General features: G+C 62.5%; 51 protein-coding genes and 2 pseudogenes (2 of these 53 cut by a window edge). 32 read left to right on the forward strand and 21 right to left on the reverse strand.

The window, feature by feature from the left end; all coding sequences use genetic code 11:
- Window positions 1-74, reverse strand: the beginning of a protein-coding gene (locus HU719_RS19110) for a LysR family transcriptional regulator (protein WP_186520112.1). It extends 850 nt beyond the left edge of the window; 74 of the gene's 924 nt are visible here — the first part of the coding sequence; the start codon lies at window positions 72-74; its stop codon lies off the left edge, out of view.
- Window positions 75-123: 49 nt separating this feature from the next.
- Between HU719_RS19110 and HU719_RS19115 the strand changes: the two genes are divergently transcribed.
- The 3 genes from HU719_RS19115 to HU719_RS19125 all read left to right on the forward strand — a co-directional run bounded on the left by HU719_RS19115 (window position 124) and on the right by HU719_RS19125 (window position 2,362).
- The gene (locus tag HU719_RS19115) at window positions 124-438 is read left to right on the forward strand and encodes a 3-phosphoglycerate kinase (RefSeq protein ID WP_186520111.1); all 315 of its coding nucleotides are present in this window, start codon (window positions 124-126) and stop codon (window positions 436-438) included.
- A gap of 109 nt (window positions 439-547) precedes the next feature.
- The gene (locus tag HU719_RS19120; protein WP_186520110.1) at window positions 548-1,147 is read left to right on the forward strand and encodes an FMN-dependent NADH-azoreductase; all 600 of its coding nucleotides are present in this window, start codon (window positions 548-550) and stop codon (window positions 1,145-1,147) included.
- A gap of 342 nt (window positions 1,148-1,489) precedes the next feature.
- Entirely contained in the window at window positions 1,490-2,362 is an 873-nt protein-coding gene (locus HU719_RS19125; protein ID WP_186520109.1) for a carboxylate/amino acid/amine transporter, read from the forward strand.
- Between the two features lie 198 nt (window positions 2,363-2,560).
- Here the strand turns inward: HU719_RS19125 and HU719_RS19130 are convergent, their stop codons facing one another.
- The gene (locus HU719_RS19130) at window positions 2,561-3,835 is read right to left on the reverse strand and encodes a mechanosensitive ion channel family protein (protein WP_186520108.1); all 1,275 of its coding nucleotides are present in this window, start codon (window positions 3,833-3,835) and stop codon (window positions 2,561-2,563) included.
- 105 nt (window positions 3,836-3,940) lie between these two features.
- On the opposite strand from HU719_RS19130, the gene HU719_RS19135 reads away from it, so the two are divergent.
- The gene (locus HU719_RS19135; protein ID WP_186520107.1) at window positions 3,941-5,302 is read left to right on the forward strand and encodes a DEAD/DEAH box helicase; all 1,362 of its coding nucleotides are present in this window, start codon (window positions 3,941-3,943) and stop codon (window positions 5,300-5,302) included.
- A 111-nt stretch (window positions 5,303-5,413) separates the two neighbouring features.
- On the opposite strand, the gene HU719_RS19140 is transcribed toward HU719_RS19135, so the two are convergent.
- Together HU719_RS19140 and HU719_RS19145 are read right to left on the reverse strand one after the other, a co-directional pair.
- Window positions 5,414-5,683: a hypothetical protein gene (locus HU719_RS19140; protein WP_186535898.1), complete on the reverse strand. Its 270-nt coding sequence runs from the start codon at window positions 5,681-5,683 to the stop codon at window positions 5,414-5,416.
- Window positions 5,684-5,744: 61 nt separating this feature from the next.
- Window positions 5,745-5,933, reverse strand: coding sequence for a helix-turn-helix domain-containing transcriptional regulator (locus HU719_RS19145; RefSeq protein ID WP_186535896.1), 189 nt, complete (start codon window positions 5,931-5,933; stop codon window positions 5,745-5,747).
- Window positions 5,934-6,143: 210 nt separating this feature from the next.
- On the opposite strand from HU719_RS19145, the gene HU719_RS19150 reads away from it, so the two are divergent.
- Together HU719_RS19150 and HU719_RS19155 are read left to right on the forward strand one after the other, a co-directional pair.
- The gene (locus tag HU719_RS19150) at window positions 6,144-6,548 is read left to right on the forward strand and encodes a transcriptional regulator (RefSeq protein ID WP_186520104.1); all 405 of its coding nucleotides are present in this window, start codon (window positions 6,144-6,146) and stop codon (window positions 6,546-6,548) included.
- Between the two features lie 98 nt (window positions 6,549-6,646).
- A complete protein-coding gene (locus tag HU719_RS19155) occupies window positions 6,647-7,573 on the forward strand; it encodes a DMT family transporter (protein WP_186520103.1) in 927 nt (308 codons plus the stop codon).
- Here HU719_RS19155 and HU719_RS19160 read toward each other — a convergent pair.
- Entirely contained in the window at window positions 7,546-8,712 is a 1,167-nt protein-coding gene (locus tag HU719_RS19160) for a YbfB/YjiJ family MFS transporter (RefSeq protein ID WP_186520102.1), read from the reverse strand. The genes HU719_RS19155 and HU719_RS19160 overlap by 28 nt on opposite strands.
- Window positions 8,713-8,818: 106 nt before the next feature.
- Here HU719_RS19160 and ptrR point away from each other — a divergent pair, with 106 nt between their 5' ends.
- Together ptrR and HU719_RS23690 are read left to right on the forward strand one after the other, a co-directional pair.
- On the forward strand, window positions 8,819-9,712 hold the full coding sequence (gene ptrR, locus HU719_RS19165) for a putrescine utilization regulator PtrR (protein WP_186535894.1): 894 nt from the start codon (window positions 8,819-8,821) through the stop codon (window positions 9,710-9,712).
- 124 nt (window positions 9,713-9,836) lie between these two features.
- A complete protein-coding gene (locus tag HU719_RS23690) occupies window positions 9,837-9,965 on the forward strand; it encodes a PA1414 family protein (RefSeq protein WP_264081754.1) in 129 nt (42 codons plus the stop codon).
- A 249-nt stretch (window positions 9,966-10,214) separates the two neighbouring features.
- Here HU719_RS23690 and HU719_RS19170 read toward each other — a convergent pair whose 3' ends face one another.
- Together HU719_RS19170 and speB are read right to left on the reverse strand one after the other, a co-directional pair.
- Entirely contained in the window at window positions 10,215-11,594 is a 1,380-nt protein-coding gene (locus HU719_RS19170; protein ID WP_186535892.1) for a sodium:solute symporter family protein, read from the reverse strand.
- Window positions 11,595-11,786: 192 nt separating this feature from the next.
- Window positions 11,787-12,737 (reverse strand): agmatinase, encoded by a 951-nt coding sequence (gene speB / locus HU719_RS19175; protein WP_186535891.1) that lies wholly within the window; start codon window positions 12,735-12,737, stop codon window positions 11,787-11,789.
- A gap of 226 nt (window positions 12,738-12,963) precedes the next feature.
- Here speB and HU719_RS19180 point away from each other — a divergent pair, with 226 nt between their 5' ends.
- The 12 genes and pseudogenes from HU719_RS19180 to HU719_RS19230 all read left to right on the forward strand — a co-directional run bounded on the left by HU719_RS19180 (window position 12,964) and on the right by HU719_RS19230 (window position 26,164).
- Window positions 12,964-13,857 carry a LysR family transcriptional regulator gene (locus HU719_RS19180; RefSeq protein ID WP_186535889.1) on the forward strand — a complete coding sequence of 298 codons (894 nt, stop codon included), beginning with the start codon at window positions 12,964-12,966 and terminating at the stop codon, window positions 13,855-13,857.
- A 134-nt stretch (window positions 13,858-13,991) separates the two neighbouring features.
- Window positions 13,992-14,288 (forward strand): annotated as a pseudogene (locus HU719_RS23965) (PAS domain-containing protein); the annotation flags it as partial.
- Window positions 14,289-14,576: 288 nt separating this feature from the next.
- Window positions 14,577-15,551 (forward strand): annotated as a pseudogene (locus HU719_RS23970) (methyl-accepting chemotaxis protein); the annotation flags it as partial.
- 255 nt (window positions 15,552-15,806) lie between these two features.
- Window positions 15,807-16,412 carry a tRNA-uridine aminocarboxypropyltransferase gene (locus tag HU719_RS19190; RefSeq protein ID WP_186535885.1) on the forward strand — a complete coding sequence of 202 codons (606 nt, stop codon included), beginning with the start codon at window positions 15,807-15,809 and terminating at the stop codon, window positions 16,410-16,412.
- A 217-nt stretch (window positions 16,413-16,629) separates the two neighbouring features.
- Window positions 16,630-17,664 carry a glycosyltransferase family 2 protein gene (locus HU719_RS19195; RefSeq protein WP_225917308.1) on the forward strand — a complete coding sequence of 345 codons (1,035 nt, stop codon included), beginning with the start codon at window positions 16,630-16,632 and terminating at the stop codon, window positions 17,662-17,664.
- 4 nt (window positions 17,665-17,668) lie between these two features.
- Window positions 17,669-18,706, forward strand: coding sequence for a dTDP-glucose 4,6-dehydratase (rfbB, locus tag HU719_RS19200; protein ID WP_186535883.1), 1,038 nt, complete (start codon window positions 17,669-17,671; stop codon window positions 18,704-18,706).
- Window positions 18,703-19,605, forward strand: a complete 903-nt coding sequence (gene rfbD, locus HU719_RS19205; protein ID WP_186535881.1) for a dTDP-4-dehydrorhamnose reductase — start codon at window positions 18,703-18,705, stop codon at window positions 19,603-19,605. The genes rfbB and rfbD overlap by 4 nt, the downstream gene beginning before the upstream one ends.
- Entirely contained in the window at window positions 19,602-20,486 is an 885-nt protein-coding gene (gene rfbA / locus HU719_RS19210) for a glucose-1-phosphate thymidylyltransferase RfbA (RefSeq protein WP_186535879.1), read from the forward strand. The genes rfbD and rfbA overlap by 4 nt, the downstream gene beginning before the upstream one ends.
- A complete protein-coding gene (gene rfbC, locus HU719_RS19215) occupies window positions 20,486-21,031 on the forward strand; it encodes a dTDP-4-dehydrorhamnose 3,5-epimerase (protein WP_186535878.1) in 546 nt (181 codons plus the stop codon). The genes rfbA and rfbC overlap by 1 nt, the downstream gene beginning before the upstream one ends.
- 69 nt (window positions 21,032-21,100) lie before the next feature.
- On the forward strand, window positions 21,101-21,919 hold the full coding sequence (locus HU719_RS19220) for an ABC transporter permease (RefSeq protein WP_186520090.1): 819 nt from the start codon (window positions 21,101-21,103) through the stop codon (window positions 21,917-21,919).
- On the forward strand, window positions 21,909-23,246 hold the full coding sequence (locus HU719_RS19225) for an ABC transporter ATP-binding protein (RefSeq protein WP_186535877.1): 1,338 nt from the start codon (window positions 21,909-21,911) through the stop codon (window positions 23,244-23,246). Before HU719_RS19220 ends, HU719_RS19225 begins: the two co-directional genes overlap by 11 nt.
- Window positions 23,247-23,275: 29 nt before the next feature.
- Window positions 23,276-26,164 carry a glycoside hydrolase family 99-like domain-containing protein gene (locus HU719_RS19230; RefSeq protein WP_186535876.1) on the forward strand — a complete coding sequence of 963 codons (2,889 nt, stop codon included), beginning with the start codon at window positions 23,276-23,278 and terminating at the stop codon, window positions 26,162-26,164.
- Window positions 26,165-26,172: 8 nt separating this feature from the next.
- Here the strand turns inward: HU719_RS19230 and HU719_RS19235 are convergent, their stop codons facing one another.
- From HU719_RS19235 to HU719_RS19245, 3 genes are read right to left on the reverse strand one after another with little or no spacing between them, the layout of a single operon-like run.
- Window positions 26,173-27,528, reverse strand: coding sequence for an HlyD family type I secretion periplasmic adaptor subunit (locus HU719_RS19235; protein ID WP_186535875.1), 1,356 nt, complete (start codon window positions 27,526-27,528; stop codon window positions 26,173-26,175).
- 31 nt (window positions 27,529-27,559) lie between these two features.
- A complete protein-coding gene (locus HU719_RS19240; protein WP_186520119.1) occupies window positions 27,560-29,695 on the reverse strand; it encodes a type I secretion system permease/ATPase in 2,136 nt (711 codons plus the stop codon).
- Between the two features lie 31 nt (window positions 29,696-29,726).
- Window positions 29,727-31,100: a TolC family outer membrane protein gene (locus HU719_RS19245; RefSeq protein WP_186520086.1), complete on the reverse strand. Its 1,374-nt coding sequence runs from the start codon at window positions 31,098-31,100 to the stop codon at window positions 29,727-29,729.
- Between the two features lie 491 nt (window positions 31,101-31,591).
- Here HU719_RS19245 and HU719_RS19250 point away from each other — a divergent pair, with 491 nt between their 5' ends.
- The gene (locus HU719_RS19250) at window positions 31,592-36,907 is read left to right on the forward strand and encodes a retention module-containing protein (RefSeq protein ID WP_186535874.1); all 5,316 of its coding nucleotides are present in this window, start codon (window positions 31,592-31,594) and stop codon (window positions 36,905-36,907) included.
- A gap of 174 nt (window positions 36,908-37,081) precedes the next feature.
- Here the strand turns inward: HU719_RS19250 and HU719_RS19255 are convergent, their stop codons facing one another.
- The gene (locus HU719_RS19255; RefSeq protein WP_186535873.1) at window positions 37,082-37,444 is read right to left on the reverse strand and encodes a YbaN family protein; all 363 of its coding nucleotides are present in this window, start codon (window positions 37,442-37,444) and stop codon (window positions 37,082-37,084) included.
- 8 nt (window positions 37,445-37,452) lie between these two features.
- Window positions 37,453-38,040, reverse strand: a complete 588-nt coding sequence (locus HU719_RS19260) for a YecA/YgfB family protein (RefSeq protein WP_186535872.1) — start codon at window positions 38,038-38,040, stop codon at window positions 37,453-37,455.
- Between the two features lie 242 nt (window positions 38,041-38,282).
- Between HU719_RS19260 and recQ the strand changes: the two genes are divergently transcribed.
- The 3 genes from recQ (at window position 38,283) to HU719_RS19275 (ending at window position 41,275) form a co-directional block, all read left to right on the forward strand.
- Window positions 38,283-40,430, forward strand: a complete 2,148-nt coding sequence (gene recQ, locus HU719_RS19265) for a DNA helicase RecQ (RefSeq protein ID WP_186523376.1) — start codon at window positions 38,283-38,285, stop codon at window positions 40,428-40,430.
- A gap of 119 nt (window positions 40,431-40,549) precedes the next feature.
- A complete protein-coding gene (locus HU719_RS19270) occupies window positions 40,550-40,987 on the forward strand; it encodes a MarR family transcriptional regulator (RefSeq protein WP_186535870.1) in 438 nt (145 codons plus the stop codon).
- Between the two features lie 6 nt (window positions 40,988-40,993).
- Complete coding sequence (locus HU719_RS19275; RefSeq protein ID WP_186535868.1) at window positions 40,994-41,275, forward strand: Rdx family protein; 282 nt, start codon at window positions 40,994-40,996, stop codon at window positions 41,273-41,275.
- Here HU719_RS19275 and HU719_RS19280 read toward each other — a convergent pair whose 3' ends face one another.
- Complete coding sequence (locus tag HU719_RS19280; RefSeq protein ID WP_186535866.1) at window positions 41,276-42,160, reverse strand: DMT family transporter; 885 nt, start codon at window positions 42,158-42,160, stop codon at window positions 41,276-41,278.
- Between the two features lie 315 nt (window positions 42,161-42,475).
- A complete protein-coding gene (locus tag HU719_RS19285; protein ID WP_186523361.1) occupies window positions 42,476-42,787 on the reverse strand; it encodes an Mpo1-like protein in 312 nt (103 codons plus the stop codon).
- A gap of 156 nt (window positions 42,788-42,943) precedes the next feature.
- Here HU719_RS19285 and HU719_RS19290 point away from each other — a divergent pair, with 156 nt between their 5' ends.
- Window positions 42,944-43,990 (forward strand): AraC family transcriptional regulator, encoded by a 1,047-nt coding sequence (locus tag HU719_RS19290; protein WP_186523360.1) that lies wholly within the window; start codon window positions 42,944-42,946, stop codon window positions 43,988-43,990.
- Here HU719_RS19290 and HU719_RS19295 read toward each other — a convergent pair.
- Complete coding sequence (locus HU719_RS19295; RefSeq protein WP_186535865.1) at window positions 43,947-45,401, reverse strand: TrkH family potassium uptake protein; 1,455 nt, start codon at window positions 45,399-45,401, stop codon at window positions 43,947-43,949. The two genes, HU719_RS19290 and HU719_RS19295, sit on opposite strands and share 44 nt — an antisense overlap.
- A gap of 157 nt (window positions 45,402-45,558) precedes the next feature.
- Between HU719_RS19295 and HU719_RS19300 the strand changes: the two genes are divergently transcribed.
- Window positions 45,559-46,116: a nitroreductase family protein gene (locus HU719_RS19300; RefSeq protein ID WP_186523353.1), complete on the forward strand. Its 558-nt coding sequence runs from the start codon at window positions 45,559-45,561 to the stop codon at window positions 46,114-46,116.
- 481 nt (window positions 46,117-46,597) lie between these two features.
- Here the strand turns inward: HU719_RS19300 and HU719_RS19305 are convergent, their stop codons facing one another.
- From HU719_RS19305 to HU719_RS19330, 6 genes are all read right to left on the reverse strand, one after another.
- Window positions 46,598-47,932 (reverse strand): sensor histidine kinase, encoded by a 1,335-nt coding sequence (locus tag HU719_RS19305; RefSeq protein ID WP_437179685.1) that lies wholly within the window; start codon window positions 47,930-47,932, stop codon window positions 46,598-46,600.
- Between the two features lie 69 nt (window positions 47,933-48,001).
- Window positions 48,002-48,418 (reverse strand): Spy/CpxP family protein refolding chaperone, encoded by a 417-nt coding sequence (locus HU719_RS19310; protein ID WP_186537235.1) that lies wholly within the window; start codon window positions 48,416-48,418, stop codon window positions 48,002-48,004.
- 194 nt (window positions 48,419-48,612) lie between these two features.
- Entirely contained in the window at window positions 48,613-49,290 is a 678-nt protein-coding gene (locus HU719_RS19315) for a response regulator transcription factor (protein WP_186537236.1), read from the reverse strand.
- Window positions 49,291-49,297: 7 nt separating this feature from the next.
- Window positions 49,298-49,690 carry an SH3 domain-containing protein gene (locus HU719_RS19320; protein WP_186537237.1) on the reverse strand — a complete coding sequence of 131 codons (393 nt, stop codon included), beginning with the start codon at window positions 49,688-49,690 and terminating at the stop codon, window positions 49,298-49,300.
- Between the two features lie 107 nt (window positions 49,691-49,797).
- Entirely contained in the window at window positions 49,798-50,097 is a 300-nt protein-coding gene (locus tag HU719_RS19325; RefSeq protein WP_015271283.1) for a YciI family protein, read from the reverse strand.
- 1 nt (window position 50,098) lies between these two features.
- A complete protein-coding gene (locus HU719_RS19330; protein WP_186537238.1) occupies window positions 50,099-50,695 on the reverse strand; it encodes a septation protein A in 597 nt (198 codons plus the stop codon).
- A 67-nt stretch (window positions 50,696-50,762) separates the two neighbouring features.
- On the opposite strand from HU719_RS19330, the gene HU719_RS19335 reads away from it, so the two are divergent.
- The 6 genes from HU719_RS19335 to HU719_RS19360 all read left to right on the forward strand — a co-directional run.
- On the forward strand, window positions 50,763-51,623 hold the full coding sequence (locus tag HU719_RS19335; RefSeq protein WP_186537239.1) for a PHP domain-containing protein: 861 nt from the start codon (window positions 50,763-50,765) through the stop codon (window positions 51,621-51,623).
- Window positions 51,624-51,636: 13 nt separating this feature from the next.
- Window positions 51,637-52,266 carry an L-threonylcarbamoyladenylate synthase gene (locus HU719_RS19340; RefSeq protein ID WP_217843719.1) on the forward strand — a complete coding sequence of 210 codons (630 nt, stop codon included), beginning with the start codon at window positions 51,637-51,639 and terminating at the stop codon, window positions 52,264-52,266.
- Window positions 52,263-53,090: a segregation and condensation protein A gene (locus HU719_RS19345; RefSeq protein WP_496197695.1), complete on the forward strand. Its 828-nt coding sequence runs from the start codon at window positions 52,263-52,265 to the stop codon at window positions 53,088-53,090. Before HU719_RS19340 ends, HU719_RS19345 begins: the two co-directional genes overlap by 4 nt.
- Window positions 53,091-53,104: 14 nt before the next feature.
- Entirely contained in the window at window positions 53,105-53,866 is a 762-nt protein-coding gene (gene scpB / locus HU719_RS19350; RefSeq protein WP_186537241.1) for an SMC-Scp complex subunit ScpB, read from the forward strand.
- Window positions 53,867-54,128: 262 nt separating this feature from the next.
- A complete protein-coding gene (gene rluB, locus HU719_RS19355) occupies window positions 54,129-55,196 on the forward strand; it encodes a 23S rRNA pseudouridine(2605) synthase RluB (protein ID WP_186522511.1) in 1,068 nt (355 codons plus the stop codon).
- A 619-nt stretch (window positions 55,197-55,815) separates the two neighbouring features.
- Window positions 55,816-57,173, forward strand: partial view of an amino acid permease gene (locus HU719_RS19360; RefSeq protein WP_186522512.1) — the 5' portion only. 52 nt of this gene lie beyond the right edge of the window; the window shows 1,358 of its 1,410 coding nt (coding positions 1-1,358); the start codon lies at window positions 55,816-55,818; its stop codon lies beyond the right edge, outside the window.

A 57,173-nucleotide genomic window follows, 5' to 3' on the forward strand; every position in this document is an offset into this window, starting at 1 on the left:
TGGGCGAACCCGCCATGGTCGACCACTGCCTGCAGGGTTCGCCATTGATCAAGGGTTACGCGCGGCGCTTTCATGGAGGGCTCCTGTTGTCCTAAGCTGCGCTCACCTCAAGGAGAGCGCCCTATGAAGAAAATTTGTCTGGCCTTGTTGCTGTGCATGCCCGCCATGGCCATGGCGTACCCGATCGATGTGGAAAAACAGCTGAGCGGCGTGAAGCTGGACTACGCCACCTACGCCACGGCCTACGACATCGGCGCCATTACCTTGAACAATTACGGTAGCCAGGCGGCAGCGTGCCGGGTGATGTTCCGCAACGGCCCGGAAGCGCCCAGGGTGCGCCGGGTAAACGTACCGGCCGGCAAAAGCGTAGACGTGACCGCCAAGTTCAACCGGCAGATTATCAAGCTGCGTATCAGCCTGGACTGCAACGCCGATTAAACAGATTAGTCGATAGATTGAACCCACTTTTTACGCTTTTTTATCGATAGGTCAACATTTAATCTCACCTCCATCGAATCGCAACCCTTTACCGCCGATGGAGGCATCCATGTCCCGCGTACTGATTATCGAAAGCAGCGCCCGCCAGCAAGATTCCGTTTCCCGTCAGCTGACCCGCGACTTCATCGAACAGTGGCAGGCAGCCCACCCGGCCGACAGCATCAGCGTGCGCGACCTGGCCGTGTCCCCAGTGCCGCACCTGGACGCCAACTTGCTCGGTGGCTGGATGAAGCCTGAAGAGCAGCGCAGCGCCGCCGAGCTTGAAGCGCTGGCCCGTTCCAACCAGCTTACCGATGAGTTGCTGGCTGCCGATGTGCTGGTGATGGCCGCGCCGATGTACAACTTCACCATCCCCAGCACGCTCAAGGCTTGGCTCGACCACGTGTTGCGTGCCGGCATCACCTTCAAGTACACCCCCACCGGCCCGCAAGGCCTGTTGACCGGCAAGCGCGCCATCGTGCTGACCGCACGCGGCGGCATCCACGCCGGTGCCAGCAGTGACCATCAGGAACCCTACCTGCGCCAAGTCATGGCCTTTATCGGTATCCACGATGTCGACTTCATCCACGCCGAAGGCCTGAACATGAGCGGAGAGTTCCACGAGAAAGGCCTGAACCAGGCCAAGGCTCGACTGGCTGCGGTTGCCTGAGGCATAGCGAATCCCTCCTGACACCTTTTGCTCCTTGGGTGTACCTGCCCGGCCTTGATGGCCGGGTTTTTTTTGCCCAGAGACATTGGTGGGAGGTCTCAAGGTTTGTGCAAGCCAGCGCAGGCCTCATCGCAGGCTGTCGCCAGCTCCCACAAGTATTGAGCCAATCATCATTTACGCAGTTGACACGGTCTCTGTGGGAGCTGGCGATAGCCTGCGATGGGGCCAGCACTGGCTTGCATCAGGGCAAGCCCGCGCCTACGGCCTGGCCTTACAGTCTCCATGGTTGAACTCCTCGAACCCAGCGGCTAAGGTCGCCGCCTTGATTCACGAGAGGCAACCATGGGCTACCTGATTATCGTCGCGCTGATCCAGGCGTTCTCCTTCAACCTGATCGGCGAATACCTGGCCGGCCATGTCGACAGCTACTTTGCAGTGCTGGCGCGGGTAGTGCTGGCGGGCCTGATATTCCTGCCACTTACCCGCTGGCGCCAGGTCGAGCCGCGTTTCATGCGCTCGATGCTGCTGATCGGTGCCCTGCAGTACGGCATCACCTATGTCTGCCTGTACCTGAGCTTCCGCGTGCTGACCGTGCCTGAGGTGCTGCTGTTCACCATCCTCACGCCGCTGCACGTGACCTTGATCGAAGATGCCCTCAACCGCCGTTTCAACCCGTGGGCCTTGCTGGCTGCGCTGGTTGCAGTATCAGGCGCGGCGGTGATCCGCTTCGACAGCGTCACCGGTGAGTTCTTCGCAGGTTTCCTGCTGTTGCAACTGGCCAACTTCACCTACGCCGCCGGGCAGGTGATGTATCGCCACCTGGTAGCCCGCCACCCCAGCGACCTGCCGCACTACAAGCGCTTTGGCTACTTCTATGTAGGCGCCTTGTTGGTGGTTTTGCCCGCCTTCTTGCTGTTCGGCAACGCCGGGCGCCTGCCGAGCACCGACACCCAGTGGCTGGTGCTGCTGTTCCTCGGCCTGTGCCCGACAGCGCTGGGGTTGTACTGGTGGAACAAAGGCGCATGCCTGGTCAGTGGCGCCACCTTGGCGGTGATGAACAACCTGCATGTGCCGGTGGGCCTGCTGCTGAACCTGCTGATCTGGAACCAGGACGAGCCGCTGGGGCGGCTGGCGGTGGGTGGCGGGATTATTCTGTTGTCGGTGTGGATGAGCCGGTTGGGCGGGCAGGGTAGGGTGGCGCAGGCGTCACGTTGATGGGTTGGCGGTGAGGGCCTCATCGCGGGGCAAGCCCGCTCCCACGCTGCCCAGTTCTCTGCCCGACAGCGCAGCCCAGAAGGGTTGGGTAATCTCGCACAATTCATTGGGTTTTGGACTGCCTCAGGAAATTGGATGAGTGTCCAACGTCTTGGCGGCAGTCCATTGTGTGGGAGCGGGCTTGCCCCGCGATGCGTTTCAGGCCGTTTCCGAGCGCTCAACCTTGCCCGCCAACCCCGCGCGCATATCGTTGCCACTTGGCTGCTGATACAAGCTCAACCCAAACTCCGGCAGCACCGCCAGCAGGTAATCGAAGATATCCCCTTGGATCGCCTCGTACTCGGCCCATACCGTAGTGCGGGCAAAGCAGTAGATCTCCAGCGGCACGCCTTCGGCGGTGGTCTGCATCTGGCGCACCATGCAGGTCATGCCCTGTTTCACATCCGGGTGGTTTTTCAGGTAGGCCAGGGCAAAGGCGCGGAAGGTGCCGAGGTTGGTCAGCCGCCGGCGGTTGGCCGAAAGCCCGGTGTTTTCACCTTTTGCCTCGTTCCACTGGTGCAGCTCCTGGCGTTTGCTGGCCAGGTAGTCGCTGAGCAGGCGCACCTGGCTCAGGCGCTGGTCCTCTTCCGGGGTGAGGAAGCGTACATCGGCGGCATCGATGAACAGGCTGCGCTTGATCCGTCGCCCGCCTGACTGCTGCATACCGCGGTAGTTGCGAAATGACTCGCTCATCAGGCGCCAGGTGGGGATCGAGACGATGGTCTTGTCAAAGTTCTGCACTTTGACCGTGTGAAGGGTGATATCCACCACATCACCATCGGCGCCGGCCTGGGGCATTTCGATCCAGTCGCCGACGTGCAGCATGTCGTTGCTGGTCAGCTGCACGCTGGCCACGAACGACAGCAGCGTGTCCTTGTACACCAACAGCAGCACCGCCGACATGGCACCCAGGCCCGACAGCAGCAACAGCGGCGAGCGGTCTATCAAGGTGGCGACGATGACGATGGCGGCGAAGATCCACAGCATCATCTTGGCCAACTGCATGTAGCCCTTGATCGAGCGGGTACGGGCATGTTCGGTGCGCGCATAAATGCTGAGCAGGCCGTCGAGCAGGCACGACAAGGCGCGGGTCATGAACAGCAGCGTGACTGCCAGGGCGACGTTGCCGAGAAAATGCTGGGCTGTGTTCGACAGCTCCGGCACCAGTTTCAGCCCCGACTGCACCACTAGCGAGGGGGTGGTTTGCGCCAGGCGGTGGAACACCTTGTTGTGGCGCAGGTCGTCCAGCCAGCGCAGCGCCGGCTGGCGGCCGAGCAGGCGGGTGGCGTGCAGCACCAGAAAGCGCGTCAGCCTGCCGATCAGCAGGGCAACGCACAGCAGCACCAGGGTGCCGAGCGTAGCGTGCAGCATTGGGTGTTGGTCGAGGGTGCCCCAGAGGTCGAAGGCGTCGCGCCAGAATCGTTGCAGGTCCATAGGTATCTAAAGCGGTCTGTGTGGCGGTTCGAAGCGGCATTAGAGCGCGGATCGGCGCAAAGTTGCCAAAAGAAATTCGGTTCTGGCGGCGGAAAACGTTACCCTATGCAACTTGAATTTTTGCACTTGCCCGAGGTTACTCCCGTGTTTTCCCAATTCGCCCTGCACGAACGCCTGCTCAAAGCCGTGGAAGAGCTGAAATTTGTCGAGCCGACTCCGGTGCAGGCAGCGGCCATTCCCCTGGCTCTGCAAGGGCGTGACCTGCGGGTGACGGCGCAAACCGGCAGCGGCAAGACCGCCGCTTTCGTGCTGCCGATGCTCAACCGCCTGGTTGGCCTGAGCGGGCCACGGGTTGAAATCCGTGCGTTGATCCTGCTGCCGACCCGTGAGCTGGCGCAACAAACCCTCAAGCAGGTGCAGTTGTTCTCGCAGTTCACCTACGTCAAGTCTGGCCTGGTCACCGGTGGTGAAGACTTCAAGGAACAGGCCGCCATGCTGCGCAAGGTGCCTGACGTGCTGATCGGCACCCCGGGCCGCCTGCTTGAACAACTGAATGCCGGCAACCTCGACCTGTCCCACGTGCAGGTGCTGGTGCTCGATGAAGCCGACCGCATGCTCGACATGGGCTTCGCCGAAGACATGGAGCGCCTGTGCAAGGAGTGCGAGAACCGCGAGCAAACCCTGCTGTTCTCGGCCACCACCGGTGGCGCCGCGCTGCGTGACATCATCGGCAAGGTGCTGAAAGAGCCTGAGCACCTGATGCTCAACAGCGTCTCGCAGTTGGCCGAAGGCACCCGTCAGCAGGTCATCACCGCTGACCACGACCAGCACAAGGAACAGATCATCCAGTGGCTGTTGGCCAACGAAACGTTTAAAAAGGCCATCATCTTCACCAACTACCGCATCATGGCCGACCGCATCTACGGCCACCTGGTCGCCAAGGACATCAAGGCTTTCGTGCTGCACGGCGACAAGGACCAGAAAGACCGCAAGCTGGCCATCGACCGCTTCAAGGAAGGTGGCTCCAAGGTGCTGGTGGCAACCGATGTCGCCGCCCGCGGCCTGGATATCGACGGCCTGGACCTGGTGATCAACTTCGACATGCCGCGCAGCGGTGACGAGTACGTGCACCGCATTGGCCGTACTGGCCGTGCCGGTGGTGAGGGCTTGGCCATCTCGCTGATCACCCACAATGACTGGAACCTGATGTCCAGCATCGAGCGCTACCTCAAGCAGCAGTTCGAGCGCCGCGTCATCAAGGAAGTCAAAGGCACCTACAGCGGGCCGAAAAAGGTCAAGGCTTCGGGCAAGGCGGTGGGCGCCAAGAAGAAGAAGGTCGACAAGAAGACCGGCGACAAGAAAACCGCCGCCAAGCGCAAGCCAACTGCCAAGCCACGGCCAAACGCGCCGCTGGCGAGCTCTGACGGCCTGGCCCCGCTGAAAAAGCGCAAGCCAGCGGCTGAGTAAGCCTCGCTAAAAGCCCGCTACCGCAACGGTAGCGGGCGTTTCAGTAATGATCTTGGGCCTTCTATTACGTAAGGCTCGGCACGGACTCAGTGCCCGTAAAGCCTGATGGCATCAGGTTTTCTTCTCGGCCTCTTTCAATTCGCTGATCCGTTTGTCGATCAACTGGCATTTGTCGGGCAGGTCCTTGCTTGCCGTTCCCAAGTCCATACCCTGCAGCTCTTCGTTGATTTCCTTGGCCTTCTGCGCGTTCTGCTCTGTCAGCTGACTGACCAAACCGGCCAGTTCTTCACGCTTTTGCGTGGCTTCTTCCGGGGTACAGGCCCAGGCGGGCAGGGCGCAACACAGGGCGGTTGCACAGGCGATACGCGGTAATGGTTTCATCCTTTTTACCTCCGGCGTGGGTTATGCCCGGTGGAGGTAGTTGCTGGGGTAGAAGTTCAGTTCAGGTGATGGGGGACAGTTGGCGGCCGGTAGGACATTTATTCAGACACTGAGCCCTCGCCACTGCTTTTTCAGCCTTGAGGACATACGCCGCATCGCCGGTTTCCAGAGCATCGATCAGGAACTGCGCGCTGGCCTCCATGTTAGTCAGGTAGTCAGCAGCATCGAACTCAAAAAATGTTTCAGTCATTTAGCTTCCGATATTCAGTGGGTTGCCTGAATGTAAGGGGAAAATCAGGCAATGCAACGGTGCAAATGATTTCTCTCTGTTGCTGCTGAAATACGCTGTAAAGCGTTCCCTGGATGCCGTGCATCCAAGGAGGGCAATCTCCTTGAACGCTCAAGCTCACGCACATGTCCCACGCTTGTAACCCCTTCCGTCCACAGCAGGAGGCCGTCTATGAGCACCTACGATTGGGACCTGATCGAGCGTTTGCTGCATGAAGTGCAAAATGGCGCCGGTCAAAGCTTCACCCCGCGCCCGTACGCCGAGCAGCACGCCGCTGCGCTGGCGGCCAAAGGTGAAGCGCCAGGCGATCTGGATCATCTGAAAACCCGCGCGTGCGAGTACGAAAAACTGTTGTTCCAGCGCGGCTTCATCGACAGCCGCCCTGAAGAGGAAGGCGGCAACGGCGAGAATTTCGTCCTCACTGAACGGGGCTCGCGGCTGCTCAGCCTGATCGACAGCAGCATCCCTGGCTTCGAACACCCGCGCCAAGTGCTCGATGAACAGGCGGATGCGTTGGACGAGGGGACGTTCGAGCAGGTTTCGGCCAAGGCGCAAATTGCTGGCGGGGCTATCTAAGGCTGGCATTGGCAAGGCCGGCGCCGTGATAATCGCGGCTGCACCCCCGTCAACTGCCGAGCCTTGCCAATGACCCAGCACCGACCAGAGGCGCGCCCATGAGCGCGGCCCGCAAGAACCCCGATGCCTTTGCCCTGCAAGTGATGCTGGGGCTGTGCCTGATCTGGGGCTGCCAGCAGGTGCTGATCAAGTCGGCGGCGGTGGATATCGCACCCGTCATGCAGGCCGCATTTCGTAATGGTATTGCCGCTGTACTGGTGGGGCTGCTGGTGTGCTGGCGGGGCGGCTGGGAGCAGGTTGGCAGTACCTGGCGCGCGGGCTTGCTGGCCGGCGGGTTGTTCGGCCTGGAGTTCCTGTTCATTGCCGAAGGGCTGAAGCTGACGTCGGCGGCGCATATGTCAGTGTTCCTTTATACCGCGCCGATTTTCACCGCGCTGGGGCTGCATTTCATGATGCCCAGCGAGCGGCTGCGCGTGCTGCAGTGGCTGGGCATCCTGCTGGCCTTTGGCGGTATTGCCCTGGCCTTTGCTGGCGGGGTTTCGCTGGATCAGCTTGATGGCCGCATGCTGCTGGGCGACGCCCTGGCGATTCTGGCAGGGCTGGCATGGGGCGCGACCACTGTGGTGGTGCGCGGCTCGCGGTTGTCCGAGGCGCCAGCGACCTTGACCCTGTTCTATCAGTTGGCAGTGGGTTTTGCCGGGCTGCTGCTGATCGCGCTGTTAAGCGGGCAAATCGGCGACGTTACCCTGACGCCGCTGGCCGTGGGCAGCGTGTTGTTCCAAGGCATCGTCGTTTCGTTCATCAGTTACCTGACCTGGTTCTGGCTGCTGCGCAAATACCTGGCGTCCAACCTTGCGGTGTTCTCGTTCATCACTCCGCTGTTCGGGGTGACGTTCGGTGTGGTGCTGCTGGGCGAGCCGTTGAGCCTGAACTTTGTGCTGGGCGCGGTGCTGGTGTTAGCCGGGGTGATCATGGTCAGCGCCGAGGCGTGGGTGCGTCAGCAACTGCGCAAGGTGCTTGGGTAACCCGCTCGCACCCCACCGCTCAGCACCAGTACACCGGCCAGCCCCAGCCCGGCAGCGGCCAGCAGCAGGGCCGGTTGCAGCCCGCCGCTGAAGTGGCTGCTGAGTGCGGCCAGCAGCGGGCCGCTCAACTGGCCCAGGGCAAAGCACGCCGTCAACAGCCCGGCATTGCGCTGGGTGGCATGTGGCGCCAGTTCCCGTGAGCGCTGCATCACCAGTTGCATGCAGGCCAGGAAAGGCCCGCCGCACAACAGCACGCCCAGCGCCAAACCGATGCCGCCGCCGAGCAGGCACGCCAGTACGCCCAGGCCTTGCAACCATAGGGTCGCGCTCAGCCAGGCCGAGGTCCGCCCCGGGCCACGCAGGCTGACCAATACCACGCCCAGCGCCGAAGCCAGGCCAAACGCCGGCCAGAACAGGTCTGCGAGCCACTGCCCGTGAAAGTGCTGGCTGGCCATCTGCGACAGGAATGTCGCCGGCAGGATGTAACCCACCCCGTAGAGCGCGTACACCACGCCCAGCCGGCCAATGCCTTGGTTGCCCGGCGCAGGGCTGCAGCGCACGTTTGCGACGGGCGCGGGCTCGGTCGCCTTGGGCAGCCAAGGCAACACTGCAAGCAACATCACCAGAGCCGCCACCGCGTAGATCAGCCACAGCGCCGCTGACCCAAGCCCCAGCAAGTGCGCGGCCAGTGCCAGGATACCGGTCAGTGCAATGCCGACGCCGGGCCCTGCGAACACCAACGCACCGAGGCGTTGGCGGCCATGGGCTGCAGCCAATTGCTGGCTGAGGCTGGCGAGCATCACCAGTACCCAGGCGCTGGCAACGCCGGTGCCCAAGCGCAGCAGCAGATGGCCCCAGAACCCGTCCGCCGCAGCTGATGCCAGGGTCAGTAGCACGCACAGCCACAACCCGGCGTACAGGCGCAGGCGCACCTGAGCGGGCTTGCGGGCGAACATGCCATCTACGGCGCCGATGAAGTAACCGAGGTAATTGGCAGCGGCGATCAGCCCGCCTGCGGTCAAGTCGAGCTGGCCCTCGGCGATCAGCCGGGGCAGTTGCGGGGTCAGGGCGAAACGGCCGATGCCCATGGCCATCATCAGCGCCACGGCGCTGGCCAGCAGTTGTACAAGGGGCGACATGGTGGCTCTCCTGCCGAAAGGGATGCGATGGATGGCAGGTTAGGATGCTTTTACTTTCAATAAAATTGAATAATGATGATCAAGTTGTTCTGTTTTGGAGAATTCTGTGGAATTCAGCCAGCTACGTATCTTTCAGGCGGTGGCAGAGGAGGGGTCGATTACCCGCGCCGCCGAGCGGCTGCACCGGGTGCCGTCGAACTTGAGCACGCGCCTGCGCCAACTAGAGGAGCAGTTGGGTGTCGAGTTGTTCGTGCGCGAACGTCAGCGCCTGCAGTTGTCGCCGGCCGGCAAGGTGCTGCTGGACTACGCCAATCGTCTGGGTAACCTGCGCGATGAAGCCATGGCGGCAGTCCAGGGCGGCCAGCCGGCGGGCGATTTTGTGCTCGGCACCATGTACAGCACCGCTGCCATTCATCTGCCTGCGCTGCTAGCGCGCTATCACCAGGCATATCCGGCAGTGAACCTGCAAGTGCAAGCCGGGCCGAGTGGCGAGTTACTTGAAGGGCTGCTCAACCATAAGCTTGATGCCGCTTTGGTCGATGGCCCGCTCACGCTGGCAGGGCTGGACGGTGTGCCGCTGTGCGACGAAACGCTGGTGTTGATCACCTGCCTTGAGCACCCGGCCGTGCGCAGTGCCCGGGATGTCGCCGGCAAGGCGGTGTTCACCTTCCGCCAGGGCTGCTCGTACCGCATGCGTCTGGAGGCCTGGTACGCCCACGCCCATACGCCGATGGTAAGAGTGATGGAAATCGAGTCGTACCAGAGTATGTTGGCCTGTGTGATCGCCGGGGCCGGGGTGGCGATGATGGCGCAGTCGATGCTCGACAGCCTGCCGGGGCGTGATCAAGTGCGCGCCCATCGCCTGCAAGCGCCGTTCGATCACGCCGTGACTTGGTTGATGTGGCGCCAAGGCATGTGTGGGGCCAATCTGCAGGCCTGGGTCGACTTGCAACAAAGCGAAACGATTCACCAGCCGTCGGATGCTGCGGCCCGCGCTTGATTCGGGTCACAATCGCCCCTATCTGTAGTACCAGATGCAGGCGTAATGTAGGACATCAGGCTATGATCTGTATGACGCATCGCTGGATTGATTACCCGTGAGGCTGACCCGTCAAGGGGGCACTATGAACGACAGACTGTACAACTGGCTCCACGACCTCGCCGTCGCCCTGGGCTTGCTCCCGCCACCGTTGCAACCGGTGCCGATCCCAAGCGACGAAGAACAGCGCAAACGCCAGCCAAGGCGGCGCTGATTCACTGAGTGAAAAGGCCGCTGCATCGTGATGGATGCGCCGGCCTTTTGCATTTTTGGTGGCGTGTTTTTGCAGGCTTTCTCGGTGAATGTAGGAGCGGCCTTGTGTCGCGAAAGGGCTGCGTAGCAGCCCCAATACCTTGACCTCATGCAAAATCACCGGGGCTGCTGTGCAGCCCTTTCGCGACACAAGGCCGCTCCTACACAGTCCGCGTTGGTTTTGATTATTGCGATGAGGCGATCACAGGCCTCAAGCCAGATTCACTGCCACAGCCGGTTTGCGCGATGCCAGGCTGACCAGCACGAAGCTCACCAAGCCAATGGCCAGGCTGTAGTAGATCGGCGAGTTGGCATCCAGGCCATCCTTGAACATGAAGAACAGCGCGGTTACAAAACCCAGCGACATGCTGGCGATGGCCCCTGCGGTGGTGGCGCGTTTCCAGAAAATCGCCCCCATCAGCGGTATCAGCATGCCGCCCACCAACAGGTTGTAGGCCAGGGTCAGGGCGCTGATGACGTCGTTTACTGCCAGCGCAATGCACAATACCACAAGCCCGGTCAGCAGGGTGAACAGCCGGTTGATGCCCAGGCTCGACTGCTTGCCGCCGCGCAGCTTGGGCAGCAGGTCTTCGGTCAGCGTGGTGGAGGCCGCCAACAGGCCGGCGCTTGCCGTCGACATCATGGCCGCCAGTGCCGCCGCCATCAGCAGGCCGCGAATACCGTCCGGCAAGGTACTCTTGATCATCTCGGCGAAGGCGTTGTTGGGGTTGGCAAGGTCTGGCATCAGCACATGGGCGGCCATGCCGATCAGTGCGCAGGCCAAGCCGTAGATCACGCAGTACACCCCGGCAGTGGTGCCGGCGCGCTGGCACACCTTTTCGTCACGGGCAGTGAACACCCGCTGCCAGATATCCTGGCCGATCAGGATGCCGAAGAAGTAGATCAGGAAGTAGGTGATGATGGTGTCCCAGCCGATGGTGGTCCAGCTGAAGCTTGCCGCTGGCAGTTGCGCCACCAACTGGTCCCAGCCGCCCACCTTGTACAGGCACACCGGCAGCAGGATGAACATCAGGCCAACGGTCTTGATGACGAACTGCACGATATCGGTCAGGGTCAGCGACCACATGCCGCCGATGGTCGAGTACACCACCACCACGCCACCCCCGAACAACAGCGCTATCCAGAACGGTACGTCCAGCAGCACCTGCAGCACGGTACCCATGGCCAGCGTCGAGGTCACGCCAATCATCAATGCGTAAGCCAGCATGATCGCTGCACTGGCCTGGCGAGCCATGGGGTTGTAGCGCCGTTCCAGCACCTGGGTAACGGTGAAGATCTTCAGGCGCAACAGCGGTTTGGCCAGAAACAGGTTCAAGGCAATGATGCCCAGGCCCAAGGCTGCACAAAGCCAGAAGCCTGAGATGCCGTGCACGTAGCCCAGGCGTACCGTGCCCACGGTCGAGGCGCCGCCCAGCACGGTGGTGGCCATGGTGCCCATGTACAAGGTCGGGCCGAGGTTGCGCCCGGCGACCAGATAGTCTTCATGGGTCTTTGCGCGGCGCATGCCGTACCAGCCCAGGGCGAGCATGGCGGCGGCGTAGATCAGTACAACGATGATGTCCAAGGCCATTGGGGGTCTCCCGATTATCTTTATTATGGCGAGATCGGCCACGCGGGCTGCACACGGCGCCCGGCGGTCCTTTGTTGTGTTGGCGGGCCTCTATGGCCCTCCCGGATGGCTCCTGCCGGGGTCCAGCAGTTGGGCGCCTGTGTGTAGGAAACGGCACAAGGCCGCTCCTACACAGAGGAATGCGTTCCAGGGTTAACGGTGCGCCACACCCGGCAGCACGCAGAGCATTTCGAACAGCAGGTTGGCGCCCAGCAGCGAGGTGTTGCCGGTGGTGTCGTAAGGCGGGGAGACTTCGACCAGGTCACAACCGATCAGGTCCAGGCCCTGGCAGCCGCGGATGATCTCCATCGCCTGAATGGTGGTCAAGCCGCCGATTTCCGGGGTGCCGGTACCGGGCGCCCAGGCCGGGTCGATGCCGTCGATATCAAACGACAGGTAAACCGGGCCGCCACCGACTTTCTCACGCACCTCGGCCATCAAGGGCGCCAGCGACTTGTGCCAGCACTCCTCGGCCTGCACCACGCGAAAGCCCTGGCGGCGGCTCCAGTTGAAGTCATCGGCGGTATAGCCCTGGGCGCGCAGGCCAATCTGCACCACGCGATCGCAATCGAGCAGGCCCTCTTCGACCGCACGGCGGAAGGTGGTGCCGTGGGCGATCTTCTCGCCGAACATGTGGTCGTTGACGTCGGCATGGGCGTCGATGTGCACCAGGCCGATCTTGCCGTGCTTTTTGTGCAGCGCACGCAGGATCGGCAGCGTAATGGTGTGGTCGCCACCCAGGGTCATCGGGATCACGTTGTGCTCGACGATCTCGTCGTAGGCCTCTTCGATGATGCGCACGGCGTCGAGCAGGTTGAAGGTATTGATCGCCACGTCACCGATGTCGGCCACCGACAGCGAGTCGAACGGGGCGGCGCCAGTGGCCATGTTGTAGGGGCGGATCATCACCGATTCGGCGCGGATCTGCCGTGGGCCGAAGCGGGTGCCGGAGCGCAACGAGGTGCCGATGTCCAGTGGCACGCCGATAAACGCAGCGTCCAGGCCTTGGGCGGTTTGCAAGTGGGGCAGGCGCAGCATGGTGGCGATGCCGCCGAAACGCGGCATTTCGTTGCCGCCCAGTGGTTGGTGAAGAATCTTGTCCACGGTGGGCCTCATCAGTCGGTCGATTGTTGTGTTTGTTCGAACCTGTTCCGCCCGCGGCGGGTTGCGCTGTAGCGGCCGGCGGGGCAGGGATATTTCGCCGAAGTCTGCGCAAGGTAGTGCGGCTAAAGAATCGCTACCGACAAAAACTTACTTCAGGGTTTTCTGAACTAAAGGCCCGGACGCAGGTTAGACTCTGGCCTTTTCCAGCCTGCGGAGCCCTCGCGCCATGGCCTCATCGCTGCCCGACCTGAAACTGCTGCGCATTTTTGCAAGCGTGGTGCGCCACCAAGGGTTTGCCAACGCCCAGCGCGATCTCAACCTGTCCACCTCGGCCATCAGCACCTACATGAGCCAGCTGGAAAGCAACCTGGGCATCGTGCTGTGTCACCGTGGCCGTGGCGGTTTCAGCCTGACCAGCAAGGGCGAGCTGTTTCACCAGGAAACCCTGCGCTTGCTCGGTGAGCTGGACGGTTTCGAGCAGTACGCAGCGGCGCTCAAGGGCGAGTTGCGCGGCACGCTGAACCTGGGGGTGATCGACTCCACGGTTGGCGACCGCGCCTTGCCGCTGGCCGAGGCTATCGGCGCCTATAGCCAGGAGCACCCGGCGGTGCACCTGCACCTGTCGGTCTCAAGCCCCTACGAACTGCAGTTGGGTGTCCAGGACAACCGCCTGGACCTCGCCATCGGCGCGTTTTCATCACGCATGAGCGGCCTGTTGTACCAGCCGCTGTACCGCGAGCAGCACTGGCTGTATTGCAGCAGCCGCCACCCGCTGTTCGCCGAGCGGCGCATCCCGGAACCGGTGATTACCCAGCAGCGCATGGTCGGGCGAGGCTACTGGAGCCAGGCCGAGCTTGCCCGGCACGGCTTCAAGCACAGCGCCGCGACCGTCGAAAGCATGGAGGCGCAGCTGATTCTGATTCTGTCCGGCGCCTACATTGGCTACTTGCCCGAGCACTACGCCCAGGCCTGGGCCGACAAGGGCGACCTGCGCGTGCTGTCGCCCGCGACCTTTGGCTACCAGGCGCCGTTTTCGTTGATCATCCGCCGTGGGCGCAGCCGCGAACCCCTGATCCAGACGTTCCGCGACCTGCTCAAGAGCCAGCTCAACGTCGGCTAAAGCAGGTCTTTGGTCTAATGCCGCAAATATTCCTGCAAAACTCACCGTCGCAGCCGATAGCGTTCTGCTAAAACTCAAGTTGCCTTATTGATTTTCACCCCACCCGGATACACAAGGGACCGCCAACGATGCGCATGAATTTGCCCGTCACTGAACGCGAAAGAACATTTCCAAACGATCAGCGGCTGATTTCAACCACTGACCTGAACAGCCATATCACTTATTGCAACGACGCGTTCGCGGCTATCAGCGGTTTCACCTACGACGAGCTGGTGGGCCAGCCGCACAATCTGGTGCGTCACCCCGACATGCCGCCGTCGGTGTTCGGCCATATGTGGGACACCATCAAGCAGGGCAAACCGTGGATGGGTGTGGTCAAGAACCGCTCCAAAAATGGCGATTTCTACTGGGTCAGTGCCTATGTGACGGCGGTGTACGAAAACGGCCGCATCAGTGGCTACGAGTCGGTACGCTCGGTGCCTACGCGTGAGCAGATCCGCCGCGCCGAGGCGCTGTATGCGCGGCTGCGCGCCGGGCGCTCGCCAGTGTCGCTGACCGCGCGCCTGGGCCACGCCCTTGCGGGTGGCTGGCCGCTGATCGGTGCCGGTGTGCTGTCGGCTGCTGCCCTGGTCTGGTTGCCGCAATACGCGGCCCTGGGCGTTCTGGCTGCGAGCCTGCTGGCGGCCTGGTACCTGAGCGAGCTGCGTCACGACACGCACATTCGACGAACCCTCGCAGAGCACCCCAAGGCGTTCACCAGCCCGCTGGTGGCGCTGACCTACAGTGACAGCCCAGGGCTGCGCGGGCAGCTCGACCTCGCCATCCACAGCGAAGAAGCGCGGCTGCAAACCGCACTGACCCGGTTGGTGGACGCAGGCGTGGGGGTCAAGTCGCGGGCCGCGCAATCGGCTGAACTGTCTGATTCGCAGGCCCAGATGCTCGACCGCCAGCGCAGCGAGACCGACCAGTCGGCCACTGCCATTGCAGAAATGGCGGCGACCATCCAGGAAGTGACGCAAAACGTGCAGAGCACTGCCCATGCCGCAGGCGATGCCGACCAGTTGGCCCAGCAGGGCAGCGATCTGGCCCAGCAGAGCCTGCGGGCGATGGGCAGCATGCGTGAGGCGGTGAGTGACATTGGCCAGGCGGTCAATGCCTTGGCTGAGCAGACCCAGTCGATTGGTAGCGTGGTGGATGTGATCACCTCGATTGCCGAACAGACCAACCTGCTGGCGCTCAACGCCGCCATCGAAGCCGCACGTGCCGGCGAGCAGGGCAGGGGCTTTGCGGTGGTGGCCGACGAAGTCCGCTCGCTGGCCCAGCGCACTCGTTCTTCGACCGATGAGATTCACACCATCATCGCCACCCTGCGCTCAGGTGCCGACCGCGCGGTGGCCAGCGCCAGCCGTGGCCAGCAGATCTCCCAGGACAGCGCGCACAGTGTCGAGGCAGTGCAGTCGGCGTTGGCGGGCATCGTCCAGGCGGTCAGCCGCATCACTGGCATGAGCCAGCAGATGGCCACGGCCTCCGAGCAGCAAAGCCACGTTGCCGAGGACATCAACCAGCAGATCGTGCGCATTGCCCATCTGTGTGATGAGAGTGCAGGCCAGGCCAAGCAAGGCGCCGAAATCAGCCAGGACCTGGAACGCATGGCCGATTACCTGCACAGCCTGGCGGAGCGCTTCAACCGCTAGCGGCGGTATAGATGGACAGTTGTGGCGAGCGGGCTTGTCCCGCGTTGGGCTGCGCAGCAGCCCTGAGGGTTACCCTTGGGTTTTCAGGGGCTGCTGCGCAGCCCAACGCGGGGCAAGCCCGCTCGCCACAAGGAGATATGTCTGACGAGAACAGGCTTGTACAAACCAAGGAATCTCCACGGCGGCTACCGGGCCAGTAAACTCGGGCCCGGCTCCGCGGCCTGTGGCAAAATCCCTCCGCCAACGGAGGACCCCATGCCCAGACCTCGCTGCGAACGCTGCCAGCGCCCGCTCGCCCACTGCCTTTGCCCGCTGATCCCAGACCTTGCCAGCCGCACCCGAGTGGTCCTGCTGCAGCACCCCAGCGAAACGTCCCACGCTCTGAATACCGCGCGCCTGGCGGCCCTTGGCCTGGCCAACGCACAGTTGCAGGTGGGGGAAGTGTTCGATGATCTGCAGGCATTGCTGGCGACGCCTGGTTACCGGCCGGTGGTGCTGTTCCCCGGTGACGATGCGCAGGTATTGCAGCCCTACAACGCCAGCCCGGACCCGCTACCCCTGCTGCTTATCGTGCCTGACGGCACCTGGCGCAAGGCGCGCAAGCTGTTGTACCTGAACCCGTTGCTGGCGGCACTGCCAAGGGTGACGCTTGGCGAGGTGCCACCGTCGCGTTATCGCTTGCGCAAGGCTCCGCAGCCGGGCGCAATGTCGACTATAGAGGCAGTGGTGCAGGCGCTCAATGTGCTGGAGGCCCCGCACAGCTTCGATGAGTTATTGCGCCCGTTCGAGGCGTTGATTGACGGGCAGATCGATGCCATGGGCGGACAGACGTATGCACGCAACCATGGGGGCGGGGTTTGACACCACACTTGTGACCTTCGAGGGTACAAAAGAGAAAATTCCTACACTCTCATCGGAAGCGTCGCCCTAGCTCCCATTTTTTATCGCTGTACCATGGCGCCCTCTACATGCTAATGGCAGGTAATTAAGTTGCCTGGATCTCCAAAGCTGTTTAATTAACGCTTAGCCATACTCATGCAACTTACTCGAGTAAGTTTGCTTGTGCCTGTAGTTCACATTGATTTTTCTGGGTGCTGTCTATCGAGATTGGGGTGCTGCGGTGCATTCTGCGTATTCAGGCGCGCGTTCGTCGGACGTTCTTGTTGGCTGTGAAAGCTCTGTAGCGTTAGAGAATGATCATGTTGCCATTCTAATGTGTACCTACAATGGTGGTGCCTTCCTGCGGGCGCAGCTGGACTCCATCTCTAGTCAATCCCATGGGGATTGGTCGCTTCATGTTTCTGATGACGGTTCAACAGATGGTACGCATGAATTACTTCGGTCCTTTCAAAATCTGCAAGGTGCGCACCGGGTTCACCTGTATGCCGGGCCGGGTATTGGCTTTGTAGCGAACTTCTTGTCTTTGACCTGTCGCGATGGCATTCGCGCGCAATTTTTTGCTTGGTCCGACCAAGATGACGTCTGGCACGAGGACAAATTACAGGTGGCGTTGAAGTGGTTGCGCCGTGTGCCTGCCGAGCGGCCGGCGCTGTATTGCGGCCGTACCCAGATAGTTTGTGAAGCCGGGGTGCACCGCACGTTTTCACCCAGGTTCACCTTTGCGCCCCATTTCAGAAATGCGCTGGTACAGAGTATCGCGGGTGGCAACACCATGGTGTTCAACCTTTCCGCCAGAGCCCTCCTCGTCGAGGCCGGTTGGCACGTGGCGGTGCCCTCCCATGACTGGTGGTGTTATCAGTTGGTCTGTGGTGCAGAGGGGGAGGTTCGCTACGATCCGCGTCCTTGGCTCATGTATCGCCAGCATGCCGGCAACATAATAGGTAGTAACACCGGTTTAAATAATCAGTTGAAACGGTGCCGTATGTTGCTGGAGGGGAAGCTGCGCGGGTGGAATACACAAAACATCTGTGCGCTGGAAAAAATGCAGCATCGGTTTGATGAAAAGCACCGCCGTTCCCTGGCGCTATTCAAAGCTGCGCGTCAACAGCGGTTACCGTGGCGCCTACTCAATCTGTTACGGGCGCGTCTCTATCGGCAGACACTCATGGGCAATATCGGTTTGTTTGCTGCGGCCTTATTAAAGAAGATTTGAACGGATGACTATTTTAGTAACCGGCGGTGCAGGGTTTATCGGTGCCAACTTTGTACTCGACTGGCTGGCCTGCTCGGAAGAGACCGTCATCAATCTCGACAAGTTGACCTACGCCGGCAACCTGCAAAGTCTCGCTTCGCTGCGCCCAGGTGCGCAGCATATCTTTGTCCAGGGCGATATCGGCGATGCCGGGCTGGTGCAGCAATTGCTCGAGCACTATCGGCCGCGAGCGGTAATCAACTTTGCGGCCGAGTCCCATGTCGATCGCTCGATCGAAGGGCCCGAGGCGTTCGTGCAGACCAACATCGTTGGCACGTTCCGGCTGTTGCAGAGTGTTACCACTTACTGGCGAGCGTTGCCCACTTCGCAGGGCGGTGCGTTTCGCTTCCTGCATGTCTCAACTGATGAGGTCTATGGCAGCCTGGCCGAGGGCGATGCAGCGTTCACCGAAGCCCACCCGTACCAGCCCAACAGCCCGTACTCAGCAAGCAAGGCAGCAAGCGACCACCTGGTTCGGGCTTATCACCACACCTACGGGCTGCCGGTGCTGACCACCAATTGCTCGAACAACTACGGCCCGTGGCAGTTCCCGGAAAAACTGATCCCGCTGATGCTCGCCAATGCGCTGGCTGGCAAGGCGTTGCCGCTCTATGGGGATGGCCTGCAGATCCGCGACTGGTTGTATGTGGGGGATCATTGCGCTGCAATTCGCCGCGTGCTGGAGGCTGGCGTGGTAGGCGAGGTGTACAACATCGGTGGGTGCAACGAGATGTCCAACCTCGAAGTCATCAGCCACATTTGCCGACTGCTCGACGCGTTGCGCCCCCGTGCTGATGGGCAAAGCTACTGCTCGCAGATTATCCATGTGGCAGACCGCCCCGGGCATGACCGGCGTTACGCGATCAACGCTGGCAAGGTCGAGCGGGAGCTGGGTTGGCGGCCTGCTGAAACCTTCGAAAGCGGCATCGCCAAGACCGTTGGCTGGTACCTGGACAATCAAGCCTGGGTGCAGGCGTTACTTGGCGCAGGCCTCGGGCGATGAAAATCCTCTTGCTGGGCAAGCATGGGCAGGTCGGCCGCGAGTTGCAACACAGCCTGGCACCGCTGGGCGAGCTTCTGGCGCTGGGGGCGCGCAGTGCCCCCCTTTGCGGCGACCTGGCCGACCTCGTCGGCCTTTCCCGTACGCTGCGACACTACGCACCCGAGGTCATCGTCAATGCGGCAGCCTACACCGCTGTCGACCGCGCCGAGGCTGATACCGCCGCCGCTTATCGAGTGAATGCCGAGGCCGTGGGCGTGCTGGCTCGATACGCAGCCCAGAGCGGGGCGTTGCTCGTGCACTTCTCCACGGACTACGTCTACCCAGGCCATGGCGTGTTGCCGTGGACGGAGTACGACACCACAGGCCCGTTGAATGTCTACGGCGCCAGCAAGCTGGCCGGCGAAGTCGCCATCCGCCTGTCAGGCTGTCGCTATCTGATTTTCCGTACCAGTTGGGTGCATGCCGCCCACGGCAACAATTTCGCAAAAACCTTGCTCAAACTGGCTGCCCGACGCGGGAGCCTCGGCGTGATCGACGACCAGTTCGGCGCACCAACCGAGGCTCGGCTGCTGGCCGATATCAGCGCCCAGGCAATCCCGCAGGTGCTCCGCGAACCTGCGCTGGCCGGGCTCTACAACGTGGCGGCGGCGGGGGAGACGACCTGGTTCCGCTACGCCGGTTTTGTACTTGCCCATGCCCAGGCTGCAGGTTTGCCGCTGATGCTAGCGCCGTGCGCACTGAATCCCTTGACCACCGAACAATATCCCACACCGGCGCTACGCCCGTTCAATTCCAGGCTTGCGACTACCCGGTTGCAGACCGCCTTCGGCGTGGATTTGCCAGATTGGACCACCGGCGTAGCGCGCACGCTGAACGAACTGATGGAGCAGCAGGCATGAGCAAACGCAAAGGCATCATTCTGGCTGGGGGCTCGGGTACTCGTCTGTATCCGGCAACCCTGGCGATATCCAAACAGCTGCTCCCGGTCTACGACAAACCGATGATCTTCTATCCGCTGACCACGCTGATGCTGGCAGGTATCCAGGACATCCTGATCATCTCCACGCCCCAGGATACGCCGCGCTTCGAACAGCTTTTGGGGGATGGCAGCCAGTGGGGGCTGAACCTGTGCTACGCCGTGCAGCACTCTCCGGACGGCCTTGCCCAGGCATTCTTGATTGCTGAAACCTTCATTGGCAACGGCCCGTCCGCACTGGTGTTGGGCGACAACATTTTCTACGGCTACCACTTCCAGGAACTGCTGCGCAATGCCTGCCGCCGTGAGCAGGGCGCTTCAGTGTTCGCCTATCACGTCAGCGACCCTCAACGCTACGGCGTTGTCGCTTTCGACGAGGCGGGTACAGCGGTGAGCCTTGAAGAAAAGCCGCTGCAACCACGCTCCAACTACGCCGTCACCGGGCTGTATTTCTATGACGCGCAGGTGGTCGATATCGCCCGGCAAATTAGCCCCTCCGCGCGCGGCGAGCTGGAAATTACCGATATCAATCGCATCTACCTCGAACAGGGCAGGTTGTCTGTCGAAAAGATGGGGCGGGGCTACGCATGGCTTGACACCGGCACTCACGATTCGCTGCTCGAGGCTGGGCAGTACATCGCCACCATCGAAAACCGCCAGGGCTTGAAAGTCGCCTGCCCAGAAGAAATTGCCTACCGCCAGGGCTGGATCGGTGCCGAGCAACTTGACGCAATGATTCTGCCACTGGCCAAGACTGGATACGGCCAGTACCTGCAACGCCTGCTTAACGAGGGTATCTGCTGATGAAAGCGACCCCACTGGCCATTGCAGAGGTTGTCCTGCTCGAACCTGCCATTTTCGAGGACGAGCGCGGCGCGTTTTTTGAAAGCTACAACCATCGGCTGTTCGAGGCCGCTGTCGATCAGCGCGTGGCGTTCGTTCAGGACAATCATTCCCGCTCGCACAAAGGCGTGCTGCGTGGCCTGCATTACCAACTCGACAACCCCCAGGGCAAATTGGTGCGCGTGGTTGCAGGTGAGGTGTTCGATGTGGCGGTAGACCTGCGCCAGCGCTCGCCAACGTTTGGCCAGTGGGTCGGCGCCCACCTGTCTGCGGCAAACCGGCGCCAGCTCTGGGTGCCGGAAGGCTTTGCCCACGGTTTCTATGTGCTCTCGGAAACCGCGGAGTTCTTGTACAAGACCACCCGCTACTACAGCCCCGCAGATGAGCGCTGCCTGATGTGGAACGACCCGCAGGTCGCGGTTGGCTGGCCATTGCAAGGGGCGCCGCTGGTGTCGGGCAAGGACGCGATGGGGCGGGCGCTGGCCGACGCTGACATCTACCGCTAAATCACCCTCGCCGTGCTGGCACAAAGCAGCGGGCGGAGTTTGCTATTTATTAGAAGAGGTATGCGAGGCGTGCAAAAGATATCTGCCTCTCCCATGGCCATGTTTTCGGTGCTCTGGCAGCACCGCAAGCTTATCCATGCGTTGAGCAAACGCGAGGTGGCCAGCCGCTATCGCGGTTCCTACCTAGGCATCTGCTGGGCTGTGCTCACGCCGGCATTCATGCTGGCGGTCTACACATTTGTTTTCAGCGTGGTGTTCAATGCCAAGTGGGGTGACAGCGGCCACTCGAAAACCGAGTTCGCCCTGATTTTGTTCACCGGCCTTGTCGTCTTCAGCGTCTTTTCCGAGTGCATCAGCCGGGCGCCTGGCTTGGTGGTGGCCAACGCCAGCTACGTGAAAAAAGTGATCTTCCCTCTGGAAATCCTGGCGCTCGTGACCCTTGTTGGCGCCTTGTTCAACCTGCTGGTCAGCCTGCTGGTGTGGATGCTCTTTTACCTGGTGTGCTTTGGCCTGCCGCCGTTGACCGGGCTGCTGTTGCCCTTGGTACTGTTACCGTTGGTGTTGTTCGTCCTCGGCCTTTCATGGTTGCTGGCCTCGCTGGGTGTGTTCCTGCGGGACGTGGGCCAAATGGTGGGTGTGCTGGTCACTGCGCTGATGTTCATGTCGCCGATCTTCTACCCACTGTCGGCAATCCCTGAGCACTATCGCTATCTGCTCGAACTCAATCCGCTGACCCATGTCATCGAGCAGGCGCGCGCTGTTCTGCTCTGGGGCCAGTTGCCCGCATTCGGTAACTGGGCGCTTTCACTGGGCGCCGGTCTTATCTGCGCCTGGGGCGGTTTTGCCTGGTTCCAGAAGACCAGAAAGGGGTTTGCCGATGTGCTCTGACCTAGCAGTGCGTGTCCGCGGCTTGAACAAGTGCTATCACGTCTATGACAAACCCCACCACCGACTGCTGCAAATGCTGACGGGCAAAGGCCGGCGCTTTTTCCGCGAGTTCTGGGCGCTCAAGGATATCGACCTCGATATCCGCAAGGGTGAAACGGTCGGCATTATCGGGTGCAATGGTTCGGGCAAATCCACACTGCTGCAGATGATCTGCGGCACGCTTACCCCTACCAGCGGTGAATTGCAGGTCAACGGGCGAGTGGCGGCATTGCTTGAGCTTGGCGCCGGCTTCAACCCCGAGTTCAGCGGCCGCGAAAACGTCTACCTGGCCGCTTCGCTGTATGGCCTGAGCCCAGCGCAGATTGATGAGCGTTTCCTGGCCATCGCAGAGTTTGCCGATATTGGCGAATTTCTTGAACAACCCGTTAAAACCTACTCCAGCGGCATGTACGTGCGCCTGGCTTTTGCGGTTGTGGCCCATGTAGACGCCGACATCCTGGTGGTCGATGAAGCGCTGTCGGTGGGTGATGCGTTCTTCACCCAGAAATGCATGCGTTTTATCAGGACGTTCTGCCAGACCAAGTCACTGATTTTCGTGAGCCACGATTCTTCGTCGATCATCAGCCTCTGTGACCGGGTGCTCTGGCTCGACCGTGGCGAGCAGCGTCAGACGGGCCCGGCCAAGGAGGTGTGCGAGCAGTACCTCAATGCATTGTTCGGCGCGTTGTCCGAACAGCCGGTCGATGCTCAGCCACAGCGCAAGCACATCGCCCGCTTAGGTCAGCCGGAGCTTGTGTGGAAAGACCAACGCACCGATCTGGTCAACGCGAGCGCCTTTCGCAACGACTTGCAGGTGTTGCGTTTTGCGCCTGACGAGGCTGCATTCGGCGGCGAGCAGGCGCGGGTCAGCAGTGTTGTGCTGACCGACTCGCAAGGGGCCAACCTGGCCTGGGTGGTCGGTGGCGAGCAGGTGACGCTGAGCGTTGTGGTGGATGTGGCTTGTGACCTGGCTCGCCCCATCGTCGGCTTTTTCGTCAAAGATCGCCTGGGCCAGACACTGTTCGGTGACAACACCTACTTCAGCTACCAGCATCAGCCACTGTCCGCGCCCGCGGGCAGCCAGCTCACCGCACGTTTCGAGTTCTACATGCCCTGGCTAGCTAAAGGCGACTACGTCGTCCAGGTAGCGGTAGCCGAAGGCTCCCAGCACGAGCACCGCCAGCTCCACTGGTTGCACGAAGCGCTGGTCATCCGCTCCCATCATGATCCGGTGGCCACCGGCATCATCGGTATTCCTCTGTCCGCTATCAGTCTTAGCGTTGCTTGAACAAAGGTTGGTGTATGCATCCTAGTGCTATGAATCTCGGTGCCCTGTTCTTTCAAAACTACCTCGCCGATGCCGCTGGCAAAACCGTGGTGGACATCGGCTCGCGGGATGTTAACGGTTCGCTGCGACAGGTGTGCCCGACTGCAGCCAACTATATCGGCGTCGACTTCGACCCAGGCGACGGCGTCGATGTGGTGCTCGACGACCCTTACCAGATGCCCTTCGCCGACGCTTCGGTAGATGTCGTGGTGTGCAGCTCGGTGTTCGAGCACTCGCAGCTATTCTGGCTGGTGTACCTGGAGCTGTTGCGCATCCTCAAGCCTGACGGTGTGCTGTACCTGAACATGCCTAGCAACGGCTATATCCACCGCTATCCGGTGGACTGCTGGCGCTTTTACCCCGATGCAGGCAGCGCTTTGGTCGCCTGGGCTCAGCGCAGCGGCTATAACCCAGTATTGTTCGAATCCTTCATTGCCAACAAAGGCGGCGACCTGGAAAGCGACCCGGCCAGGGCCTGGAACGATTTCGTCGCGGTGTTTGGCAAGGATGCCGAGTACCAGCCCCGTCATCGCCAGCGAATTCTCGGCGTCTACCCGGACTACACCAACGCGACCTGCGATATACACAGCATCGACCAGAAATACAGCAGTGCTACCGAAGACCTCGACATGATCACTGCCCGCGGGGCGTTGTTGGGTGAGCAACAAACGTCGCTGGTCGAGGCCCGCCAGTGCATTGCGCAAGCCGAAGCGGAACGTGCCGAGCTGTCACGCCTGCTCGACGAGGCGCGCGAAAGCCTGCAGCGGCAAACCCACATCGTTGCGGCTCTACGCCATTCCAACAGTTGGCGGCTGACGCAGCCATTACGCGTGGCGAAACGGCAAGCGGAACCAGTCCGTCAGCTTGCACTGCGCGTGAGCGGCCGTGTACGCGCACACGGCGGCGTGCCAGCGATCCTGTCCGGTAGTCTTCGGCTACTACGCCGTGAAGGTGCCTTGGCCGTGTTGCGCCGCATTCGCTCGGCCTGGGCGTTGCCGGTGCCTGTGCAAAGCGGCGCACAAGCAACGGTTGCGGACATTCCGGTCGTTGCCTTTGATAGCATCAGCGAAGGCTTCACCGAACATATCGCCCAGCCGCCAATAGACCCAAGCGTGAAACTCATCGCGTTTTATCTACCGCAGTTTCACCCGTTCGCCGAAAACGACAAATGGTGGGGCAAAGGCTTTACCGAATGGAGCAACGTGGCCAAGGCCCGCCCCAACTACCAGGGCCACTACCAGCCGCACTTGCCAATCCACTGCGGCTACTACGACCTGCGTGTGCCGCAGGTCATGCGCGAGCAGGCCCGGCTTGCCAAAGCCTATGGCGTGCATGGCTTCAACTATTACTTCTACTGGTTCGCCGGCAAGATCCTCATGGACACGCCATTGCAGATGATGCTGCGCGACCCGCAGGTGGACATGCCGTTCTGCCTGACCTGGGCCAATGAAAACTGGACTCGCCGTTGGGACGGCCAGGAAAATGACGTGCTGATCGCCCAGGAGCACACCGCCGAGGACTCCTTGGCATTCATTCGCCATCTGCTGCAGTATTTCGCCGATCCGCGCTATATCAAGGTGGACGGCAAGCCGCTGCTGATCGTCTATCGCGCCAGTATCATCCCGGACATGGCCGGCACCGCCCGGCTGTGGCGCGAAGAGGTGGTCAAGCATGGTTTGCCAGGGTTGTACCTGATGTGCGCGCAGACCTTCGGCATTCTGGCCCCCGACGAATTCGGCTTTGATGCCTCTCTGGAGTTCCCGCCCCACACCACGTTGAGCCATCGCATCAACGAGCAGCTCGATATCACCAACCCGGACTACGCCGGCAACCTGTTCAGTTACGACCAAGTGGTGGATAACGTTGTGCGCATGCCCGAGCCGGCCTACAAGCTCTACAGGACCGCGATGCTGTCCTGGGACAATACCGCGCGCAAGCAGAACAACAGCCATACCTTTCATGGCTTCAGCCTGCTGCGCTACAAGCAGTGGCTGGCATTCCTCTGCAACCGCGTGCAGGATAACCCCAAGTACGCAAGCGACGAGAAGCTGGTATTCGTCAATGCCTGGAACGAGTGGGCCGAAGGCACCCATCTGGAGCCGGATCGCAAGTTCGGCTATGGCTATCTGCAGGCCACGTACGATGTGCTGAGCGACTACGACCAACAGCCTCAGAGCATTGCGACGGCGGTGGTTGAGCAGCGCAATCCACTGGCCGCCATCGTGCACCTGCATTACCCGGAGGTGCTCGCTGACCTGCAGGCGCAACTTGAAAACCTGCAAGCGGTGGGCTGCGACCTGTATTTCACCGCTACCAGCGCTTCGGCAGCCGCGCAACTGCGCAGCAGCTACCCGGAGGCGGCGGTTTACCTTGTCGAGAACCGCGGGCGCGATATCCTGCCGTTCATCAAGGTGCTGGCCCAGCTTGAAGGCCTGAACTATCAGGCCATCTGCAAGCTGCATGGCAAGAAAACCGTCTACCGGGCTGATGGCGCGCAGATCAGGCAGGAGCTGTTCTCATCGCTGGCGGGCAGCGCGGAGCAGGTGGCCACAGTTGCTCGGCGCTTCGCCGAGGACCCCACGCTGGGGCTGGTGGTGCCGAGCAAGTACCTGATTGAACACAGTGACCACAACATGACCTACAACCACCAGCCAGTGGCTGACGCCTGCCGGCTGATGGGGCTGGAGTTCGTGCGTGATCGCTTCCCCGCAGGCTCGATGTACTGGTTCAGGCCTGAGGCGCTGGCGCGGCTCAGGGCGATCGAACCTGAAGCGTTCGATCTGGAGCGTGGGCTCTGTGATGGCACCATGCCCCATGCGATCGAACGCGTGATTGCACTGTTGGTCAGGCAGGAGGGCTACAGTGTCGAACGCTGCTAGCGCCAGCTTCAACGCTCGCGCAATGCTTCGGTCCGCGCCTTGAGCACCGGCTTCAACAGGTAGTCCAACACGCTTTTCTGCCCGGTAATAATGTCCACCGTGGCGACCATGCCGGGGATGATCAGCAATGGCTTGTTGTCCCCGCCCAGGTGGTTCTTGTCGGTGCGCACCTGGATCAGGTAGAACGCGTTGCCCTTGTCGTCAGTGACGGTATCGGCGCCGATCAGCTCCAGCTTTGCCTTCAAACCGCCGTAAATGGTGTAGTCGTAGGCGCTGAACTTGACCATCGCAGTCTGCCCGGGGTGCAAAAATGCCACGTCCTGGGGCCGCACCTTGGCTTCGATCAGCAAGTTGTCTTCAATGGGCACGATCTCCACCAAATCGCTGCCGGGCTGGACCACGCCGCCTATGGTGTTGACCTTCAGCAGCTTGACGATGCCGCGCACGGGCGACACCACGGTGGTGCGGTTGACGCGGTCGTCGATGGCGATGCTGGTGGCGGTGATCTTGGAAAGCTCGGTGCGTTTGTCGTTGAGTTCCTTGGCTGCCTCCGAGCGGAAGGTGGCATCGGATTCCTGGATCTTGCTGCGGATTTCCGCCACAGCAGCTTCGGCGCGGGGTATCGCCAGGCTGGTGGCGCTGAGCTGACCGCGGGCTTCGACGCTGCGCTGTTTGAGGCGCAGGATTTCAACCGGCGAGATGGCGCCCTTGCTGACCAGTGGCGAGGACATATCCAGCTCCTGTTGCAGCAGGCCTACGGCTGAACGGTACTGGTCGACCTTGGAGCGAAATTCGGCAAGTTCCTGGGTTTTCTGCCGCAGTTGCTCGTTAAGCGTCTGTTTTTCGCTAGCCAGGCGGCGTTGGCGCGACTCGTACAACCCTGCTTCATCCGCGGCTACCTGTGGCGCCTTGGCGCGCACTTCAGCGGACAGCACGAAAGGCTTGCCATCGGCTTCGGCCTGCAGCCGCTCCACCTGGGCGCTGAGGGCGTAGCGGTCGGCTTCGCTCTCGCCTTTGTTGGACTTGAACCGGGTGTCGTCCAGGCGCAGCAGGGTGGCGCCTTTGTCGACCATCTGGCCTTCGCGGACGAAGATCTCGGTCACGATGCCACCTTCGAGGTTTTGCACCACCTGGATCTTGCTCGACGGAATGGCCTTGCCCTCGCCGACGGTGACCTCATCGAGCACTGCAAAATTGGCCCACACCAGTGCCACCAGTAGCAGCACCGCCGCCAGCCATACCGTCAGGCGTGACAGCCCCGGCGACTCTTGCTGGGTGGCGCCGGCCAACTCCGGCATATAGTCGCGCTCGGCGCGAGCGTCGCTGCCGTGCAGGTAACTGCGCACGCTATGGCTGATGGACATGTTCTACCTCGCCGAGGAATGGGGTTGCTCACTACAGCGCCGAACCAATGCGCCCTTTGCGCAGCGCATCGATCACCGCGTCCTTAGGCCCATCGGCGACGATCTTGCCGTTATCCAGCACCAGCAGCCGGTCGACCAGGCCTAGCATCGAGGTACGGTGAGTGACCAGCAGCAGCGTCTTGCCCGGCACCCAGGCCAGCAGGCGCTGGCGCAGTTGGTCTTCGCTGCTGTTGTCCATGTGGCTGGTGGGTTCGTCGAGTATCAGCAGCGGCGGCTCCAGCAGCAGCGCGCGGGCCAGCAGCACTGCCTGGCGCTGGCCGCCGGAGAGCAACTGGCCGCGCTCACCCACCGGGCGGTCGAAACCTTGTGGGTGCTGGCGTGCCAGCTCGCTGACGCCGGTCAGTTCGGCCACTTCGAGCATGCGCGCATCGCTGACATGGCGGGCGCCCAGGGTGAGGTTGTCGCGCAGGCTGCCGGCCAGCAGCGGCAGGTCGTGGGCCACATAGCCGATCTGGCTGCGCAGGTCGGCGATATCCAGTTGCCGCAGGTCAAGGTTGTCCAACAGCACCTGGCCCTCGTCGGGGTGGTGAAAGCCCATCAACAAACGGCCCAGGGTGCTCTTGCCCGAGCCGCTGCGGCCAATGATGCCGATACGCTCGCCCGGGCTCAGGCTGAAGCTCACATCGCTAAGTGCTGCTGCCGTCTGGCCGGGGTAGCGGAAGGTGGCATGGCTGATGCTCACCGCGCCCTGCAGTGCGGTGTGTTCCAGGCCCTGATGGTCAGGTTGGCGCTCTTGCGGCAGGCTCATCAGTGCATCGGTGCTGCGCATGGTCAGCTGAGCTTGCTGGTAGCGGGTGATCAGCCCGGCAATCTGCCCGAGCGGGGCGAGCACGCGGCTGCCGAGCATGTAGCTGGCCACCAGTGCGCCGACGCTGAGGTTACCGGCGATGATGCTGTACACCCCGGCGACGATGGTGGCCATGCCGCAGAACTGCTGGATGAACAGCGTGCCGTTGGTGGCCAGTGATGACAGGTTGCGGGCGTGGGCATCGAGCCGGGCGATGGCGCCGTTGGTGTGTTCCCACTGGTATTGGCGCTCGCTTTCGGCGCCGCAGGCCTTGAGGGTTTCCAGGCCGCCAAGGGTCTCGATCAGCAGCGCCTGGCGGACTGCGCCCAGGCTCAGGCTCTTTTGTACGGTGTCGCGCAGGCGCAGCTGGATGAACAACGCCAGGGCCACCGCCACCGGGAACGCAACCAGTGGGATGACCACCAGCCAGCCGCCAAGCAGGCCGATCACCAGTAACATCAGCGCCACGAAGGGCAGGTCGATGATGCTGGTCAGGGTCACGGCGGTGAGGAATTCCCGCAGGCCCTGGAAGTCGTGGATGCTCTGGGCGAAGCCGCCGATGGTGGCCGGGCGCGCCTTCATGCTCATGCCGGTGATGCGTTCGAACAGCGTGGCCGAAAGTATCAGGTCGGTTTTTTTCCCGGCTTGGTCGAGCAGATGCGCGCGGACCATGCGCAGCACCAGTTCAAAGGCGGTGCCAATGAACAAGCCGGCTACCAGCACCCACAGCGTCGATAGCGCCTGGTTAGGCACGACGCGGTCGTAGGTCTGCATGACGAACAGCGGCACCATCAGCCCCAGCAGGTTGATCAGCAGGCTGGCCAGCAGTGCATCGCCGTACAGCCAGCGCGAATGGCGCAGGGTGTCGCGAAACCAGGCGTTGACCCGCGGCAGCAGCGGCGAGCGTACGTCTTCCAGCGTGTGCCGGGGGCGGGCAAACAATGCTTGGCCGCTGTAGGCCTCTGCCAGCGCCTGCGCCTCGACCCACTGCTCGCCGCCTTCGGCTTCGCAGGGCAGCAGCAGCGCCCGGCCGTTTTCGCCGAAGCGCTGCAGCACAGCGCTGCGGCCGTCGTTGAGAATCAACAGCAGCGGCAGGTTGAGCGCCGAGATGGCGCCCAGCTCGCGACGCAGCACCCGCGCCTGCAAGCCAGCACGGGCGGCTGCACGCGGCAGCAGCGCCAGGCTCATGCGCTGGCCGGCCAGTGGCAAGCCGCTGCACAGGCTGGCGCGGCTGGCGTTGCAGCCGTGCAGGCGACACAGTATCAGCAGGCCATCGAGCAACGGGTCGTCCACATCCAGGCGCGGTTGCGCGCTTTGCATACTGGTCACGATGGCCTACTCCTGGCTTGTGCTAGCGCATGTCGGGCAACCGCGCCTCGTTACGCACCTCGGATTTTGCAATGGCTTCGGCCGGCAGCGTGATGCGCTGTTTGCTCAGCAGTTCGCCCATGGTCGCCAGCACGCGGTACATCGAGTATTCCTCGGTGTAGCGCACCTCGGCGTAGCGCCGGTTGGCGTTGTACAGCTCGTTCTCGCTGTCGAGCACATCGAGCAGGGTGCGTTGGCCCAGGCCGAACTGGTCCTGGTAGGCGGCGCGCACGCGCTGTGTGGTTTCGGCGTATTCACGGGCGCTTGGGGTCTGCTTGCGCGCGTTGTTCATGGCGTTCCACGACAGGCTGAGGTTTTCGTTCAGCTCGCGCAGGGCGTTGTTGCGGATGTCCATGGCCTGGTTGATCTTGTGCGCATCGGACTGCAGGCGCGCTTTGTCGCTGCCCCCGCGGAACAGGTTGTAGCTGAGCTCCACGCCCGCTTGCCAGTCGTTGTTGCTGTGCCCGCGCTCACCGCCCTGGTTGTTGTTGGCGCCGGTCGCCAGCACCGCGTCCAGGCGCGGGTAGAACGGCGACTTGGCCACTTCGTACTGTTTCTCGGCGGCGTTCACGTCGGCCTGGGCCGAACGCAGATACGGGTTGTTTTCCTGCATGCTCTTGCGCGCGTCGGCCAGGGTTGGCGGCACTTCTATCTTGATCGTGCTCGGGGCCTCCAGCTCATCGGCAGGGCGCCCGACCACACTGAAGAAGTTAGCCTCGGCATCCGCCAGGTCCACCTCGGCGGTGTCCAGGTTGTTTTCTGCCAGGGCGCGGCGGGCGCGGGACTGGTCAAGGTCGGCGGTGCTGCCAACGCCGCGTTCGCTGCGCAGGCCGATCTGGTCGTTGACCCGCAGGTGCGCCTGCAGGTTGTTGCGGGCCAGGGTGACCAGTTCACGGCGTTTCAGGACTTCGAGGTACACCTCGACGGTGCGCAGTGCCACGTCCTGGGCGATGGCCTGGGTGTAGTAGGCCCGCGAGTTGGACACCGCTTCAGTTCTACCCACTTCATTGGAGGTGTTGAAGCCGTCGAAGATCATCTGCCGCAGGCGCAGCTCCGACTGGGTGTAGTTGAGGGTGGCCTTGTCGTGGTTGCGGGTGCCGTCGGCATTGAGTCCGCGGGTGTTGAGGTTGTCCGAGCGCTGGCGCCCGTAGCCTGCGACCAGGTCGACCGTGGGAAAGTACCCGCCGCGAGCGAACTTCACATCCTCATCAGCCGAGAGCCTGCTGTTGCGATACGAACTGATCTGCGGGTGGTAATCCACCGCGCTCTGTACGGCCTCGTTAAGTGACATCGCCTGGGTATTGGCGCACGTCATAGCCAATAAAATCGCACCGGTGATGGGGGTTAAAACGCGCATGGGGTACTTCTCCCTGGTCTCAAAATGGTCCTGCAATCGCCAAAAAAATGACGAAAAATAAGTGTCAAACCGTTTCAGGCTTGTAACAACCTAGCTAAGAACATTTATGGGCCTAGCTAAGAAGATTTCTTCATAAGGTATATGCGAAAAAAAACTTATGCGGTCTAAGCAAAGCACGACATTGTTGCTCTCAGGTGGCTCGCTCAACCGGCTGCAACGCTCAGGTTGTCGGGCTTCGATGAAAGTTCCAGTTTTTTTGCAGCAGAGGACACGGGGAGAAAGGCGCTGGCGGTAATTGGCGACAATAAATTGGCACTTTGAGCTTGCCATTACCCATTACTGCTATTGCCGTAATCGTCACTAAAAACGGGTGATTCTTGCCTGGGTGACAGCGACGTTCCGCTTGCCAGCCATGCTGGCCGGTCGTCTGGAATCTCTGCCCGCCACGCCTTGAACTGTAAAAAGTCCAGCGGCAGGGGAGGCATGCACTCATGGCCAAATTAGTTGGCGTGGTCAGCAAGGTGGTCGGGCAGGTAATGGCGATTGGCGATGACGGCCAGCGTCGGTTACTGGTCGAAGGCGACCGGCTATATGCCGGCGAGCAGCTTGAAACCGGTGCGACCGGTGCGGTAGCCGTGCATCTGCAAAATGGTGCCGAGCTGACCCTTGGCCGCGACAGCAGCCTGGAGATGACGCCGCAGTTGCTGGCCAACCGCGCGCCCCATGTCGATACCCCGGATGCGGTGCCCAGCGAGGCGCAACTGACCGATGTCGAGCAACTGCAGCGGGCCATCGCTGCTGGTGGTGACCCGACCCAGGATGCCGAAGCCACCGCTGCCGGTGGCAACCCTGGCAGCGTCGGCGCATTGGGCGGCGGGCACAGTTTCGTGCTGCTGACCGAAGTTGCTGGGCGGGTTGACCCCACCATCGGCTTCCCTACCGCAGGCTTCAACAACCTCCCCGAGCTTGCCCTGAATTACCTGGGGGACCGCGACAACGACGATGGCGCCGGCACCGGCACTCCCGGCCCAACGCCAGATCACCCGGTAAGCCTTGAAGGGCTGAGCGTGGAACCTGCCGAACTGACCCTCAACGAAGCCAACCTGCCGTTGGGCTCGGTCAATGCGCCAGGGCAACTCACCCAGAGCGGCAGCTTCACCGTGGTCGCGCCGGATGGGGTGTTCAACCTCAGTGTCGGCGGCATCAACGTGGTCACTGCCGGCAACGTGACCGGCGTCGGCCAGTTTATCGTTACCGAGCTTGGCAACATCCTCACCATCACCGGCTACAACCCGACCACTGGCGTGGTGAGCTACAGCTACACCCTCACCGGCGCCGAGCAGCACCCCGACGGCGCCGGCACCAACGTACTTGGCGAACACTTCCCGGTGCTGGTCAGCGACACCGACGGTGATGTGGCCAGTGGCTCGCTGGATGTGAACATCATCGATGACGTGCCCCACGCCGTGGATGACCACAACCCGACCCCGGCCACCGAGCTGAACACCCAGCTCACCGGCAATGTGCTGGACAACGACATCCAGGGCGCCGACCGGGTCGAAGGCGGCATGGTGCAGGGCGGCACCTTCACCGGTACTTACGGCACCTTGGTGCTCAACGCCGATGGCACGTATACCTATACCCTCGACACCAGCGACCCGGACTTCAAGAACCTGCTCGGTGGCGGCGTCGGCGTGGAGCATTTTGCCTACACCATCAAGGACGCCGACGGCGACACCAGCAGCGCGACCCTGACGCTGGATATCAACAACCTCGACGACCCGGTAAAACTCTGTGGCCTGGATGTCGAGGGCGGTGAGGTGAAGGTCTTCGAGAAGAACCTGGACGACGGCAGTGCGCCCAACCCTGGCGCCCTGACCCAAGGCGGCACCTTCACCGTCAACGCCCCGGATGGCCTGAAAACCCTGACCGTAGCGGGCTTGACCCTGGTTGCCGACGGCGCCCCGGCAGGTTTCCCGCAGTCGGTGACCACGCCGCTTGGCAACACCCTGACCATTACCGGCTACAACCCCGACACCGGCGTCGTCAGCTACACCTACCAGCTGCTCGACAACGAAACCCACCCCAACGCCGACGGCACCAACAGCCTGCAAGAGCATTTCACTGTCACCGCGACCGACAGTGACGGCGACACCGCCACCGGCTCGTTGGACGTCACCATCGTCGATGATGTGCCCAAGGCCCATTGCGACTTTGCCGATGTCAGCGAAGGCGGCAGCGTGACCGGCAACGTGCTGGACAACGACACCACCGGGGCGGATGTGCGAGCCGACGGGCAGTACGTGGTTGGCGTGCGCGCCGGTAACGACACCTCGTCCTCGGCCATCGGCAACCTGGGCGACCCGATCGCCGGCCAGTATGGCTATCTGACCCTCGATGCCAATGGCGTGGGCACTTATCACGCCAACGCCAACCAGGACCTGCCGCAGTGGGCCACTGACACATTCGTCTACACCATCCGCGATGCCGATGGCGACGAAAGCACCACGACCATCACCATCAATGTGCAGGACTGCAAACTGGTGGCGGGCCAGGATGACGTGACTGTCTACGAAAAAGCCCTGGACCTGTGCCAGACCGGCGACGATCTGGCGCCTGGCAATGTGGTCGGCAGCGACCCGCATTCACCCGCCGAAACGGCCTCTGGCTCGCTGGCCGGTGTGGTGCAAGGGGGCGTGGGGGCACTGACCTTCACCTTGGTAGGCAATGCTGTCGGCCAGTACGGGCAGATTCTGCTCAACCCCGACGGCAGCTATACCTACACATTGACCTCAGCGCCCAACTCGCCGAACCACGTCAACGACGGGCCAAATATCATTACCGAAAGTTTCACCTACCAGGTGAAGGACTCGCTCGGCAATACCACCAGCAGCACCATCGTGATCAACATCGTCGACGACGTGCCCAAGGCCCATTGCGACTACGCCGATGTCAGCGAGGGCGGCAGCGTGACCGGCAATGTGCTGGCCAACGATGTGGTCGGCGCCGACGTGCGAGCAGACGGCCAGTATGTGGTAGGCGTGCGCGCAGGTAACGACACTTCGTCCTCGGCCATCGGCAACCTGGGCGACCCGATCGCCGGCCATTATGGCTACCTGGTACTCGATGCCAACGGCGTCGGCACCTACCACGCCAATGCCAACCAGGACCTGCCGCAGTGGGCCACTGACACGTTCGTCTACACCATCCGCGATGCCGATGGCGACGAAAGCACCACGACCATCACCATCAATGTGCAGGACTGCAAGCTGGTGGCGGGCCAGGATGACGTAACCGTCTACGAAAAAGCCCTGGACCTGTGCCAGACCGGCGACGACCTGGCGCCCGGTAATGTGCTCGGCAGCGACCCGCATTCGCCCGCCGAAACCGCATCCGGCTCGCTGGCCAACGTGGTGCACGGCGGTGTAGGCGCACTGAGCTTCACCTTGGTGGGCAACGCGGTCGGCCAGTACGGGCAGATTCTGCTCAACCCCGACGGCAGCTATACCTACACATTGACCTCAGCGCCCAACTCGCCGAACCACGTCAACGACGGGCCAAATGTCATCACCGAAAGCTTCACCTACCAGGTGAAGGATTCGCTGGGTAATACCACTAGCAGCACCATCGTCATCAACATCGTCGATGACGTACCCAAAGCCCATTGCGACTATGCCGATGTCACCCAAGGTGCGGCGGTGAGCGGCAATGTGCTGGCCAATGATGTGATCGGCGCGGATGTGCGCGCAGATGGCCAGTATGTGGTTGGCGTGCGCGCCGGCCACGACACCTCAAGTGCGGCCACGGGCCATGTCGGTGACCAGATCGACGGCCTGTACGGCTACCTGACGCTCGATGCGCAAGGCAACGCCACTTACCACGCCAACGCCAACAGCGTGCTGCCGCCCTGGGCGTATGACAGCTTCGTCTACACCATTCGCGATGCCGACGGTGACGAGAGCACCACGGTGCTGCAGATCAACGTGCAGGAAAGCAAACTGATCGCCGGTGTCGACAGTGAAGTCACGGTGTACGAAAAAGCCTTGGATATGTGCAAGACCGGTGACGACCTGGCGCCCGGCACGGTGCTCGGCAGTGACCCGCATTCCAGTGCCGAAACCGCTTCGGGCTCGCTTGCCAATGCAGTTACGGGCGGCGTTGGCGCGCTGACGTTCAGCCTGGTGGGCAATGCCGCCGGCCAATATGGGCAGATTCTGCTGAACCCCGATGGCAGCTATACCTACACCCTGACCTCGGCGCCGAACTCGCCCAATCACATCAACGATGGCCCGAATGTGCTGACCGAAAGCTTTACCTATCAGGTGAAGGACGCGGCGGGCCATACCACCAGCAGCACCATCGTCATCAGCATCGTCGACGACGTGCCCAAGGCGCATTGCGACTTTGCCGACGTCAATCAGGGCAGTAGCGTGACCGGCAATGTGCTGGCCAATGATGTTATCGGCGCCGATGTGCGCGCAGACAGCCAGTATGTGGTGGGGGTGCGGGCGGGCAACGACACATCGACTTCGGCCATTGGCCATGTCGGCGACAAGATCCTCGGCCAGTACGGCTACCTGACCCTCGACTCCCAGGGCAACGGCACCTATCACGCCACCAACGGTGGCCATCACCAGCCGGAGTGGGCCAGCGACACCTTCGTCTACACCATCCGTGATGCCGACGGCGACGAGAGCACCACTACCATCACCGTCAATGTGCACAGCGGCAAACCCGTGGATTGCGCCGACGATGAGCGTGGCCAAGGGGGCAGGGCCGATGAGTCCGGGGGCGCGCAACTGATCCGTTTCGATGCCAGCGACAAGGCCGCCAGCCCGCAGCGGGACCTCGCCCGCAGCGAGTTCAGCAACCTGTCCGGCAGCATGACCGCCGCGCTGGTGGTGGCCGGCTACCTGGGCGCAGTGGGCACGGCATCGGGTGAGGAGCACTTCAGCGTGGCCCTGCACAAAGGCGAAACCCTGACCCTTGACCATGATCGCCCGGCCGCCAACCTGGCGCTGGCCTGGAAGGACGCCAATGGCGTCTACCAGCCGCTAGCCGACGGCGGCAGCTTCACGGCAGGCCATGACGGGGTGTACAGCATCCGTGTGGTCAACAGCGAGAATGGCGCGGGCAAGGGGGCCGAACCCTACAAGCTGAGCCTGGCGCTGGAGCACAGCCCTGCAAGCCAGGCGCCTGTCGAGCCGAGCCACGCCGTGCGCCATGACGACACGCCGGCTGACCGTGGTGCGGGCAGCCAGCACCATCAGCAGCCCGCTGCCGCCCACGATCAACCCGATGCGCACAGCCAGGCCAAGGCTCCGGCAGGGGCCGAGCAGGGGCACGGCGAACCGGCGCTTGCCATTGGTAACCTGATCGGGCCTGACGACCACGACACGCTACCGGGTATCGCGGCTGACAACGGGCAGGCTGGCGGCGCTGGCAGCGATACGTTCGTCTGGCACAAGGGTGATAGCGGGCATGACACCATTACCGCCTTTGCCCCGGGTAGTGATCATCTGGACCTGTCGCAGCTGCTGCAGGGTGAGCAGGCCAGCGGTGCGTCGCTGGATGATTTCCTGCAGTTCAAGGTCAGTGGCAGCGGGGCTGCGGTGGTTTCGACCATCGAGGTCAGCAGTGTCGCAGGGGCGTCGCCGACCCAGACCATCGAGCTTGCCGGGGTGGACCTGGCGCAGCATTACGGGGTGACGGCGGGAGCGGGCGGGGTGATTGCGGCAGGGCATGACACCGCGACCATCATCAACGGGATGCTCGATGACCATTCGTTGAAGGTGGATACGGTGTAGAGGCTGGCAGGCTACGCTGCTTTTGCGTTTGTAGGAGCGGCCTTGTGCCGCGAAGGGGGCGCGAAGCGGCCCCCAGGATTCATGCTTCAACCCGATATCGCTGGGGCCGCTCTGCGGCCCTTTCGCGACACAAGGCCGCTCCTACATTGACTGCGTCAAGTTCCAAAGCGGCGCTCACCCGCGATGTAAGGTCTTTTGCCGCACGATCCACAGGCTCACCAGCACCGCACTGCTGAGCATGAATACCCGCGCCCAGAACAAAGGCACCAGATAACAGGACAGCCCGATGCTCGCCCACATCAAGCCGATGGCGTATACCTTGGCCTTGAGCGGAATACCCTCGCCACCTAAATAGTCGCGAATCCACGGCCCAAGCTTGGGGTGATTGACCAGCCAGGCATGAAACCGCGGCGAACTACGGGCAAAACAAGCCGCTGCAAGCAGCAGGAATGGGGTGGTCGGCAGTACCGGCAGGAAAATCCCTACCACCCCCAGCGCAACGCTGAGCCAGCCGGCGGCCAGCAGCAGGTAGCGCACCACCTCGATCAGTGGTGGCGAGGTTTGAGCAGCGCAGGTTTTTCGTCCGGGGCGTGCAGCAGCAGGAACAGCGCCGTCAGCGCCTCAGGGATTTGCACGATCATGTCGTCCTGCAGGTTGGCGTTGCTGGCGATATCGGCAAACTCAGGCTGCTCGTCGAACAGGCCCGAACCCACCATGATCGGCAACAGCATTTCGCTGACTTCTTCTTCGGCGCTGCCGAACCAGGCCTCTTCACGCAGGAACACACCTTCCATGAAGCCAATGCACCAGCCGCGCAGGTCGGAATCGTCCGGCTCGTCGGTCAGGTCGAGCTCGCAAGGCAGGTCGAAATCTTCCTCGCTGGCCAGCTGGCGGGCGATATGGGCCTTGAGTGCCACCAGGGTCGCTTCGATTTCGGCGCGCTGGGCATCACTGGCGTAGTGCGGCTCTTCAGCGAACAGTGCATCGATCCATTCACGCTCGGGAACCTCCTCGGCGCAGATCGACAGCGCGGTCAGGTAGCCGTGTGCGGCGACGTAGTCCAGCGCTTCTTCGTGCAGCTCATCGGCGTCGAGGAAGGCTTGCAGGCGGGTCAGTTGCTCGGCGAAGGACATTACGGGGCTACCTTGGGGAATAAACGATACCGAATTCTAGCACCTTGCGGCGCACACGGGGCAAAGGGAACGTCTGTCAGTGGGCATGCCGGGGGGCGGGCCACTCGGGTATACTCCGCGCTTTTCACTGCCAGCAGGCGCTGCACGCGCCCTGGCAAAAACCGCTTACGCATTCGTTGTGTGCGCGGCGCATTTATCGTCCAGCCTGTGTCCAGGGTGGTACGGCGATTTTGGAGTGGCAAATGCTCGAACAGGCTCAGCGCGTTCTCAAGGATGTCTTCGGTTACGACAGTTTCCGGGGCCGCCAGGCCGCGATCATCGAATGCGTGGCCAATGGCGGCGACGCCCTGGTGCTGATGCCCACTGGTGGCGGCAAGTCGCTGTGTTTCCAGGTACCGGGCTTGCTGCGCCCAGGCCTTACCGTGGTGGTTTCGCCGCTGATCGCGCTGATGGACGACCAGGTCGCAACCCTTGACGAACTCGGGGTGGCGGCTGCCGCACTCAACTCTACTCTCAGCGCCGAACAACAGCGTGATCTTGCCGGGCGCCTGCGCCGGGGCGAGGTAAAAATGCTGTACCTTGCGCCCGAGCGCCTGGTGCAGCCGCGCATGCTCGATTTTCTGCGCGGGCTCGACGTTTCGCTGTTCGCCATCGACGAGGCCCACTGCGTGTCGCAGTGGGGCCACGATTTCCGCCCCGAATACCTGCAACTGGGCCAGCTCGCCGAGTTGTTCCCGCATGTGCCGCGCATCGCCCTGACTGCCACCGCCGACATGCGCACCCGCGAGGAGATCGTCCAGCGCCTGCACCTGCAGGGCGCCGAGCGCTTTCTGTCGAGCTTCGACCGGCCGAACATCTTCTACCGCATCGTGCCCAAGGAAGCCCCGCGCAAGCAACTGATGGCCTTCCTCGGCGAGCGCCGCGGCAACGCCGGCATCGTCTATTGCCTGTCGCGCAAGAAAGTCGACGAAACCGCAGCGTTTCTCTGCGACCAAGGCTTCCCGGCGCTGCCGTACCACGCCGGTCTGCCGGCCGAGACCCGTGCCGCCAACCAGCGCCGCTTCCTTAACGAGGAAGGGCTGATCATGGTTGCCACCATTGCCTTCGGCATGGGCATCGACAAGCCCAACGTGCGTTTCGTCGCCCACCTCGACCTGCCCAAGTCGCTTGAGGCCTATTACCAGGAGACTGGCCGCGCCGGCCGTGATGGCCTGCCGTCGGATGCCTGGATGGCCTATGGCCTGCAGGACATGGTGATGCTCAAGCAGATGCTGCAGAACTCCGAGGGCGACGAGCGCCACAAGCGCGTCGAGCAGCACAAGCTCGACGCCATGCTGGCGCTGTGTGAAGAAACTCGCTGCCGCCGCCAGTCGCTGCTGGCCTACTTCGACGAAGTGCTCGAACAGCCGTGCGGGCACTGCGACAACTGCGTCGACAAGGTACAAACCTGGGATGCCACCGAACCCGCTCGGCAGGCCCTGTCGGCGGTGTTCCGCACTGGCCAGCGCTATGGCGTAGGCCACTTGGTGGACGTGCTGCTGGGCAAGGACACCGAAAAGGTGCGCAGCTTTGGCCACGAGAAACTCTCGGTATTCGGCGTGGGCAAGGCCATGGCCGAGGCTGAGTGGCGCTCGCTGTTCCGCCAGTTGGTCGCCCGCGGCCTGGTCGATATCGACCTTGAAGGCTATGGCGGCCTGCGCCTGTCTGACACTTGCCGGCCCCTGCTGCGTGGCGAAGTGAACCTGCAACTGCGCCGCGACCTCAAGCCGCAGACCACCGCCAAGTCGTCCGGCAGCGGCGGCGGCAGCCCGGCCAGCCAACTGGTACGTGCCGAGGAGCGCGAACTGTGGGAGGCGCTGCGCACCCTGCGGCGCAAGCTGGCCGAAGAGCACAGCGTCCCGCCCTACGTCATCTTCCCCGACTCGACCTTGCTGGAGATGCTGCGCAGTCAGCCCACCAGCCTCAGCGACATGGCCCAGGTCAGTGGCGTCGGCGCACGCAAGCTGGAGCGCTATGGCCAGGCCTTCCTCGAAGTGCTCAACGGCGCGGGTGGCACTGAAGAGGCGCCGAAGGTGGTGCTCGACCTGCGCCACGAACTGGTCAGCCTGGCCCGTGCCGGCATGACGCCGATGCAGATCGCCGGCCAGCTCAACTGCAGCGAAAAGAACGTCTACAGCTTGTTGGCCGAGGCCATCGGCCGCCAGGAGTTGAGCCTGGACCAGGCCCTGGACTTGCCCGAAGACCTGATGATGGAAGTGCAGGACGCGTTTTTGGACGGTGAGGGCGAATTGCCGCCGGTTTCGACCATCGCGCCGCTGTTTGGTGCGCGGGTGCCGGAAGGGGTCCTGTACTGCATACGGGCGGCGCTGGCGGCGGAGTTCGAGCTGTAATTGGCGACATTTGCGCCAATAGCTGATCTTTGTCATATCCGCTGACGACCCCCGGTCTTGCCTGATCGTCCGGGCCATGATTAGCTGACTAACAATTAGTTCTGTTCATTGAGTTGCTTATGCCCCTGACTGACAACCAACACCGTTTCGGCATGCAGCTGGCCCAGATGTCGCGGGGCTGGCGTGCCGAACTGGACCGCCGCCTGGCCGGGCTCAACCTGTCCCAGGCGCGCTGGTTGGTATTGCTGCACCTGGCGCGTTTCGAAGAGGCGCCGACCCAGCGTGAGCTGGCCCAGAGCGTTGGTGTCGAAGGCCCCACCCTGGCACGCTTGCTCGACAGCCTGGAAACCCAGGGCCTGGTGCGTCGCCAGGCAGTGATGGAAGACCGTCGCGCCAAGAAGATCCTGCTGTGCCCGCCAGCCAAGCCGCTGATCGAGCAGATCGAAACCATCGCCCACGCGCTGCGCCAGGAGCTGTTCAGCGGAGTGGATGAGGCCGACCTTGAAGTGTGCATGCGCGTGCATGCCAAGATTCTCGCCAACCTCGAAAAGTCCTGAACAACCATGGCCGACAGCAAGCCCCACATCGTCATCACTTATTGCACCCAGTGCCAGTGGCTGCTGCGCGCCGCGTGGTTGGCCCAGGAACTGCTCAGCACCTTCAGCGATGAGCTCGGCCAGGTAGCATTGGCACCTGGCACTGGCGGGGTGTTCCACATTGCCTGTGACGGGGTGCAGGTCTGGGAGCGCAAGGCTGATGGCGGCTTCCCCGAGGCCAAGGTGCTCAAGCAGCGGGTGCGCGACCTGATCGACCCGCAACGCGACCTGGGCCACAACGACCGCTGATCAAGCCCCCTCGGCGGCGTGCTGGCGAGCGGGTTCGTTGCCCGCCATGCGGCTGGACAGCACGATGGCGAAGATGATCAGCGCGCCCCCGGCAAGCATGCTCAAGGTTGGCGTTTCAGCGAACACCGCCCAAGCCACCGCAATGCCATAAACCGGTTCCATGCCGAATACCACCGCTGCCGTGCGCGCCTTGATCACCGCCAGCGCGGCGACGAACAGGCTGTGGGCTACGCCGGTGCAGAACACGCCGAGCAGGGCGATCCATAACCAGTCCAGTGGCGTTACCGCTTCAATGCCCGGCGCCGCGAATGGCAGCAGGCAAAGGCCGACCACCAGGTTTTGCCACAGCGCCGCCTGCACTGCCGGCAGGCGCCCAGAGCCTGCGCGGTTGGTCAGCGACAGCAAAGAGAACAGCAGCCCGGACAGCAGCGCCCAGAGCAGCCCTCCGGTCGCCTGGCTTGCGAGGTCGAACTCAGGCGTCACCAGCACCAGGCCAATGCTTACCAGCAGTACCAGCAACGCTTCGTTGCGACGGATCCGCTCGCGGAACAGCGCGCCTTCAAGGATCACCGTGAACGCCGGAAAGCTGGCAAAACCGAGCGTGGCGATGGCCACGCCACCGACCTTGACCGCAATGAAAAAACTTACCCAGTGCCCGGCCAGCAGCACGCCGCCCAGCAGCAGGCGGCGCACATGCCCGTGCAGCGGCTGCCAGCGCTGGCGGGCGAGGGCGATGAACAGGCCTAGGGCGAGGACGGCAAAGGCGGCGCGACCAAAGACGATGATCGACGGGCTGGCGCTGGCGGCCAGCTTGCCGAACACGCCGGTCAGGCCGAAGAACAGCGCGCCAATGTGCAGGGCGCCGAGGGCGGTGCGGTGGTTCATGGGGGGGCCTTGGCAGCAAGAGCGGGCGGATTCTGTAGGGCTGAAAAGCCACAGGTTCGCACAGAACTATGGTCCTATCCCACAGCGGTCGCTTCGGTTTTTGACTTTGTGACAAGCCGGCAATGGCCATCCAGACTGTCATCTGTGTGTCTCAAACCTGTCATTTGCGCCTGCCAGTCTCAGCAAACAGTGCCGGAGCCTGCCCCATGACCCACGCCGAACTCGCCCGCCCGTCACGCAAACAGCGTGTGCGAACCCTGTGGATCTCTGATGTGCACTTGCAGCCTCAGGTTGGTGAAAGCGCCTAGCGCTGCGTCAAAGGGCGATACGCCCCAGCAGAATGTCGCGGAACATGGCGAAGTCACCGGCCAGGCTATACCACGGGTGGCTGAAGGTGGCAGGGCGGTTCTTTTCGAAAAAGAAGTGCCCCGCCCACGCAAAGCCGTAGCCGACCAGTGGCAGCAGCAGCAACAATGCCCACCGGCCACTGCCCAAGGCATAGGCGAACACGGCGATCACCAGCGCGGTGCCGACAAAGTGCAGGCGTCGGCAGGTGGGGTTGGCGTGCTCGCCCAGATAATAAGGGTAGAACTCGGCAAAACTTCGGAACTGCGCGGTGTCGGTCATGGCGGGGCTTTCCGTATCTGCTGGTCGAAAAACAGGATACACGGCGTGGAGCCTGAAACGAGTCTAGAGTGACTGGGTACGCCGACCAGTGACAATAAGCGCCAATTGAGTATCCTTTCGATTCACCGCTTGAGCGGTCAGCACAAGAAGCCTGTCATGAGTGAAAGAACCACGTCTGCCAGTTGGGCATCAGGGATCGTCAAGGCGCTTGAGCTTGAAGGGCTCGACTGCCCGAGCATGTTCAGGCAACTGGGGCTGGATTTTGCCGCCCTCGACGACCCCGACGCACGCTTCCCCCAGGACGCCATGACCCGGCTGTGGCAGTTGGCAGTGGAGTTGTCCGGCAACGAAGCCATTGGCCTGAACATGGCCCGTGTGGTGCGCCCGGCCTCATTCCATGTGGTCGGCTATGCGTTGATGTCCAGCCGCACGCTGGCCGAAGGTTTTGACCGGCTGGTGCGCTATCAGCGCATCATTGCCGAAAGCTCGGACCTGAGCTTTCGCCTGGGCCCGGAGGGCTACTCGCTGGTGCTTACAGTGCACGGCGATCACTTGCCGCCCACCCGCCATAGCGCCGAGGCGTCGCTTGCCTGCGCGCTGGCGCTGTGCACCTGGCTCAGTGGCCGGTCAATCCAGCCGCGGCGGGTGTTGATTCAGGGGCCGCAACCGAAGAACGTCGAGCCGTACAAGGTCGCCTTCCACGCCCCCTTGGTGTTCGGCGCGGCCCATGACGCGCTGGTGTTCGAGCGCGCCGACATGGAGGCGCCGCTGCCCACCGCCAACGAGGCCATGGCCGTGCTGCATGACCGCTTTGCCGGTGAGTACCTGGCGCGGTTTTCCGAGAGCCGGGTTACCCACCGCGTGCGCCAGGTGCTGTGCCGCATCCTGCCGCAAGGCGAGCCCAAGCGCGAGACCGTGGCGCAGGCCCTGCACCTGTCGCAGCGCACCTTGCAACGGCGTTTGCAGGATGAGGGCACCAGTTTCCAGACATTGCTCGACGACACCCGTCGCGAGCTTGCCGAGCAGTACCTGGCCCAGGCTTCCACCACGTTGCTCGAAACCGCGTACTTGCTGGGTTTTGCCGACCCGAGCAACTTCTACCGGGCGTTTCGTCGCTGGTTCGATGTCACCCCCAGCGAGTACCGCGCCCGGCTGGCGATCAGTGACGCCAGAACGCCGGCATGCACAACACCAGCACCGTGATGATCTCAAGGCGGCCCAGCAACATGCCGCCGGCCAGGATCCACTTGGCGGCATCGGGCAGCGAGGCGAAGTTGCCGGCAGGGCCGATCACCTCGCCCAGGCCAGGCCCGACGCCGGATACGGTGCTGGCGGCGCCGGTCAGCGCGGTCATCCAGTCCAGGCCAAGCAGCGACAGCAGCAGGGCGATGAGGGCGATGGTGGCGGCGAAGAAGAACGAGAACGTCAGGATGGAGCGCACGATTTCTTCGTCGAGGCGGTGACCGTTGTATTTCTGCTTGATCACCGCGCGCGGGTGGATCAGCTGGTTAAGGCTGGCCTTCAGCAGGGTGTAGGCGACCTGGAAGCGGAAAATCTTGATGCCGCCGGCCGTCGAGCCTGAGCACCCACCGATAAAGCCCAGGTAGAAGAACAGCATCAACGAGAAGTTGCCCCACAGGCTGTAGTCGCCCAAGGCAAAGCCTGTGGTGGTGACCACCGAGGTGACGTTCAGCGCCACATGGCGCAGCGCATCCAGCCAGTGCAGGTTGGTGGTGGCCCAGTACCAGGTGCCGAGCACCACCCAGGTGGCAAGCAACAAGCCGAGAAAACCCTGCACCTGCTGGTCGCGGATCAGCGCCCGGCGGTTGCCACGCAAGGTCGACACATACAAGGTGAACGGCACGCTGCCCATGATCATCACCACTACCGCCACCCAGTGCACCGCAGGCAGGTCCCATTTGGCCAGCGACTGGTCGGAGGTGGAGAAACCCCCGGTGGAGATCGCCGACATGGCATGGTTGATGGCATCGAACGGGTTCATCCCGGCCCACCAGAACGCCAGGCTGCCGAGTACGGTAATGCCCACATACACCGCGACAATGAACTTGGCGACCATGTGCGAACGCGGCATGACTTTTTCGGAGCGGTCCGAGGATTCGGTCTGGAACAGGCGCATGCCGCCGATGCGCAGCAGCGGCAGGATGGCTACCGCCATGCCGATGAAACCGATGCCGCCCAGCCAGTGCAGCATCGAGCGCCACATGAGGATGCCCGGCGACATGTTGTCCAACCCGCTGAGCACGGTCGAACCGGTGGCGGTGATGCCGGACATGCTTTCGAAGAAGGCGTCGGTGTAGCTGATGTGCTGGGTGAGCAGGAACGGCAGCGCGGCGAACACCCCGACCACCAGCCAGCTGCTGACGGTGAGCAGGTACATGTCGCGCGGGCGCAGGTGCACATGCTCGGGCCGCCCTGGCACCACCAGGCCCAGGCCTGCGAGGAAGGTGATCATGCTGGCCCAGAGGAATGACGGCATGTCGCCAGTGCGTTCGAAGATCACCAGCGTGGCCATGGGCACAACCATGCTCACAGCCAGGGTGATCAGGAAGATGCCGATGATGAAACCAATGATCCTTAAGGTCGGCAACGCCATGTGATCTGCTCTGACTCGAAACGGAAAGGGCGCCATTCTACCTGTGGGTCAGGTGTTGTAAACGCACGATTGGCGCATCGTGGGGCAAGCTCGCTCCCACGTGATGGGCGGGTTGGTGCAGAATGTCGGCACTTTCAATCTGCCAGGAGGGTAGCCGATGGAGGCTCTCGACGCATTGCTCAACCGTGTTTCCGTGCCGCGCCTGACCGAACCTGCCCCCAACGCTGCGCAGCGCGAGGGGTTGTTCCAGGCAGCGCTGCGGGCGCCGGACCACGGCCAATTGCGCCCATGGCGTTTTCTGACTATCGAAGGGCAGGGCCGCGAGCGGCTCGGCGAGCTGTTTGCACAAGCGCTGCAGGCCAAAGGCGATGCCAGCCCGGCCGCACTGGACAAAGCTCGCGCCATGCCGCTGCGTGCGCCGTTGCTGATTGTGGTGGTGGCAACGTTGCAGGATCACTTCAAGGTGCCCAAGTCCGAGCAGCGCCTGGCTGCCGGCTGCGCCGCCCATGGCATTTTGATTGCTGCCCATGCCCAAGGTATTGGCGCGGTGTGGCGCACGGGTGACATGGCCTTTGATGCGCATGTGCATCAAGGGTTGGGGTTGGCTGACAACGAAGAATTGATCGGTTATCTGTACGTCGGCACGCCGCTCGCCGAGCCGCGTACCCCGCCGGTGCTTAAGACCGAGGATTTCGTTGCGCCCTGGGGGGAGTGATCGGGATTGTGAGAGCGGGGCGCGCTTTGGGGTTTGTGCAAACCTGCTCCGGCCTCATCGCAGGCTGGCGCCAGCTCTCATAGAACAAACGCTAACTATCTGATTTACATGGATAACGTGGGAGCGGGCTTGCTCGGTGCCCAGTTCTCTGCGCGACAGCGCAGCCCGGAAGGGCTGGGTGATCTCCCACGGAATGTGGCTTGTCGCTATATCGGTGCCGTTTGACGCGGTCAGTGTAGGAGCGGCCTTGTGTCGCGATGGGCTGCGAAGCAGCCCCAGCGATTCTGGTGGGTGCACAGATCCTGGGGCTGCTTCGCAGCCCATCGCGACACAAGGCCGCTCCTACACAATCAAAAGCGACTTGCCCGAAACCATAGAATCTCCCACAGGGATCTGAGCCAGCCATCAATATCGGCGCTCGGCGCGTTCTCTCTGGGAGCTGGCGGCAGCCTGCGATAAGGCCCTCAACGGGGCTGCAGGATCACAGGCTGGTTTCGGCCTTCAGGGGCAATTCCAGCGTCGCGACAAACCCGCCCTGCGGGTGATTGCCGAAGGTCAGGCTGCCGCCATGGCGTTCTACCGCCTTGCGGGCAATCGCAAGTCCCAGCCCGTGCCCCGGTGCTTCCTGCCCAGGCGCCCGGTAGAACGGTTCGCCCAACTGCGCCAGATGCTCCGCCGCCACCCCTGGCCCGTGATCACGCACGCTCACCACGATGCGCTCCGCCTCGCGGCTGGCGTGGATTTCGATCGGCTGCCCGCTTGGGTTGAAGCGCAGGGCATTACGCACCAGGTTGTCCACCGCGCGCTCGATCAGCGTTGGCCAGCCCTGCAGGGTCAGGCCCGGCTGCGCCTCCAAGCGCACGTCCTGATCGGCGGCGCTTAGCTGGGCGTCCTTGCGCACGCTGCCCAACAGCGCATTGAGGTCGACCGGCTCCGCATGGGCCTGCTCGGCATCAACCCGGGCCAACTCCAGGATTTCGCTGATCAACGCCTCCAGGCGGTCGCATTCACGGGTCAGGCGGGGCCACAGGGCCTGGCGTTGTTCAGGTTCGGCGCGCTCGGCCAGCGCCAGGGCAATGCGCAGGCGTGCCAGTGGTGAGCGCAGCTCGTGGGAAACATCGCGCAGCAGCTGGCGCTGGCTGCTGATCAGGCTCTGCAGGCGGGCCCCCATCTTGTTGAAGTCGTTGGCCAGCACGCCGAACTCATCACGCCGCACCGCCAGGCGCGCCAGGCTGTTCTGCTGGTAGCTGGCCTGGCCAAGGTCGTGCACCGCACCGCGCAGGCGGCTCAGTGGGCGGGTGATCGAGAGGGTCACCAGCAGGCTGAACAACGTCAGTACCACCAGGGCGATGCCCAGTGCGCTCAACGGCCAGATCAGGCTTTCGCGGTGCCAGGCCTCAAGCTCGGGGTGTGGAATACGGTAGATCAGCAGGTAGGTTTCGCCGCTGCTGGGGCTTGTGTATTCCTCGGTCAGGCGGCGCCACGGCAGGCGCCGCTCATCGTTGTGCTGGCGCGCCTCAAAGGCTGCGGCGCGGCGCGGGAAGGTGCCCGGCACTACGGCCTCGCCGCTGTCGTCCAGCACCTGCACGTCGATCTTGTAGCGCTGCTTGCGCCGCTCCAGAAACCGCTGCGAGGCATCCAGGCCTTCTTGCTCGTAGTGCTGCACCCAGCGGCTGGCGAGGGTGTTCAGGCCTGGGTGGCGGCTGAGGATCCAGGTGTCCTGGTTGAGCATGTGGCCCAGCAGGATCGACAGGCCCGCAACCAGGGCGATGGCCAGCCAGAAGCTGGCCAGGATGCGCCAGAACAGTGAACGCAAGAGCAGCACCTCCAGGAAATGGCAAAAGCCCGGCCCGCAAGGGTGCGGGCCGGGCGTTGGGTTGACAGCTTACTGGGCCTTGGCGGCTTTTTCAGCTTTCCAGGCCTGGAACTCTTTCCATTCAGCCTTGCGTGCAGCACGTTCTTTTTGCAGCTCGTCGAACTTCTTCTGCTGGTCAGGCTTGAGCAGGGCGCGGATCTGGCCGTCGGCCTTGTCGTGGCTGGCCTTGATTTCATCCTGCATGGCTTTCTGGTCGGCTGCCGGCAGCTTGTCGAGGTAGCGCTGGGTGATGTCGCGGCGCTGCTTCATCTGCTCGCCCATCAGCTTGCCGACTTGCTCGCGCTGGTCGCGGGTCAGGTCGAGCTGGGCAAACGCTGCGCCACCGCGGTGATGCGGGCCGTCGTGGCGTGGGCCACCTTCAGGCATGGCCATGGCAACGGTCGGCAGGGCAGCGGCGAACATCAGGGCGATAAGGGTCTTGCGCATGGTGTCTCTCCTGTCATGGGCCGGTTGTTACCGGATGAGCCCAGTTTAGGGAGATCAAGGTCAAGCGCGGTCAGGCGAGGGTAAAGGCTGGGTAAAGACCAGTTGCAAGTTTCTAGCGGCTAGCTGCAAGAAAAGGCAGTTGTGCGCAGGGCCGCTTTCTCTTGCAGCTAGCTGCTAGAAGCTTGCAGCTGCGCTCAAAGGGCGTAGTAGTAGCCACGGCTGCGCAGGGCGATGATGCGCGGGCGGCCGTCGGCGTGGGGGCCGACCTTTTTGCGCAGGTTGCTCACATGCATGTCCAGGCTGCGGTCATACAGTGTCAGCTTGCGGCCCAGGCCGATCTGCGCCAGTTCCTGCTTGTCCAGCGGCTCGCCGGGCTGGCGCAGCAGCGCTTCGAGAATGCGGCTTTCGGAAAGTGTCAGGGTCATCTCGCGCTCATCGATGCTGACCACGCCACGCACCGGGCTGAACACCAGGTCGCCCACCTCGACCTGAGTGGTCGGCGCGCTCGGGTGGCTGCGGCGCAGAACGGCGCGCAGGCGCGCAGTGAGTTCGCGCGGGTCGCAAGGTTTGGCCAGGTAGTCGTCGGCGCCCAGCTCAAGGCCCAGTATGCGGTCCAGCGGTTCGCCGCGGGCCGAGAGCATCAGCACCGGCAGCTCGGCATGCTCGCTGCGCAGTTGCTTGAGCAGCTCAAGGCCACTGCCATCGGGCAACATGACATCCAGTACCACGGCCGCCGGAGCCTGGGCAGCCAAAGCCTGACGCGCGCTCATGCCATCGTGGCAGGCGCGTACCGCAAAACCTTCCTGGGTCAGCCAGCTGCCGAGCAGCTCGCATAACTCCTGGTCATCATCAATCAGTAACAGCTCGCTCATGTCTCACTCAATTAAACCATTGACGGCGTCTTCTGTGTCCGCCGCTGGCTAAGATACCGCAGACCAGCGACAACAGTGCAACGCCTGAACCGATCAGGAACCATTGTTGTTGGTCGGTGAGCAGCCGCTGGGGGGTGCCGGCACCTGCCTGCAGCTCCTTGATAGCCAGCTTCATGCGCTGGTTTTCCTGGCGCAGGCGGGCCAGTTGGGCGCTTTCGCGCTCGCTGTCCTGGCTCTGCAACTGCTGGGTCAGCGCGCTGCGCTGTTTTTCGCTTTCTTCAAGGCGCTGTTGCAGTTCGGTGATCCGCGCACCGGCTTCCAGTGACAACGGCTGTTGGGCGCTGGCCAGCGGAGAAAGCAGTAACAGGCTAAGCAGGAGGAACATCGGACCTTGACGCATTGGAACTCCTGGATCGAATCGGTTCAGGAGGTTGTCGGCCGTTTGTCAGAATAAATGAATACGGCAACACCCCATTCGCCCCGCAGGCAGGGCGAATGGGCGGCGGGTTACGGCAGAACCTGCTTGAATGGCTTGACCACGACCTTGTCGTACACGCCAGCAGCAATGTAAGGGTCGGCGTCAGCCCAGGCTTGGGCGGCGGCCAGCGAGTCGAATTCGGCGACGATCAGGCTGCCGCTGAAACCGGCTTCGCCTGGGTCGTTGCTGTCGATGGCCGGGTGCGGGCCTGCCAGCACCACACGGCCTTCGGCCTTGAGCTGCTGCAGGCGTTCGATGTGCGCCGGGCGCGCAGCCAGGCGTTTTTCCAGGGAGTTGGCGACGTCGCTGGCGATGATGGCGTAGAGCATGTCAGTCCTTGGTCTTGGAGGTGGACGGGTCGGTGTCGTGCAGGTGGCGCGACAGGTAAACGCCCTGGGCGACGAGGAAAATCACGGTCATGCCCAGGCTGCCGAACACCTTGAAGTCGACCCAGAAGTTCTGGAAGGTGAAGGCGACGAACAGGTTGGCTGCACCGCAGATCAGGAAGAACGCGATCCAGGCCAGGTTCAGGCGAGTCCAGATGGCATCGGGCAAGGTAAGGGCGTGGCCCATGATGCGTTTGATCAGCACCCGGTCGCCGATGAAGTGGCTGCCGGCAAAGGCCAGGGCGAACAGCCAGTTGACCACCGGCGCCTTCCATTTGAGGAAGGTTTCGCTGTGGAACGCCAAGGTCAGGCCGCCAAATACCAGGCAGGCCACCAATGTGAGCAGTTGGCCCTTTTCGAGCTTGCGGTGGCGCAGGAACAGCGCACCGTAAACCACCAGCGAACTTGCGATCAGTACCGCCGTAGCGCTGTAGATGCCGCCAAACTCGAAGCTGTTGCCGGCGAATTCGACCGAGCGTGGGTCCAGCTTGTAGACGATGAAGAACAGCAGCAGCGGGATGAAATCGATGAATTGTTTCACAGTGGCAGCCAGAAGCGGGATGTGACGGCATAATAACAAACATCGATTCCGGCGAAAGCGCTCCACCATGAATGTTGATCTGCACTGTCACAGCACGGCCTCCGACGGCGCCCTGTCGCCTACGGCACTGGTCGCTCGCGCCTTCGAACACGGGGTACAAACGCTCTCGCTCACCGACCACGATACCCTCGAAGGCCTCTGCGAAGCCCGCCAGGCCTGTGCCGAGCGCGGTATGCGCTGGGTCAGCGGGGTAGAGCTGTCCTGCACCTGGGGCGGCGCGACCATTCACATATTGGGTTACGATTTCCCGCTTGATGCCCCGCCGTTGCTTGCGGCTATCGAAAGCCTGCACCGCGGCCGTTGGCTGCGTGCCGAAGAGATCGACCGCAAACTGGCTGCCAAGGGCATGCCGGGGGCGCTGGAAGGTGCGCGCGCGGTGCAGCAAGAGCTGGGCGACAGCGCTAATGCACCCGCGCGGCCGCATTTTGCCGAATTTCTGGTGCGCGCGGGCTTCGTCAAGGACCGTGGCGAGGCGTTTCGCAAGTGGCTGGGCGCCGGCAAGCTGGGCGACGTCAAGCTGCATTGGCCCACCCTGGAGGAAACTGTCGCCACCCTGCGCCAGTCCAACGCTTGGGTGAGCCTGGCGCATCCCATGCATTACGAGCTGACCCGCAGCAAACGCAGACGGCTGATCGCCGACTATATTCAAGCAGGAGGGCAGGCGCTCGAAGTGGTCAATGGAATGATGCCCCACGAACAAGTGGGGACCATGTCCATCCTCACCCGCGAGTTTGGCCTGCTGGCAAGTGCTGGCAGCGATTTCCACGGCCCCGGCACCTGGGGCGAGATCGGTGCCTACCGGCCTTTGCCTGAGGACCTGCCGCCTTTGTGGCGGCGATTCCGACATGAACAGCCTATGGCGTTATGAACAGGAAGACTTCGTGAGCCAATTTTTCCAGATTCACCCTGAGAATCCTCAGCCACGCCTGATCAAACAGGCCGTTGAGATTATTCGCAAGGGCGGGGTAGTGGTGTATCCAACCGACTCGGCGTACGCGCTGGGTTGCCAGATGGGCAATAAAAACGCTGTGGAGCGCGTGCGCACCTTGCGCAAACTCGACAAACAGCACAATTTCACCCTGTTGTGCTGCGACCTGTCGCAAATGGGTCTGTTTGCGAAAATCGACACCGCCAATTTTCGCCTGCTCAAAGCGCACATCCCCGGCCCTTATACCTTTGTGCTCAACGCCACCCGCGAGGTGCCGCGCCTGGTGATGCACGAGAAGCGCCGCACCATTGGCATGCGTGTGCCGTCCAACCCGATCGTACTGGCGCTGCTCGCCGAGCTGGGTGAGCCGCTGATGAGTGTCAGCTTGATCCTGCCGGGCGATGAAGAGCCGATGACCGACCCCTACGAGATCCGTCAGCGCCTGGAGCACCACGTCGACCTGATTGTCGATGGCGGTTTCGGCGACCTCAAGGCCTCGACGGTGATCGACCTCACCGGGGATGAGCCTGAGGTGATCCGTGTTGGCTGTGGCGACCCCACGCCGTTTCTGGTCGACGCGTGAGCGAGCAGCAGGCGCCTGAGGCGCCGGCAGTCGATGCCGATGCGCCATTTCAGCTGCAGCTCGCCCTGGTCTACGGTGAAGCACTCACCGAAATGCCGGTGGACCTGTACATTCCGCCGGATGCTCTGGAAGTTTTTCTCGAAGCCTTCGAAGGCCCGCTGGACCTGCTGCTGTACCTGATTCGCAAACAGAACGTGGATATTCTCGATATCCCGGTAGCAGAAATTACTCGTCAGTACATGAGCTACGTCGAGCTCATGAAAAACGTGCGCCTTGAGCTGGCCGCCGAGTACCTGGTCATGGCCGCGATGCTTGCCGAGATCAAGTCGCGCATGCTGCTGCCACGCTCGGCAGAGGTTGAAGAAGAAGAGGGCGACCCACGCGCCGAACTGATCCGCCGCTTGCAGCAATACGAGCGCTTCAAGGCCGCCGCCGAGGGCATCGACACACTGCCGCGGGTTGGCCGGGATATCCTCGTGCCGCGCCTGGAGGCCCCGCAGGCCAAAGCGCGCAAGCTTCTGCCGGATGTCGCGTTGGAGGAGATCCTGCTGTCGATGGCCGAGGTCATGCGCCGTAATGACCTGTTCGAGAGCCACCAGATCACCCGCGAGGTGCTGTCGACCCGCGAGCGCATGAGCGAGGTGCTTGAACGCCTCAAGGGCGGTGCTTTCGTGCCCTTCGTCGAGTTGTTTACCGTTGAGGAAGGCAAGCTCGGGGTGGTGGTCACTTTCATGGCGATTCTCGAACTGGTGAAGGAATCGCTGATCGAACTGGTGCAGAATGAGCCCTTCGCCCCGATCCACGTCCGTGCCCGGGCAGAATGACCTGACGACGACCGATGAACCTGAACGAACCCCGCGAACTCGCATCCCTGATCGAGGCCTTTCTGCTGGCCTCGGGCAAGCCGCAATCCTTGGAGCGACTGTACGAGCTGTTGGATGAGGCCGAGCGCCCGGCGCCTGCCGTGTTCAAAAAGGCGCTGGAGGTGTTGGGCAAGTCGTGCAACGGCCGCGCCTTCGAGCTCAAGGAGGTGGCCACCGGCTACCGCCTGCAGATCCGCGAAACCTATGCGCCGTGGGTCGGCCGGCTGTGGGAGGAGCGCCCGCAGCGTTATTCGCGTGCGCTGCTCGAAACCTTGGCGCTGATTGCCTATCGCCAGCCGATCACCCGCGGTGAGATCGAAGACGTGCGCGGCGTTGCGGTGAACAGCAACATCACCAAGACGCTGCTTGAGCGTGAGTGGATTCGCATCGTCGGCTACCGCGAAGTGCCGGGCCGCCCGGCCATGTTCGCCACCACCCGGGCATTTCTCGATCACTTCAACCTCAAGAGCCTGGATGAGCTGCCGGCGCTGGCCGAGTTGCGCGAGCTTGAGCCTCTCGCCGAGCCTGACGACCCGGATGAGGCACCGGTGCCTGCGCACCTGCAGGCCCTGGCCGATGCCAGCCTGGGTGAGCAGGAAGGCGATGAGCCGCCTAAGGACGAAACCAGCTTCCGTTCGTTGCTGGTGGAACTCGATGCCATGGAAGAAGGGCTGAAGACCGACTTCGATGATTTGCGTGAAGAGCAGCGGGCGCCTGAGGTTGATCACAAGCTTTAGAGGTGGGGTGCCTGGACTGGCCTCATCGCAGGCTATCGCCAGCTCCCACAGTAATCGAGCCAGACACCGATGTACGCGGTTACTGTGGGAGCTGGCGATAGCCTGCGATGAGGCCGCAACAGGCTGCACCCAAGTACTGGCACACACCATTGAGCAGAAAATCACGGCCAATCGGTGAAAACCTTCTACCCTCCAGTGCGTTCGCGCCCTGAACAACGTATGATGCGCGCCCGCTTTCACTACTACACCGGGAGGTGCCCAGATGAGTGACAAAGACCTGCAGGACCAACAACCTACCCCTCCATCCGGCGAAAAGCTGCAAAAGGTGCTCGCACGCATCGGCGTCGGCTCGCGTCGTGATGTCGAGGCATGGATCAGCCAAGGCCGTATCAAGGTCAATGGCGTCGCCGCGACCCTCGGCGTGCGCGTCGACCTGCACGACGCCATCACCGTTGATGGCAAGCTGATCAAGCGTGTCGAGGCCGCCGAGGCGACCCGCCGCGTCATCATGTACAACAAGCCCGATGGCGAAATCTGCACCCGTGACGACCCGGAAGGCCGCCCGACCGTGTTCGACCGCCTGCCGCGCCCGAAAGAAGGCCGCTGGATCAACATCGGCCGCCTCGACATCAACACCACCGGGCTGCTGCTGTTCACCACCGACGGTGAGCTGGCCAACCGCCTGATGCACCCCTCCTACGAGATGGACCGCGAATACGCGGTGCGTGTGCGTGGTGAAGTCGACGACGAGATGCTCGACCGCCTCAAGGCTGGCGTTGTGCTCGAAGACGGCCCGGCCAAGTTCACCGACATCCAGAAAGCACCTGGTGGCGAAGGTTTCAACCACTGGTACCACTGCGTGGTGATGGAAGGCCGCAACCGTGAAGTGCGCCGCCTGTGGGAATCCCAGGGCGTGGTGGTCAGCCGCCTGAAGCGGGTGCGTTTCGGCCCGGTGTTCCTCAACTCCGACCTGCCGATGGGCCGCTGGCGCGAAATGAGCCAGGGCGAAATCGACATCCTTGCCGCTGAAGTTGGCCTGCAGCCGGTGGCGCTGCCGACCTTGAACCTCAAGGCCAAGGACAAGCTCGAGCGCCTGCAGCGCAAGTCGTCCCGCCCACTGGGCCGTGGCGAGCGCGTGCGCACCCTGCGCCCGACCCAGGGCGATGCGCCTGCCGAGCGCGCCCCGCGTGCACCGCGTGAAGACGCAGCAGCGCGCAAGGGCAACCGTGGCAGCGCTGTGGCCGAGCGCCCAAGCGACATGCGCAAGCGCCCGGCGCGCCCGGACGGCGACAAGCCGGCTGGCCGTGGTCGCGGCAAGCCGCGTGGCTGATCAGCGCCGGTTGTGACCTAAGTTCTGGGGCCGCTTTTAGCGGCCCCAAGCTTTTGATCAGAAAGATTTTTTACGCTGCGTGGCAAGTTTTTGCACCGGCGCGTAAAGAAATTTGTACGAGCTGCTCCGGCTTTTCGGCCAAAACACGAATTTTCCTACAGTTGTAAAGAAAGCTTGCCGCGCACCCCCTCGCAATACCTGCCTCCTTGCCCCGCACCCCCTTGCCCAAACCCCTCTACCACGGTGTTATAGCCCCATTGCCGTGTGCAACGCCGGGCCGCAGAGCCCTGCGAACAAAACAACAAATGGAGGCGCCATGTACGCCGATCACTTCGCCTTTTCAGGCCATACCCATTGGAACGCTGCGTTTTTTCCGCCGGAACCGACGCAACGCGTTGACGCCTGCGCGTTTGCAGGGGTATACAATGCGCCGCGTTTTACCTGTGACCCCCTTGCGTACCGCGCACTCTTGCTGACACCCGGTTGACCTGCCTGGGCCTTTCGCCCACTGCGTCCTGCCTGTCCAAGAACCAAGGTAACCACCTTGCCCATTCCGCTGCGCCACGAGCGCGGTGGGTCCGATTCCGTCACAGATAAAAACAAGCAGGTGACTACGTTCATGAGTGAACACAACGCACAGTCAGGCGAACTCAAGCGTGGCTTGAAGAACCGCCATATCCAGCTGATCGCCTTAGGTGGCGCAATCGGCACCGGATTGTTCCTGGGCTCGGCCGGCGTGATGAAATCCGCAGGCCCGTCGATGATCCTGGGCTATGCCATCTGCGGCTTCATCGCCTTCATGATCATGCGCCAGCTTGGCGAGATGATCGTCGAGGAGCCGGTCGCCGGCTCCTTCGCCCACTTTGCGCACAAGTACTGGGGCGGCTTTGCAGGCTTCCTGTCGGGCTGGAACTGCTGGGTGCTGTACATCCTGGTGGGTATGTCCGAGCTGTCGGCGGTGGGCAAGTACGTGCATTACTGGTGGCCAGAGATACCGACCTGGGTGACGGCTGCAGGGTTCTTCGTGCTGATCAACGCCATCAACCTGATGAACGTGAAGTTCTTTGGTGAGGCCGAGTTCTGGTTCGCCATTATCAAGGTTGCCGCCATTGTCGGCATGATCGCCCTGGGGGCGTGGCTACTGACCAGCGGCAGCGGCGGCCCGGACGCCTCGATTACCAACCTGTGGAGCCACGGCGGGTTCTTCCCGCATGGGGTCAGCGGGCTGGTGATGGCGTTGGCGTTCATCATGTTCTCCTTCGGCGGCCTGGAAATGCTCGGCTTCACCGCGGCCGAGGCCGACAAGCCGAAAACCGTGATCCCCAAGGCGATCAACCAGGTCATCTACCGCATCCTGATCTTCTATGTCGGCGCCTTGGTGGTGCTGCTGTCGCTGACCCCATGGGACAGCCTGGTGGCCAGCATCGACGCGTCCGGTGGCAGCTACGGCAGCAGCCCGTTCGTGCAGGTGTTCTCGATGCTGGGCAGTGACACGGCGGCCAACCTGCTGAACTTCGTGGTACTGACCGCAGCGCTGTCGGTGTACAACAGCGGCACCTACTGCAATGCGCGCATGCTGCTGGGCATGGCCGAACAAGGCGATGCCCCGGCGGCCCTGGCCAAGGTCGACAAGCGCGGCGTGCCGGTGCGTTCGATTCTGGTTTCGGCAGCGGTGACCCTGATTGCCGTGCTGCTCAACTACCTGATGCCGCAGAATGCGCTGGAGCTGCTGATGTCGCTGGTGGTTGCGACGCTGGTGATCAACTGGGCGATGATCAGTTTCTCGCACCTGAAATTCCGCCAGCACCTTGACCGTACCGGCCAGAAGCCGCTGTTCAAGGCGCTGTGGTACCCCTACGGCAACTATGTCGTGCTGGCATTCGTGGTGCTGATTCTGGGCATCATGCTGCAGATCCCGGGTATTCAGGTGTCGGTGTATGCGATGCCGGTGTGGCTGGGTGTGATGTTTGTCGCCTA

The sequence above is a fragment of the Pseudomonas farsensis genome (genome assembly GCF_014268805.2).
GTDB classification, from domain to species: domain Bacteria; phylum Pseudomonadota; class Gammaproteobacteria; order Pseudomonadales; family Pseudomonadaceae; genus Aquipseudomonas; species Aquipseudomonas farsensis.

Excerpts from the sequence above, each read along its gene's own strand:
- HU719_RS19115 (WP_186520111.1), top strand. The coding sequence starts at position 124 with ATGAAGAAAATTTGTCTGGCCTTGTTGCTGTGCATGCCCGCCATGGCC.
- HU719_RS19120 (WP_186520110.1), top strand. The coding sequence starts at position 548 with ATGTCCCGCGTACTGATTATCGAAAGCAGCGCCCGCCAGCAAGATTCC.
- HU719_RS19125 (WP_186520109.1), top strand. The coding sequence starts at position 1,490 with ATGGGCTACCTGATTATCGTCGCGCTGATCCAGGCGTTCTCCTTCAAC.
- HU719_RS19130 (WP_186520108.1), bottom strand. The coding sequence starts at position 3,835 with ATGGACCTGCAACGATTCTGGCGCGACGCCTTCGACCTCTGGGGCACC.
- HU719_RS19135 (WP_186520107.1), top strand. The coding sequence starts at position 3,941 with ATGCAACTTGAATTTTTGCACTTGCCCGAGGTTACTCCCGTGTTTTCC.
- HU719_RS19140 (WP_186535898.1), bottom strand. The coding sequence starts at position 5,683 with ATGAAACCATTACCGCGTATCGCCTGTGCAACCGCCCTGTGTTGCGCC.
- HU719_RS19145 (WP_186535896.1), bottom strand. The coding sequence starts at position 5,933 with ATGACTGAAACATTTTTTGAGTTCGATGCTGCTGACTACCTGACTAAC.
- HU719_RS19150 (WP_186520104.1), top strand. The coding sequence starts at position 6,144 with ATGAGCACCTACGATTGGGACCTGATCGAGCGTTTGCTGCATGAAGTG.
- HU719_RS19155 (WP_186520103.1), top strand. The coding sequence starts at position 6,647 with ATGAGCGCGGCCCGCAAGAACCCCGATGCCTTTGCCCTGCAAGTGATG.
- HU719_RS19160 (WP_186520102.1), bottom strand. The coding sequence starts at position 8,712 with ATGTCGCCCCTTGTACAACTGCTGGCCAGCGCCGTGGCGCTGATGATG.
- HU719_RS23690 (WP_264081754.1), top strand. The coding sequence starts at position 9,837 with ATGAACGACAGACTGTACAACTGGCTCCACGACCTCGCCGTCGCCCTG.
- HU719_RS19170 (WP_186535892.1), bottom strand. The coding sequence starts at position 11,594 with ATGGCCTTGGACATCATCGTTGTACTGATCTACGCCGCCGCCATGCTC.
- HU719_RS19180 (WP_186535889.1), top strand. The coding sequence starts at position 12,964 with ATGGCCTCATCGCTGCCCGACCTGAAACTGCTGCGCATTTTTGCAAGC.
- HU719_RS19190 (WP_186535885.1), top strand. The coding sequence starts at position 15,807 with ATGCCCAGACCTCGCTGCGAACGCTGCCAGCGCCCGCTCGCCCACTGC.
- rfbB (WP_186535883.1), top strand. The coding sequence starts at position 17,669 with ATGACTATTTTAGTAACCGGCGGTGCAGGGTTTATCGGTGCCAACTTT.
- rfbD (WP_186535881.1), top strand. The coding sequence starts at position 18,703 with ATGAAAATCCTCTTGCTGGGCAAGCATGGGCAGGTCGGCCGCGAGTTG.
- rfbA (WP_186535879.1), top strand. The coding sequence starts at position 19,602 with ATGAGCAAACGCAAAGGCATCATTCTGGCTGGGGGCTCGGGTACTCGT.
- rfbC (WP_186535878.1), top strand. The coding sequence starts at position 20,486 with ATGAAAGCGACCCCACTGGCCATTGCAGAGGTTGTCCTGCTCGAACCT.
- HU719_RS19225 (WP_186535877.1), top strand. The coding sequence starts at position 21,909 with ATGTGCTCTGACCTAGCAGTGCGTGTCCGCGGCTTGAACAAGTGCTAT.
- HU719_RS19230 (WP_186535876.1), top strand. The coding sequence starts at position 23,276 with ATGAATCTCGGTGCCCTGTTCTTTCAAAACTACCTCGCCGATGCCGCT.
- HU719_RS19235 (WP_186535875.1), bottom strand. The coding sequence starts at position 27,528 with ATGTCCATCAGCCATAGCGTGCGCAGTTACCTGCACGGCAGCGACGCT.
- HU719_RS19240 (WP_186520119.1), bottom strand. The coding sequence starts at position 29,695 with ATGCAAAGCGCGCAACCGCGCCTGGATGTGGACGACCCGTTGCTCGAT.
- HU719_RS19245 (WP_186520086.1), bottom strand. The coding sequence starts at position 31,100 with ATGCGCGTTTTAACCCCCATCACCGGTGCGATTTTATTGGCTATGACG.
- HU719_RS19250 (WP_186535874.1), top strand. The coding sequence starts at position 31,592 with ATGGCCAAATTAGTTGGCGTGGTCAGCAAGGTGGTCGGGCAGGTAATG.
- HU719_RS19260 (WP_186535872.1), bottom strand. The coding sequence starts at position 38,040 with ATGTCCTTCGCCGAGCAACTGACCCGCCTGCAAGCCTTCCTCGACGCC.
- recQ (WP_186523376.1), top strand. The coding sequence starts at position 38,283 with ATGCTCGAACAGGCTCAGCGCGTTCTCAAGGATGTCTTCGGTTACGAC.
- HU719_RS19270 (WP_186535870.1), top strand. The coding sequence starts at position 40,550 with ATGCCCCTGACTGACAACCAACACCGTTTCGGCATGCAGCTGGCCCAG.
- HU719_RS19275 (WP_186535868.1), top strand. The coding sequence starts at position 40,994 with ATGGCCGACAGCAAGCCCCACATCGTCATCACTTATTGCACCCAGTGC.
- HU719_RS19280 (WP_186535866.1), bottom strand. The coding sequence starts at position 42,160 with ATGAACCACCGCACCGCCCTCGGCGCCCTGCACATTGGCGCGCTGTTC.
- HU719_RS19285 (WP_186523361.1), bottom strand. The coding sequence starts at position 42,787 with ATGACCGACACCGCGCAGTTCCGAAGTTTTGCCGAGTTCTACCCTTAT.
- HU719_RS19290 (WP_186523360.1), top strand. The coding sequence starts at position 42,944 with ATGAGTGAAAGAACCACGTCTGCCAGTTGGGCATCAGGGATCGTCAAG.
- HU719_RS19295 (WP_186535865.1), bottom strand. The coding sequence starts at position 45,401 with ATGGCGTTGCCGACCTTAAGGATCATTGGTTTCATCATCGGCATCTTC.
- HU719_RS19300 (WP_186523353.1), top strand. The coding sequence starts at position 45,559 with ATGGAGGCTCTCGACGCATTGCTCAACCGTGTTTCCGTGCCGCGCCTG.
- HU719_RS19310 (WP_186537235.1), bottom strand. The coding sequence starts at position 48,418 with ATGCGCAAGACCCTTATCGCCCTGATGTTCGCCGCTGCCCTGCCGACC.
- HU719_RS19315 (WP_186537236.1), bottom strand. The coding sequence starts at position 49,290 with ATGAGCGAGCTGTTACTGATTGATGATGACCAGGAGTTATGCGAGCTG.
- HU719_RS19320 (WP_186537237.1), bottom strand. The coding sequence starts at position 49,690 with ATGCGTCAAGGTCCGATGTTCCTCCTGCTTAGCCTGTTACTGCTTTCT.
- HU719_RS19325 (WP_015271283.1), bottom strand. The coding sequence starts at position 50,097 with ATGCTCTACGCCATCATCGCCAGCGACGTCGCCAACTCCCTGGAAAAA.
- HU719_RS19335 (WP_186537239.1), top strand. The coding sequence starts at position 50,763 with ATGAATGTTGATCTGCACTGTCACAGCACGGCCTCCGACGGCGCCCTG.
- scpB (WP_186537241.1), top strand. The coding sequence starts at position 53,105 with ATGAACCTGAACGAACCCCGCGAACTCGCATCCCTGATCGAGGCCTTT.
- rluB (WP_186522511.1), top strand. The coding sequence starts at position 54,129 with ATGAGTGACAAAGACCTGCAGGACCAACAACCTACCCCTCCATCCGGC.